Source organism: Winogradskyella sp. (assembly GCF_003712105.1).
Taxonomy (GTDB): domain Bacteria; phylum Bacteroidota; class Bacteroidia; order Flavobacteriales; family Flavobacteriaceae; genus Winogradskyella.
Map to the genome: position 1 here is coordinate 57,672 of NZ_RHLG01000007.1, position 44,795 is coordinate 102,466.

The following is a 44,795-nucleotide window of genomic DNA, read 5'->3' on the forward strand; positions in this document are numbered from 1 at the left end:
TAATACTCAAGTAGATTTTAGAATAGGTAGAAGTGATTACATTGGTTTGCAAAATACATCACGTCATAATGCCAATTTAAAACTCTTTTATACGGCTCCAGAGATTGACTTAGACGCTAATATAAGAGCAACTTACAGAAGTCAATTTGGTTTAGGTGATACAAATGGCAATGGACTTATAGATCGTTTTGATTTAGTCCTAATTGACCCTCAAACAATTGTTGACTTAGCTATAAATAAAGCTTTTTTCAAAAATTACAGATTAGGAATTGGTGTGGATAACATATTTGATTTAACAGATAATCAGACACCTAATATTCCTGGTCGAATATTATATGGAACACTAAATATCAATTTTTAAATAAATAACAAATGAAGAAGTTTAAATTTTTTTCAATTATAGCTCTAGTGCTATTTTCCTTCTTGTCATGTAGTGATGACGATGATGGGCCAAATTTAGTACCAATTGAAGCTGATCAAGTTACCAACCTTTTTGCTCCAATTACAAATCCTCCAGGACCTCCAGGTCCACCTGCTCCAGATGAAGGTGATTTTACAAAGTTTGATTTCGCAACTGGTGCTGTAACTACAAGTGATACTGAATGGGATATTGCTTTTAGAAGTACAGCTATTATTGTAAATGGCGGTGTTTCTTCTGGTGCTAATGACGAGCCAGACCGTAATGGAAATGCTGCAGCATACTTCATTGATGAGCCTTTCCAAGATGTAAATGAAGTAAACACATCAAGCTTTGTACAAGATTCTCAAGCTAGCTATGCTATTATTCGTCAAAGTGATATGGGATGGTATAATTATAGTGGGTTTAATAATAATCCACCAATACCAACTGTAGATAATATTATTAGACCTCTTGCAGGTCGCACGCTAGTGTTTAGAACTCGCGATGGGAAATTTGCAAAAGTTCAGATTTTAAGCTATTACCAAAACAACCCAAATCCAATTAACAGCTTTACTGACGTACCTAGATATTACACATTTAACTATGTATATCAACCAAATGATGGTGTAACTACATTCGAATAAGTTAATTGGAGTTTAATAAAAAAGGGCTTTAGAGAGAGTTTATTTTTTCTAAAGCCTTAATATTTTTCATATGCTAAAACTAAAATTAATAGCAAAGCGTATTTTAATACTTTTCGTTAGCTTAATTATTGCCTCAATACTAGTAACATTATTGTATTTAAGTATTTGAGTTTTGCACTAGAATACTAGTGATAAAAATTGAAGATTTTACTGGCTTCGTTATAAGCACTTTCAAAAGCTATGGCATTTAAGTCGTGTGCTTTGTGCTGAGTAAGGTAAGATAACACACGTTCTGTAGGCATATTTCCAGTGAGTTCGTCTTTAGCCATTGGGCAACCACCAAATCCCTGAATTGCACCATCAAAACGACGGCATCCTGCTTTGTAAGCTGCATCAACTTTTTCGTGCCATGTGGTTGGTGTTGTATGTAAATGCGCACCAAATTCTATTTCAGGATATTTTGGAATAAGATTAGAGAATAGATAAGTAATATTTTCTGGGTTAGAGCTTCCTATGGTATCACTCAAAGATAGAATCTTTACTCCCATTTTTGCTAGTTTTTCAGTCCACTCGCCTACTATATCAACATTCCATGGGTCTCCATAAGGATTTCCAAAGCCCATTGAGATATACACTACAACTTCTTTGTTAGTCTTATTTGCTATCTCTAAAATTTCGTTTAATGTGATAACCGATTGTGCTATAGTCTTATGCGTATTACGCATCTGGAAATTCTCGGAAATTGAAAATGGAAACCCCAAATAATCAATTTGAGGGTGTTTTGAAGCGTCATCTGCTCCACGAGTATTCGCTATAATTGCTAGCAACTTACTTTTTGTTTCGCTCAAGTCTAATTGTGATAGAACTTGTGCTGTATCTACCATTTGAGGTATGGCTTTTGGCGACACAAAACTCCCAAAATCAATGGTATCAAAACCCACACGTAATAATGACTGAATGTACTGTACCTTTTTCTCAGTAGGAATAAAATCTTTGATACCTTGCATGGCATCTCGAGGACATTCAATAACTTTTACTGGGTTTTTCACACGTTTAAATTTTAATAATTACATGACTATTAGTTAATTATAAAATTAAGAACGTGTGTAATCACTCATTACATTCGTTCTCTTATTAAAAATTTCAAACATTCACGGTTGTGATTATATTTTTAAAATTTATTAATACTCGTTTCATTAGCGTAAAGATATAATTAATAGGACGAATTCCTAGCTCATAAATTACAGTAATATAAATACCGCTATCCCTATAAAAACTACAATCTGTAACCACTTTAAAACCAGACCAGAATTCTTATTATTAAGAATAAAAGACCTCACTATTCCTGCTAAAAGGGCAATAGAAGAAAATACAGTTGCTGATACTAAAATAAAAAGACCTCCAAGTATATAAAATTGTAAGACCTTACTCATATCATCACTGAATAAAAATGCGGGAAAAAATGCTAAAAAGAAAATCGTAACCTTCGGATTGAGGACATTCATGAAAAACCCTTGAACAAATAGTTGAAGCTTGGTTTTTTTTGGAGAGTCACTTTCGTCGATACTTATTTTTCCATCAGATTTAAATACTCTATAAGCCAAATACAACAAATATATGGCACCAAGTATTTTGATAATTAAAAATATGGTGTCGTTATCTCTAATCAATGCTGAAACACCAAATGCTAATAAAGATGTATGAATAATACATCCTGTCATTAAGCCTGCCACTGTAGAAAGCGCATGCCACTTACTATTGGTTAAACTCTGAACCAATACAAAAATATTATCCGGGCCTGGAGAAATGGCCAAAGCCGCAGTAGCAGAAGCAAATAGTAGAAGCGTTTCGTAGTTCAAAATAAAAATTTATCAAATCTATAAATTTTGTGTAAGTAATAACAAATCATTACGTCTATCAATTATAAATCAAACCTATCAGTCAATGAAAAAACTTTTACTCCTACTTTTTTTACCTAGTATTGTAATTACTCAAACCTCTGTAAATTACGAAATCACATTCCAAAGTGTATGGAATGCTGGTCACCATGGCACATTACCTGGAAGTGCACATTGGTCTGATTTTGTTGGTGCTACGCATAATGACCAAATCACATTTTGGGAAATTGGTGGTTTTGCGTCTCCTGGAATTGAAGATGTTGCTGAGTTAGGTCAAAATACAGATTTCTTTAATGAAGTCAATGAGGCTATCAATCCTTTAGTTGGAAGCCCAACAGCAGACCAGTGGTTACAACAAGGGTTTTCTCCTTTTGCCGCTATTAGTTCATCGACTTTAATGACAGTGAATGTGCATGAAGATTTTCCTTTAATAACACTTGCAACTATGGTAGCACCAAGTCCTGATTGGTTTTCGGGAGTTAGTGGATATTCTTTAAAAAATCCTGATGGCTCATGGAAAACTACTCATAGTGTACCTGTATTTGTGTACGATGCTGGTACCGAAGATGGTATGGCATATAGTTTGAGTAACGCAGCGACAAGCCCTCATGTAGCGATATCAGTAAGAAATATGTTTTTGTTTAATGGCGTGTATTCTCAAGGTGATGAAAAGGTAGGTGATATTACATTTACATTACTATCCCAACTAGATGTTGAAGATTTTGAAAATCTCAAATCGGTTACAATTAGTCCTAATCCTACTAATGGTTTAACAACAATTTCTAATTTAAATAGAATTGCAAATTCATTAGATATTTACGACATCTTAGGAAAGCGTGTACATACGCAATCCATTGAAAACTTAGATAGTGTAGACCTTGATTTACATCTAAAGTCTGGCATTTACCTTGTGAATATTAAGTCAGATTCTGGTGTAGAAAGTAGAAAGCTAATTATTAACTAGCAGTAGTATTTAAAAGCGCCTTATTAATAGATTTTACGAGTCTCGGACCTTCGTAGATAAATCCTGTATACAACTGTACTAAGTCTGCTCCTGCTTCTAGTTTTTCTATAGCATCTTTAGCCGAATGTATGCCTCCTACTCCAATTATTGGAAACGCTTTGTTACTTTTTTCTACCAAAAACCTAATAACTTCAGTAGACTTTTTAGTCAATGGTTTACCACTTAGGCCTCCTACTTCATCCCTATTTTTGCTTTGCAATCCTTCTCTTGAAATGGTTGTATTTGTAGCGATTACACCATCAATTTTAGTTTCAGAAACAATAGCAATAATATCCAGTAATTGCCCTTCGGTTAAATCGGGAGCAATTTTTAATAAGATTGGTTTTGTTTTCGGGCGTTTAAAATTAAGAGCCTGTAATTCTCTAAGTAAATGCGTTAGTGGCTCTTTGTCTTGTAACGCTCTTAAGTTTGGAGTGTTTGGAGAACTTACGTTGACCACAAAATAATCTACATAGTCATATAAAGCATCAAAACAAAGCTTATAATCTTCTACAGCAGAATCATTTGGAGTCACTTTATTTTTACCAATATTTCCACCTATTAAAACGCCTGAGTTTTGTTTTAATCGATCCACTGCCTTAAATACGCCACCATTATTAAAGCCCATTCTGTTGATTACTGCATTATCTTCTTTAAGACGAAAGAGTCGTTTTTTAGGGTTTCCGGATTGAGGCTTGGGTGTTAATGTGCCGATTTCTATAAAACCAAAACCAAAGTTTGATAGTTCATTATAAAGCTTAGCATCTTTATCAAAACCCGCTGCCAATCCTACTGGATTTTTAAAAGTTAAACCAAAAAGTTCTCTTTCTAAGGATTTATGTTCTACAACATAACGGCTTCTGAACATACCTTTGAATCCGGGAATTTTAGTAAAAAAACGAATTAATGAAAACGTAAGATGATGTACTTTTTCTGGATCTAGTAAGAATAAAAATGGTCGGATTAGTATTTTGTACATGTCTTCCTAATTGCTATGCAAAAATAAGAATCCTAATATTTATTTACCCGTATAAAATGCCTAAGATTATAGTTTTTTTTAAGAAGAATGTTTAATGTATTTTTCAACGACAACAGCCGTTATAATTACTAAATAAAATTGCCCCATAAGACCTACTAATATAGCTGCTTTTTGGGCTACTGGAATTGTAGGTACAATTTCGCCATAACCTATTGTTAGCAAAGTTATATAGGCATAATATAATATGCCATCAGATTTTAAAGTAATATCATTGGTTTCCATTAAAGCACCAACAAAAGCGCCTGGATTAGTCAATTCGATAGACATAAATAAAAAGAATGCTAAGAATCCTAATGATATATAGCCACTCATTAAACCCATAATTACATTTTTTGTAACCCGCTCTGCCTGCCATACCTGTTTAATTATATTCCAAGCTACTGTTATATAAAAGATGAAATAAATTGAAAGTCTTATAAGTATGTTCTCTGTATTCTGTCGTCTAGATATCATCTCAAAACCAAACGCAAATGCAGAGATTACAAACAATACTATAAAAAACCACGTTAATTTTTTATTCTTAGAAATCATTAATATTCCAGCCGCAATACTAACTAGATAAAAAAGCGGTAATAGAACGAATTCGTAAAATTCTATCGGAAAAAATAATGACCCAAATAGAATTGTTAATTGTGTAATTAAAAAAATCTCAAATCGTAGACTATATAATCGGTTAATCATCCAATAATTGTTCATTAAATTCATAACCTTTATAACTTACTTTATATAAAGCACTGTACAAAGATGGAATAAAAAGTAAGGTTATTATAGTACCAAACAATAATCCAATCATAATACTAACTGCCATACCTTCCCACATTTCACCACCAGAAATATATAAAGGTACTAAACCAAGTACTGTAGTAAATGTAGATAATAAAATAGGCCTAAAACGTTGCAAACAAGCAGCAATAACTGCATCTTGATCGGTTCGTCCTGCAGTGAGCTCTACTTCCATACGATCAATAAGTACAATGGCATTATTTATTACAATACCTGCTAATGAAATCACTCCCAAAAACGGCATAAATCCAAATGGCTCTTGAAATGTAAGCAACCCAATAACTACTCCAATAATTCCAAGCGGAATAGTTAATACAACCATTGTCATCTTTCGAAATGAATTAAACTGAATAATAAGTAGAAGTACAATAATAAAACCTGAAATTGGCAAATAACCAATAATTGGGCCCATGTTATCAGCAGTTTGTTGAGCATCACCTCCTAAAGAATATGTGTATTGATCTGGCCAAACATCGGCAGCTTGTTCTTCTAACCATGGCGTCATAATTGCCATTGTTGCAGCAGCATTTCCTTCTTCACGTAACTCACTACTTACATTAATTGTACGATCTAAATCTAACCGCTTAATCTTTGCATATTGCCATTGAGGTACAATATTAGCCACCTGAAGTAAGGGAACACTTTTACCGCTATTTTGAGAGTAAATATTCAAAGTTTCTAAAGAAGCCAAAGATTGTTGTTGACTTTCGCCACTTCGCATTAATATAGGAATAGACTTATCATTTTCACGATACTCACCTGTTTGAAATCCGTCTAATACCGTTTGCAATGAGGTAGCTATATCCGAACTTGTTATGCCTGCACTTTGCGATCTGTTTTGGTCAATCTCAATAATAAACTTCTTACTTTTTGGTCCCCAATCATCTTTTACATTCTTAGTAGTTGCATCTTGGGATAATTTTAATTTCACTTGTTCGGCTAGGCTAGAAAGTACATCTGGATTTGGACCTGAGACTTTAATCTCAATTGGCGTTCCGCCGCCACCAGCAGCAAGAAAACCCACTTTAATATCGGCATTTGGAAAATTTTGGAAAGTATATGCGTCTAAGCGTTCAACCATATCTGCATTTTCATTAAATGAAGATGTATTAACTAGTATATGAGCGTAATTTGAGTTGGCTTCGTCCGGCGAGTAACCTAAATCATAAGACTCAGGGCCTTCACCAATATAAGACGACCAATTAAGAATGCCTTTTTCACGTTTATCATTAACTCTTAATGAGTCTTGCATATAGCTTTCAATCTTCCTAACAACTTCAGTAGTACGTTCTATTTTATTTCCTTCAGGAAGGTTAATGTCAATAGTAATCATATTACGGTCACTATCTGGAAAAAAGATAAATGGAATTGAACCAAAGCCAAAAAGTGAAATAAAGAATGCCACAAAGATTCCAATAATTATTTTGTATTTATGGCGCAAAGCCACTAAAATTAAATCCTTGTAATACCGCTTGGCTGAAGCAATAATTCTATCAACTATCCCCGGTTTTTTCTGCCCTTTAGGTTCCACTTTTAAGAACATATAGCAAAACATGATAATTACAGTTAATGCAATTAACCAAGATGATAACAGTGCAATAGATATAACCACAAATATTGGCCCAACGATATCTCCCATTGTAGTTGGTGACAAATAGAATGCTAAGAAAGCTGCAGAAGTTGTTAGAGTTGAAATTAAAAGTGGCATCCATAGCTCGGAAAAGGCTTCGATGGCAGCCTTATACTTTTCTTCGCCTTGTTCTAATTTAACCATTATAGTTTCAGCAACCACAATAGCATTATCTACTAACATTCCCAAAGCCATTATTAATGCTGCCAATGTTACTTGGTTTAATCCAATATTTATAATACCCATGATCATAAGAGTCATAATGGTTACAATTGGTATTAAACTAGCAATAACGAATCCTGTGCGCATCCCTAAAAAGATGAGCATAACTATTAATACAATAGTAATAGATTGTATTAGGTTTACCATGAAATCGCTAACTTTAAAATCGATATAATCATCTAGAGAGGAAACCCTAGTAAGTTCTAATCCAATAGGTAATTTAGATTGCCATTGTGCCACAACCTCATCAACTGCAACACCTAGATATACAACATTTTTGTTTTCTTTTAAATTAACATGAAGGGAAATAGCTTCTTTGCCATCCACACTTACAATTTGAGATGGTGGATCTATATAACCTTGAGTTATTGTTGTAATATCTCCTAATTTTACTGATTGAGAACCATTACCAACTGCGATAAGCATATTACGAATATCTTCAACTGAATTGAAGTTTCCGGTAGGTTCTAAAATGATACGCTCATCTCCAACATTTACTTGACCTCCAGAATTTAAAATATTGGTTGAGGCAATAGTTTGTTGTAATCTTGATGCCGAAAGGCCGTATTCCTTTAATCTTGTATTATCAAATTCAACAAACACACGCTCTTCTTGCACACCTCCTAATTCTACTTTAGCGGCATCTTGTAGTTTTATTAAATCATCTTTAATGTCATCGGCATAATCTTTCATTTCAGCATAGCTATAACCATCTGACGTTAAACCTACCACTATACCATAAACATCCCCAATGCCATCATCATCTAAATTTGGTCTTACGCCGTCTGGAAGACCTTGTATAGCATTAAGTTTTCTTCTAAGCCTATCCCAAACCGATTGCATTTTTTCTGGTGCAACTTCATCTTTAAGAGTCACTTTCACTACAGACAATCCTGTTCGAGAGGTACTTGTTACTTCATCTAATTCTGGAAGCTCTTGTGCTACCTTTTCAACTTTATCTGTTACCAAGAGTTCTACACGTTCTGGGCTTGCACCAGGGAATTGAGATACCACTGTGGCAACACGAACTGTATATGGCGGCATGCTATCTTGAGACAACTTAAAATACATATTAATTCCAAGAAGAATAATAGTACCCAAAACCATAAAAGTAATCCGGTTTTTGTCGATTGAGAATTTTGCTAAATTCATAGGTTGGTTAGTATTTATTATTGAAGTTTAACCTCTTGACCATCAAGCAACGTCTGTAAGCCAGCTGTAGCTATTTTTTGGCCTGCAGATAATCCTGACTTAATCTCAAACCCTTCAGCCGTTAAATTTCCAAGCGTAATTTTATGCTTTTTCACTCTAGATTTATTCCCCTCATTTTCTATTAAAAAAACAAATCGCCCATTGCTATCTTCTCCTACAGCATTAGCTGGTATTACTAAAATGGTATTACTGTTTTTTCTGTCTCCAAAATCGAAAGTTACATTAGCAGCCATGCCACTTTTTATCTCTTCACTAGGATTGGTAACTTTTACTCTAACAGGATACGTAGCAGAGTTGGCATCAACCGCTGGTGCAACTTCTGTAACTTTAGCCTTAAATTGTTTACCTGGTAGCGATGCAAAATCTACATCTACATTCATGTTTTGTTTTACGCCATTAATAACACTCTCTGGTATACCTAAAGTTATTTCCATATCTGTACCTGCATTAAGAGTTGCTACTGATTGTCCTGGACTTACAGTCTCATCTATTTCTGCAGTTACAGAAGCAATGACACCATCTTCTGGTGCATAGATATAACCATAGTTTATTTGATCTTGCTGAATTCCCACACCTCGCTTAGCTGATTGAAAACTTTCCTGAGCAGTTTTATAGGCATTTTTTGCCGATTCAAAATCACTTAACGAAGCACTTCCTTTTTCAAATAATGATCGTGTACGATTTAAACTCAACTTCGCGGTATTCATTTGAGACTCAGCGCTGTTAAGTTGAGTAACGGCTTGCTCATAGGATAATCGTGATTGCACATTATCCAGGCGTGCCAACAATTGTCCTTTTTTAACAAGCTGACCAAGTTTTATATCAAATTGCGTTATGATACCTGTATTCCTAAAACTTAAATTGATGATTTTATCGGTTTGTGCAGTTCCGCTAAAACTTCTAATCTTTTCACCACCTAAATAACCAATCTCTTGGAATTTAACGGGTCTTATGAGTTTTTCTATGACCTTTTCCTCTTCTTTACATGCAATAAGTAATAAAGTCGTTAAAACTAAACTGAAAATTTTAAGTCCTTGTTTCATTTTGGTTGTAATTTAGTTGGGCTTTAATTACAAAAACAGTAATTAAGCTTTATTTTATGTTAATTTCTATTATTCGAAAATTCTAAAAAACGTCTTGTAAATGCATCGTTACTTTCTTTAGTATTAAGTAAAAAGTAATACCCTAAGAAGCGTTCTAATTGTAAGGCATTTATTAAATAATTATATATAGCATTTGCTCTGTCTAGTTGTGCATTTAAATAATTATTTTGAGCATCAATCAATTGAATAATGTTAACAGCTCCACTAGAATATGAGGTTTGAGTTAACTCTAAAGCTTCCCTGGCAGTTTCTTCAGAAACTTTAGATAATTCAATATTAGAAATTTCATTTATCAGGTTTAAAACAGCATTTCTGACATTGGCAGATATTGCTAATTCTGTATTCTCTTTGTTAATATTCAACTGGTCTTTTTGAATAATAGCCGTTTGGCGATTAATATTAGTAAGATTCTGATTAAGAATTGGTATAGATACATTTAAAGCCACGCTATAGTTATTGTCTACTAAACCAAAACCTTGTGGCGCAGTACTTCCTTTACCGCTTCTATCAAAGACTTGATTGTATTGACCCTGCAAGGCTACTGTAGGTAGAAAACGTCCTCCACTATTTAGTTTAATGTTACGATTTGTAGCATCTAAATTATAACCCAAAGACTTAAGTTCTGGTGCATTATTCTTTGCTTCTTGAATTAAAAAATCTATAAAAGGTTCTCTAGAAACTGGGTTATCTACCAAATCTCTAAGTTGGTTGTAATTGTACTCATTGAAAACACCTACACCTAGTTCAGCATCTTCAATATCAATTTCTGTATTTACAGGATTATTAAGTATTTGGTTTAATGAGATAAAACTTTGCTCTAATTGATTAATGGCTTGCACCATAGCCTGAGTGTTTTGTGCTAGCTGGCTTCGGAAACGCAACATATCTGACTTTCCAGATTCACCAGCTTCAAAGTTCTGTGTAGCTATCTCGAGGTTCCGTTTTGTTAGGTCTAAATTACGTAACTGAATCTGAGCATTGGTTTTTAAAACGAGTACATTAAAATAGACATTAGTTGCATCGAAAATTAGGTCTAATTGGTCTGTGTTAAAGTTTTCTTGTTGCGCTTTTTGTAAACTTTTTTGAATGGAAATATTAGCATTTGCAGCTTCAGAAAAAACGGTTTGTTCTAAAGTGATGTTTCCCGCAGTTTGAAATTCAGGGTTTTGTCCATTGCTTATTTCAGCCAAGTCTGGATCGTTATAAGTACCGTTAGCAGAAGCAGTAATACTCGGTATATAATTACTTTTTGAAGCTTTAACATCTTGAGTTGTTAAGTCAACATCCTTTTGAGAAGATTGCAATACAAGGTTTTTATCGAGAACTTGATTTATTACCTCTAAAAGATTAAACTGTTTCTCGGACAACGCATTTTTCATTTCACCAACAAAATCTGTATTGGTAATTAGGCTATACTTAATTGGTACATTGGTAGCCTCAGCAGTATTAAAATTAATGGTTAAACGAGGTGTATATTCTATATATGTCGGTAATTCTGATAAGTTTTTACCATTAACATAAGCCTCTACACAAAGTGCGATTCTGCGAAAAAATTGATCAAAATTACCATTGGATTGATTGGTAGCCATCAAACCCCTTTCTACGTCTTCAATACGTGTATTAGTAAATGAAGGAATCTTTTTTTGGATAAGTGTATTTGCGAGTGTTTTAATTTCGTCTGAGCTTAGAAAAAATCCGCCAGCTAAATAAACTGCATCTACACCTTCTATATTAGATGTTATGTCTGAAATAGTTTCATAAGGAATTAATTTATAGCTCGCCTCCAACTCTTGAAGTTCTCTATCAAAAGTTTCTTTTATAGGAAGAATGTCAATTAGTTGTGATTCTATTATAATCCCAACATTTTTAAAACCTGTAAGTTCTTTGAACTTGGTTAAATCATCTTTAAATGACTGAGAATCTATTAAATATGTAAAATTATCTATCCCAGAAGTGGTTTTAGTTAAGTCTACATTTACCATATCTTTATTAACTGCACCAAATAAAATTGTAGGTTTTTGATGAACCCTTTGCTTGCTTACAACAATATTATTTACCACTCCAAAAGCTAGAATAATATCTGTATTGCTGTTTAAAAGTGTCTGGTAGTTTTGCTCCGCTTTTTTTAGGTCGTAACCATTAACCAAAAAATTCTCTTTAGGAAAATTAATAATGGCATCTTCTCCAACTACCGCTCTAATTTGAGTTTGCAATTGTAGTACTATGGGTTGAAGCTCCTCGGTATTATTATCTGTTAATACACCAATATTATAACTATTTTTTTGTGCTAAAATGACAGTACTGCAAATAGTAAAAAGAACAGCGGTTAGTTGTTTTTTCATAATTATATTAGGGTTTTTTTAATTCTCTAAAAGAGCTTAAAAAATTTATTATGAGATCGACTTTTTAAAGTTTGTTAAAAACATGTTGCATCAAAATTACATTTATGACACAAAATTTTTCTTGAATTAATTCAAGACGCGATCTTTCTTTAAAAGTTTGCTATACCATTCTGGTGTTACACCTAAGAAATGTGCTATATGTTTAGCTGGTATTCTTGAAAATATTATGGGGTATTCTTTCTTAAGATATCTTATATAATCTTCTGAATTATAAACTAAAGAATGGCTTCTAACCTCATTAAGTTTAATAAACTTATTGAGAATATCCTTTATAAAAAAGGTATTGAATTCTTGATGCTTATCTAACAAATTTTCAAAATCAGCTTTGCCAGTTCTGGCAACAATACTCTCTTCAAGGGCAACGATTTCGTATTTTGTACGCTTATTTAAAAAGAAACTATCATGAGCGCAAGCTACATCGAACTCATCATCGAAGAAAAACCAAACGGCTTTTTTATTACCTTCTTCTGTAACTAAAGAGCACATAAAACTTCCTTTAATAATAGGATATACGTTAGGATCAAGGCTATCGTAAGGGATAAGAATTTCGTTCTTTTTAATGGTCTTAATCTCTATTATTGATTTAATGTCTGACCATAAATTATCGCTAACAGTAATTTCACTAGTAAATCTTGATTTTAATTTTGAATAAATTTCTTCTTCAGTCATTTAGTTAGTTTTAAGATTACTACTTTTTAAACCAAAAAATCAAACATTAAGAGGCAATAATGAAGAAATTATGAAGCTATTTTGCTCTTTTTTTAATTAGTTGGGTTGATAGTATGTCATTAAAAGTAAAGCTTATTTCAATACAAAGCAATAAATTGAAAAGTAATTGATTTCTTCTTAATTTTCATTTCAATAGTATTATTTTTGATGCAAAGCATTGCAAAATATGATAGATAAACAATTACTTATAGACCGTTTTATAAGCTACGTAACCATAGATACTGAATCTGACCCAAACTCTGATACTACACCAAGTACTGCTAAACAATGGGATTTAGCTAATAAATTAGTAGAAGAACTCAAAGCAATGGGGATGAGCGATGTGTCTATTGATGAGAATGCTTACGTAATGGCTGCGTTGCCAAGCAATGTAGATCACGATGTCCCAGTAATTGGTTTTATTTCGCATTTCGATACAACTCCAGATTATACAGGCGCTAATATAAAACCCCAAATTATCGAAAATTACCAAGGCCAAGATTTGGTGTTAAGCGCTGAAGAGAATATTGTTTTATCTCCTGATTATTTTGAAGATCTTCTACTATATAAAGGCCAAACCCTCATCACAACAGATGGCACAACACTATTAGGTGCTGATGATAAAGCAGGTATTACAGAGATTATGGAGGCGATGAAATACTTGATTAATAACCCTGAGATTAAACACGGCACTATAAAAGTTGGGTTTACACCTGACGAAGAAATTGGTCGTGGCGCACACAAGTTTGATGTTGAAAAATTTGATGCTGATTGGGCATACACTATGGATGGTAGCCAAATTGGAGAATTAGAATACGAGAATTTTAATGCAGCTGGCGCTGTGGTAACCGTAAAAGGTAAGATTGTACATCCTGGTTATGCTAAAGGTAAGATGGTAAATAGCATGTATTATGCTTCAGAATTTATTAATTCATTGCCAAGTAATGAAACACCTGAACAAACCGAAGGTTACGAAGGTTTCTTTCATTTATACAGCACTGAAGGTAAAGTAGAAGAAACAAAGCTGCAGTACATCATTAGAGATCACGATAAACAGAAGTTTGAAGCTCGTAAGGCATTGATGCAAAAAGTTGTAGATGATTTAAATGAAAAATATGGCAAACCTATTTTTGAAATCGAGATTAAAGATCAGTACTTCAATATGAAAGAAAAGGTTGAGCCTGTAAAACATATTGTGGATATTGCTGAAGAAGCTATGAAATCCCTTGGTATTACCCCATTAATAAAGCCTATACGCGGTGGCACAGATGGTTCACAGTTGAGTTATATGGGATTACCTTGCCCTAATATTTTTGCTGGTGGGCATAACTTCCATGGACGTTACGAGTATGTACCTGTAGAAAGTATGATAAAAGCCACTGAAGTGATTTGCAAAATAGCAGAATTAGTTGCTAAAAAATAAAGTAACTTAGTATTAATAAATGAGTCGCATTACTAAAATATTGATATGCTTTTTAATTCTAGTGTCTTGTGAGAATGAGCAAATAAATAATGTTAGTCCTCAAACGGGAAATGGTGAATTTTTATCTGCAGTTGACCTTTCAAGGTTCCCAGAGATATCAAATACAAGTCCTACTTTTTTTGATTTAGAAGGCAACGAAAAAGAGTTTTTAACGATACTAAAAGAAAATGGTGTCAACACAGTTAGGCTAAGATTGTGGGTTAATCCAGTAGACGAACATTCAGGATTTAACGAGGTAAAAGCGTTTTCTCAAACCCTAAGAAATAGAGGATTTAAAGTATGGCTTACGTTACATTATTCTGACACTTGGGCTGATCCTGGTCAACAAGAAACTCCGCTTCAATGGCAAGGTTTGGATTTTGAATCTTTAAAAGAAACCGTTTATAATTATACAGCTCAAGTAATAAATGAAATTGAACCAGACTATATACAAATTGGTAATGAAATAAACTCAGGAATGCTTCATCCTTATGGTAACATTACCACTAATTACCAAAACTTTTTAAATCTGCTTCAAGAAGCTAGCAATGCTGTAAGAGATAATTCAGAAGATTGTAAAATCATTCTACATTTTGCGGGAATTCAAAATTCTGATTGGTTTTTTAATCAAGTGAGCACAATTGACTATGATATTATTGGCGTATCCTATTACCCAATTTGGCATGGTATGTCTTTAAATAATCTTAAAAACGCTATGCAGAGCTTAAGCGAAGCTAACGATAAGCAGATTATCATTGCTGAAACCGCCTATCCTTTTACACTCGAGTGGAATGATTGGACAAATAACATTGTAGGCTTAGAAGAACAACTCATTTTACCTGAATATCCAGCAACAGAACTAGGGCAAAGTAAATTTGTTAGGGCTATAAAAACAATTACTCAAGAATTAGAGAAAGGTATCGGCTTTTGTTATTGGGGTGCTGAGTTAATTGCCTGGAATGGAAATCAAGCAACAAATGCCTCACCATGGGAGAATCAAGCTTTATTTGACTTTAGTAATAAGGCCTTACCTGCATTGGAGGAATTTAAAATTGAATAGAAGCTACACCCTTTAAATAAGTCTTTTTTACTAATTTTAAGAACATAAGCCATTAGCTAATGTCCTATTATCAAAAAAAGATAGATGCCATAAAAGACACTCTTTTTCCTAACCAAGAGCAATTAGAGACTGTTATTGGTATAAAAAACTATATTGATAACAACTATGAGTCAGATTTAAACCTTGATTTTATATCGCAAAAACGATTTGTTTCAAAATTCCATTTACTGCGGTTATTCAAGAGATATTATGGGCAAACACCAAGACAATATCTTATCGACGTACGTCTAAAAAAATCAAAAGATTCATTGAAAAATGGAATTTCTGTAACAGAAACTTGTTTCGCAGTTGGTTTCCAAAGTTTGGGTTCATTTAGTACGTTGTTTAAATCCAGAAATGGCAAATCACCAAGTCAATTTCAAAAAGAGCAACTTTCAAGAAGTATTACAAATTCTGATTGTTGAATTTTGAAAACTAAATCAATACAATACAAAAATGAAAATTACACTTGTTAGCATTCCCGTTAGAGACCAAGAAAAAGCATTTCAATTTTACACCAAAAAGCTTGGTTTTATTAAAAAGAAAGACACGCCTTTGGGTGGCGGTAACAGATGGCTAACCTTGGTATCTAAAGATGACCAAGATGGACCAGAATTATTATTAGAACCTGGACCAAACCATTTTGAACCTTGTAAAGTATTTCAAGAAGCCTTAGTAGAGGCCGGCATGCCTTACACACAATTTGATGTGGATAGTGTGGATGCAGAATATGAACGACTAAAAAACCTAGGTGTAGAGTTCAGCATTAAACCATCAACCTTTGGGACTGTAAAATATGCTGTATTTAATGATACTTGTGGTAATTTTATACAAATCGTAGAAACGATTTAATTGAAAAATTGGATTATCTTGGCAACTAAATTTATACGAGATGAAGAAAGTTTATTCTGTTGAAGAATACATAGAAACGAATAGCCATTGGCAAAAAGAATTAGAACTATTAAGAAGCATCGTTCTTAAAACCGAACTCAATGAAGCTATTAAATGGTCTGCACCAGTATATGATTTGGCTGGTAAAAATGTTTTAGGTCTGGGTGCTTTTAAACAACACTTTTGTATTTGGTTTTTTAATGGTGTGTTCTTAAAAGACGAACATAACCTATTGGTTAATGCACAAGAAGGTAAAACTAAAGGATTACGTCAGATGCGTTTTGACAATATTAAAGATGTAAACAAAGACGTTGTTTTGGCTTATGTAAAAGAATCCATAGAAAATCAACGTGCTGGCAAGGAGATAAAGGTAGACCGCAAACCAAAAGCTGTTATTATTCCTGAATTGCTTGAATCTACATTAAAAACCAATAAAGATTTATCAGCTGCTTTTAAAGCCTTGACACCTGGAAAACAACGTGAGTATTGTGAGCATATCGAGTCTGCTAAACGGGAAGCTACAAAGCTCAGTAGGCTAGAAAAAATTACACCAATGATTCTTAGTGGTGTTGGATTAAATGATAAGTATAAAAATTGCTAATTGCGAGAGTAACACCCCTATTAATTAATTTAATAAACTGCAAAAAAAAGGTCGCCAAATGGCGACCTTTTTTTTATATTTTATATCAACTACTTTGACTTTGCAGGAGCATTGAGCTTTTTACTCATCTCCATTGAGATTGCTGAACGGTCGAACTTTATTTTTCCAGCTAGTGTTTCGATTACACAACTGTTGTCCTTATCGTTTAACTCAGCAACCTTTCCATGCATTCCACTTTTAGTAATAACACGGTCGCCACGTTTAAGTTGATTATAAAAGTTTTTTTCTTGCTTTATGCGCTTACGCTGAGGCGCTATCATAAAGAAATAGAATACGGCTAACATAGCCGCAATCATTATAAAATTAGGATTAATTCCTTCCATTAAATTCAATTAATCGTGGTTATGACCTTCGTGACCTGGTCTAGTACTTGACTTCTTTGGTTGTGCTTGTAAAATACTAGAGCTTCCTGTAGTAGAGGCATTTACCTTAGCTGGTGCATTCGGGTCTTTTTCTACAAAAGCAGTGATTTTTACTTGCTCGTTTCCTTTAGCAGTATTAGTAGTCATAGTAATAGCTTTAGTTACCTTATTACCATTGCCTTTACCATTAAACTTTACTGTAAAATTACCTGTTTCACCAGGTGCAACTTGCTTAGTATAGTTAGATGGAACTGTACAACCACATGTACTTTTTACATTACTTACTACTAACATAGAATTACCTGTATTAGTGTAGTTAAACACTGTTTCTACTGGAGTTCCGTTTTCGATAGTACCAAAATCATGAATTTCTTTATCAAACTTAATTACTGGTAAATCACCTGCATTAGCATCACGTTCTGCTGCAATTGCAACATTTTCAGAATTCACTTTGCTTGCTGCATCATCTTTACAAGATGTAAAGGCTAACATACAAACTGCCCCTAAACCTAAAATAACTTTTTTCATCGCTATATTTTTAAAATTAATTATGAATATTTTTTATTACGCTGCCAAATGTAGTAATTATTTCAACGAATTAAAATTTTTAATACCGTCTTAACAATCAAAAAACTATTGAATTTATTGAGTTTTACATTAAACCACGCCCTATTTTATTATGAATATTATTGGCGTTGTACTCCTTTACTATTTTATCTAAAATACCATTTATAAATACGCTGCTCTTAGGTGTAGAATATTGTTTGGCAATTTCTAAGTACTCATTAATGGTAACCTTTACTGGTATAGATGGGAATTTTTGAAATTCGCAAATTGCCATTTTAAGTAGTACTTTATCCAGACTTGCTAATCTATCACTATCCCAATTGGTGGTTTTTGCATCTATTTCCTTCGAAAATTTAGATGTATTAAGCAATGTTTTTAAAAGTAAATCCTTAGCAAAAATTTTATCCTCTTCGTCTTTATAAAGTGTTGGCATCAAAAAATGCTCAGTTTTAGAAGGTTTTAATTTATTCAGCTTCTTAACAATGGCTGTGTTAATCACCGGTAAGTCATCGACCCAGGTTATTTGTTTGTCTTCAAAATAATCAAACAATTTATCATTAGGTGCAATAAACGCGGTATATACATCAATTATAAAATCCTTCTCTTCCTTAAAATTAGATACACCATTCGCCATATAGTCTTTGTACAAATCGCTTTCAATTATGGTTTTGTAAATGATATCGACATACTCAAAGTCCAAATCCCAGCAATTTAGTTTTCTATCAGCTATGGTCTCTTTTAAAGTTGCATTATTGCTGATTAATTCTAAAACAGTATTATCCGCAAACTTTCGGTTTGGATTAATATCTTCCTCTGTAGCAAGAAGTTTTTTTTGAGAACGTTCTAATTTTGAATTTGCCTTCTTTTGAAGCTCAATAAATAATGCTAAAATTGTGAGGTACAAATCGGACATCTTACCGATGCTGTTGAAAAGAAATTTTTCATCTTTCTTAAAATTATCACTTTCTGAGCCAGTGAAAGCGAATAATGTTTGCATTACCTTAATACGAATGTGTCTTCGATTGAGCATAAATAAAGAACTGTTTTTTTAAATCATTAAAAAAGGTGAAACTTTAAAAATTTCACCCTGCAAAAATAGTATTTCTTACTATTCAAAAAAATTATTTTGAATTTTCTGCTTTTCGAGATTCTATTCGGCTTTTAGCAATGTTTAATGCAGCTGAATGTGCTGTGAGATTATTTAATTCTGCGTTCTCTAAAATCTCCAAAGTTGTATTGTAAATATTTTCGGTTTTACGCATTATTTCTGCTCTGTCATAATTTTCAAGCTCCGCATAAACATTAATAATACCTCCAGCATTAATTAAAAAATCTGGAGCATATACAATACCTTTTTCTCTAAGTTGTTTTCCATGCCTTAATTCACTAGCTAATTGATTATTGGCCGCACCTGCAACGATATCTGTTTTTAGCTTATTGATGGTTTCATCGTTAATAGTTGCCCCTAAAGCACAAGGCGCATATATATGCATTTGTTCAGAATAGATATCATTACCATTGTAAATAGACACACCATACTTAGAACTCACTTCTTCTAAGCGCTCTTGACTAATATCCGATATTACAACATTAGCGCCTTCATTTACTAAATGCTCCACAAGAGATTCACCAACATTACCAATACCCTGGACATACACCACTTTATCTTCAAGTATATCTGATCCATATTTATACTTTGCTGCTGCTTTCATTCCCATAAAAACACCATAAGCAGTAATTGGAGAAGGATTTCCTGCGCCACCTTTACTTTCAGAAATTCCAGTAACATAAGGTGTTACTTCTCGTACCGTATCCATGTCTTCGGTTGCCATACCAACATCCTCGGCAGTAATGTATCTCCCACCTAATGAGTGAACAAATTCACCAAATCGACGCATCAATTCTGGTGTTTTTTGAGTCTTAGAATCACCAATAATAACTGCTTTTCCACCGCCAAGATTAAGACCAGTAATTGCAGACTTAAACGTCATACCACGAGATAAACGTAATACATCATTTAGTGCATGCCATTCGCTTTTATATTGCCACATTCTGGTACCACCTAAAGCTGGGCCAAGTACTGTGTTATGAATGCCAATTATTGCTTTTAAACCAGTATCTTTGTCATTGCAAAACACGATTTGTTCGTGATTATCAAAAGATAGTTGTCCAAAAACTGGATCGGCATTTTTAAAATCTTTTACGTTAATAACGTCTGTTGTCATAAGTAGAAAAATTAAGTGCTGTGTTGAGGATTACGAAAAAACAGCGTGCAAAAATAACCCATAATTGAAGGATTAGCAAAATATTAACTGAAAAATAAGATTATAGCAATAGGTTTGTATTCCTTTAAAGTTTATGAAAGCATTAAAACATCTCAATAAATACTTCTACAAATACCGATATAGACTTATACTCGGTGTTTTTATTACAATAATATCAAAGATTTTCGCTCTATTTACACCGAGGCTTATTGGTAAATCCATTAACATTATTGAGTCTTATTTAGAAGGAAATCTTACCGCAGAAGTTGCAAAAGCAGACTTATTCACCTCAGTATTATACATATTGGGTGCAGCTTTAATTGCTGGAATTTTTACATTTTTAATGCGACAAACAATCATTAATGTGTCTCGTTATATCGAATTTGATTTAAAGAACGAAATCTATAAACAATACCAAGTTTTATCATTGAGTTTTTATAAGTCTAATCGTACAGGAGATTTGATGAACAGAATAAGTGAAGATGTTGGTAAAGTTCGTATGTATGCTGGTCCAGCCATTATGTATACGATTAATACGATAACTTTATTCATAATAGCATTAACTTATATGTTTAGTACAGCTCCTAAACTTACACTTTACACTATACTGCCATTACCTGTATTGTCTTTTGTGATTTATAAGCTTAGCCGTTTAATAAATCATAGAAGTAAAATTGTACAAGAGTCGCTATCATTATTATCATCGTTCACTCAAGAGCAATTTAGTGGAATATCAGTTATTAAGTCCTACACTATTGAGCCGGCTACAAATAAAGATTTTGAGGTGTTATCTGTAGAGAACAGAAAAAAGCAAATAGATCTCGCTAAAGTTCAAGCGTTTTTCTTTCCATTAATGATATTATTAATTGGTGTAAGCAATTTGCTAGTAATATTTATTGGTGGTAAGCAATATATAGACGGTGAGATAGAAAATATTGGTACCATAGCTGAGTTTATTATTTATGTTAATATGCTTACATGGCCAGTAGCAACTGTTGGTTGGGTAACATCGATTATTCAGCAGGCCGAAGCGTCTCAAAAACGTATTAATGAGTTTTTAAAGCAAGAACCTGAAATAAAAAATATAGTCGAAGATGTATCTGACATAAATGGCGGAATTAGTTTTAAGAATGTAACTTTTACCTATCCTGATACAAACATTACAGCTTTAAAGAATGTAAGCTTTACTATTGAACCTGGCGAAAAACTTGCCATATTAGGGATGACAGGTTCAGGAAAATCAACCATATTAGACTTAATAGGAAGATTATACGATACCCAAGAAGGTAATGTATTAATTGATGGCAAAACCATTACCGATGTAAACCTCTTTAGCTTGCGTGAAAGCATAGGATATGTACCTCAAGATGCATTTCTGTTTTCTGACACTATTAAAAACAATATAAAATTTGGTAAAGAAGATGCCAGTGATGAAGACGTTATAGAGGCTGCTAAAAATGCTAAAGTGCATAAAAACATCATTGGTTTTAAAAATGGTTATGACACAATTCTTGGTGAACGTGGTGTTACACTATCAGGAGGTCAAAAACAACGTGTATCTATTGCTAGAGCCATTATAAAGTCTCCTGAAATTCTGCTATTTGATGATTGTTTATCTGCGGTAGATACAGAGACAGAAGAAAAAATACTTAAAAACTTAAACAAAGTATCTAAAGATAAAACCACAATTATTGTAAGTCATCGTATTTCTTCCGCAAAAAATGCTGATAAAATAATTGTATTAGATGAAGGGAGAATTATCCAATCTGGCACACATAAAACCCTCAAAGAAATAGATGGATATTACAGGGATTTATACATCAAGCAACGCTCTGAAAAAGAAATTTAGTTATTTGTTGGTTACTATTTAAATTTTTTACATTTTTGGTCTGCAATTAAAACTTACATTAAATTATGGGTAATTACGATACAATGGATAAGGAGGAAATATTCTCGAAAGTTCTTAGAGCTGGACGCAGAACATATTTCTTTGATGTGCGCGCAACTAAAGCTGGTGATTATTACTTAACCATTACTGAAAGCAAAAAGTTTACAAATGATGATGGCTCTTTCCATTACAAAAAGCATAAAATTTATCTTTATAAAGAAGACTTTTCTGAGTTTAAAGAGATTTTAGCTGAAATGACAGATTACATTATCGATGAAAAAGGAGAAGAAGTTATTAGCGAACGTCATCAAAAAGATTTTAAGAGAGAAGACAATGATTTTGAAGCTCAAGAAGCAAAAACTCCAGAAGACACTAGTACAGATAGCTTTACGGACATTAATTTCGAAGATATATAATTTCAGTTGTTAAAGTATTTTAAAAGCCGTTACCTTAAGTAACGGTTTTTTTATTTTTATATCCTAGATAACCACTAACCCACCAAATAGCATGCAACGCATTTTATCTTTAGCACTCTTATTTATTACGATTTCTTTTTATGGTCAATCTAATGTTGACCTTTCGTATTACTTACCCAATGATGTTCAATACGACAATAACATACCTATGCCAAAAAGTATTATAGGTCATGAAGTTGGCGAATGGCACATAACTCATGATAAATTAGTGCAATACATGTATGCACTTGCACAAGCTTCAGATAGAATAACTATTGAAAATAGAGGTAAAACCTTCGAAGATCGACCATTGCTTCTATTAAAAATTACATCACCAGCAAATCATAGTAGGCTAAGCACTATTAAGCAAGAGCATGTTAAGGCTACACAAATAGATAATACTGATACAAATAGACCAATTGTGGTGTATCAAGGATTCTCCATTCATGGTAATGAATCCAGTGGTTCTAATGCTGCTTTAGCTGCAGCATATTATTTGGCTGCGGCACAAGGTCCGAAAATAGACGCCCTTTTAAACAATACTGTTATACTTTTTGACCCATCTTTAAATCCTGATGGTCTACAAAGGTTTGCATATTGGGCCAATACAAATCGTAGTCAAAATTTAAATCCCGACCCAAATGACAGGGAATATAGTGAGGTATGGCCAGGTGGACGTACCAATCACTATTGGTTTGATATGAATAGAGATTGGCTACCAGTACAATTACCAGAATCTAGAGTAAGAATTAAAACGTTTCATGAGTGGATGCCAAATATATTAACGGACCACCACGAAATGGGTACTAATTCTAGTTTTTTCTTCCAGCCAGGAATTCCTTCAAGAACACATCCACTAACCCCAAAATTAAATCAAGATCTTACGAAGCAGATTGCGACTTATCATGCAAAGGCACTAGATAAAATTGGCTCATTATATTATTCAGAAGAAAGTTTTGATGACTTCTACTACGGAAAAGGCTCTACATTTCCTGATATTAATGGTGGTATTGGTATTTTATTTGAACAAGCTAGTTCTCGCGGACATATTCAAGAAAGTGTTAATGGTCTATTGACGTTTCCATTTACGATAAGAAATCAATTTACGGCAGCACTATCTACATTAGAAGCAGCAAACGGAATGCGAGAAGATATTTTAAACTATCAACACAACTTCTTTAAAAATGCAAGAAATGAAGCGAAAAAGGAAGGCAAAAAAGCCATAGTTTTTGGAGATGAAAAGGACGCAGCTCGCACCTATCATATGGCTGAGATTCTTAAACGTCACAATATAAAGTTTCATGATGTTAAAGCCGATTTCTCTGTAGATGGAAAGCAATACAAAAAAGGCTATAGTTATATCGTTCCAAAAAACCAAAACAATACAAGGCTAATTAATGCCATGTTCGAAAAACGAACTCAGTTTAAGGATAGCCTATTTTATGATATATCTGCGTGGTCTTTTCCATTAGCTTTTAATTTAGATTATGCTGAAACTACAACTGCAGAAGCTGGAGCCGAAATCAATGATTTGAAATTCAAAAAAGGTGGTGTAAGAGAAAAGAGTAATTATGCCTATTTGACCGAATGGCATGAGTATTATTCACCAAAGTTTTTGTATCAAGTGCTAAAACATGGTATTCGTGTTAAAACAAGTCAAAAGCAGTTTAAGGCTAACGGAAAATCTTATGATTATGGCACGTTAATGATACCTGCTCAAAATCAAAGCTTATCTAACGAAAAGCTTTTTAAACTATTAGATAAATTGGCTCAAGAAAGTCATATTTCTATTGATGCTGTTTCTACAGGACTTAATGATGGTATCGATCTAGGAAGCAATAATTTTAGACCATTACAATTACCAAAAATAGCCTTATTAGTTGGTGATGGTATGACCTCTTATGATGCTGGCGAAATTTGGCATTTGCTTGACACACGTTATAATATTCCTGTTACAAAACTAGACACTAAAAACTTTTCGAGAGCAAATTTGAGTCGCTATAATGCCATTATTATGGTTAATGGTTCTGGCTTAAATGAAGGAAATACGAAAAAGTTACAATCTTGGATAAGAGACGGCGGAACCCTTATAGGTTACAGACGTGCTTTGAATTATCTAAACGGAAAAAAATTCATGAAAATTGAATTTAAAAAACCAAAGCTAGTTGCCAAAAATATTACAAGAGAACAACGTAGTAATTTTAGAGGTGCACAAGTTATTGGTGGTGCTATATTTGAAACTAACTTAGACCGTTCTCACCCGATAAATTTTGGTTATAAAAACAGCACTTTGCCAATGTTTAGAAATACTACATTGTTTGTAAAACCAGATAAAAACAGTTATAACAACCCAATTCAATACACAAAAGATCCGCTTCTAAGTGGTTATATCTCAAAACAAAATCTAGATAGTTTATCTGGTACTGTCCCGTTAAAAATAGGAGGCTTAGGGCGCGGTAAGGTCGTTGCTTTTACGGACAATACTAACTTTAGAGCATTTTGGTATGGCACCAATAAGTTATTGATGAATGCTATTTTTTTTAGAGAAGAACTTTAAGCATTCTAAGATACTTGTGCCCCATTTTTAACCTTAGTCTCTGGATGTAACAAATAAACATCGTTTGCTTTTACTGCACCCATTACTAAGCATTCACTCATGAAGTTGGCTATTTGTTTTTTAGGAAAGTTTACAGTTGCTACAACCTGTTTACCTAACAAATCTTCTTTAGTGTAAAGCGTAGTAATTTGAGCTGAAGATTTCTTGATACCTAAATCCCCAAAATCAATAGTAAGCTGATATGCCGGGTTTCTGGCTTTAGGAAAATCATTGACTTCGATTATAGTTCCAACGCGTAAATCTACCTTTGTAAAGTCTTCAAATGTTATTATCTTTTCCATATAATTAAATTAAAATGGCACTAACTCCATCTAATATGTTGCCGCTTGGCACAAAAGCTCCTGATTTTACATTAATTGACACTAAAGATAATATAAGCAAATCATTATCTCAACTTAAAGGTGAAAATGGCACCCTAATTATGTTTATATGCAACCACTGCCCTTTTGTTATTCATGTTAATGAGCAACTGGTTAGTTTAGCCAATGACTACAAGTCTAATGGGATAAGATGTATTGCCATTTCTAGTAATGACGTTGCAAATTATCCGCAAGATGGTCCTGAGTTAATGAAAAAGCACGCAAAAGATAACCACTATCCTTTTCCTTATCTCTATGATGAAACTCAAGACGTAGCTAAAGCTTACGATGCAGCTTGCACTCCCGACTTCTTTTTGTTTGATGGTAATGACGAATTAGTTTACGCAGGACAACTAGACGATTCTCGCCCTGGTAATGGCATCCCAGTTACAGGTAAAGACTTACGAACTACAATTGATGCCCTATTAAATGGAAATGCAATTAATCCTGATCAAAAGCCAAGTATGGGTTGTAATATTAAGTGGAAAACTACTTAATTTCTATTGAGCTTAAAAGTGATGGGAATACTATAAGGTACACTCACATTTTTGTCTCTCTGCTTTCCTGGTATCATTTTAGGTAAAATACTAATAATGCGTTCTGCTTCTGTTTCTAGTAACTTATCTGGACCTCTGCTTTTTATATTGGTAACCTTTCCTTGTTTATCAATTAAGAAAAATACATAAACTTTACCTGTAATTCCCATATTCTGAGCGACTTCTGGGTACTGAAAATTGTTTTGCAAATGTTCTGTAATTTTTCTTTGAAAACAAGACCTTAATTCATCATTACTACCTTTACATCCAGGAAATGTTGGTACGCGTTCAATAACTGCAAAAGGCACCTCTATATCTTCTTCTACCTCTTCTACATCAACTTCCTCTACCGTTATTACGTCTTCGATAACATCGTCTTGGGTAATCTCTGTACTCTCTAATATGGTTTCTTCGACTTCAGCAACATCTTCAACAACTTGAATAGTTTGGACAACCACTGTCTTTGGTGGTGGTGGAGGTTTAATTTCGATATTGGTAATAGGAATATCTTCTTCTAACTTTTCATTCAGCATTAAAATATCTGTTTCAGTTAGCATTTTATCATAGGTTTTGTATTCAAGTCCAAAATATGTAAACAGTAACATGATGTTAAGACCAACAGCAAAATACAAGCTACTGTTTCTTCCTACATCAGCTCTAGGATTCTTTTTTAATTCCATGATTTCTAAAGTTTTATACTATAAAATTAATGAGTACACCTTAGAAAAAGCATGACAAATGTCATACAAAACAAAATTCAAATCCAAGCATTATAAATTATCTAACTGATTGTCTGTTCCTTTCTCACTGATTGTCCAAAAGAAGCCAACAAAAAAGAATTGATCTGTAGCTGGTCTTAAAGCACGCCTATCGAATAAACCATTCGCATTTGGTGTATTGGCATATTGATATCCAGTAATATTATTAAATCCAAACACATTATTTACTGATAGATATAAAATCTTTTGCGGCGTTAACAAATAGGCCCAGTTAAAGCTAATGCTATTAAAGCTCTTTGCTTTAGCTCCTAAAAATTGATTAGTATTTGCATCTGTATATGGACGACCAGAAGCATGCACATAATCTAACCCAACCTGACTCTTAAGGTCATCTATCCAATACTTACCTACTATAGAAAAGTTATGCTTGCTTGCAAAATTTGGTTGAGCAGATGTTGGAAAATTGCGGTAATTACGTTGTGTGTCAAGTAAAGAGTAGCTTACCCAATAATCCAAATTCTTGATACTTGTATTATCTCTCCAAAAAACATCTAAACCTTGAGCATAGCCATCACCATCTGAAGTAAAATTACTAGTGCTGGTTTCGAAGTCCGTATCAAACTTCACTAGATTATCATAATCTTTTCTGTAGAGCTCAGCCCTGAAAATACGGCCTTTATTAACGTATTGATAGTTAAGAATATAATGTGATGTTTGCTGCGGTACTAAGTTTTGAGTAAACTTTAAAGCCGCTGAATTTGGGTTTTGATAAAAATTACCATAGGCTAAAGACACCTGACCATTTTCAGATACCTTATAAGCTAATGCTGCTCTTGGTGCTACATTAAAACTATCAAAAATAGAACTATAGTCTGCTCTTAAACCAACTTTTAATGCTAAATCTTTTGAGAACACAAAATCACCTTCGGCAAATCCAGAAGAAATATTATTATTAAATCCGTAAGTATCACTAAAAAATGGGTTTGAGAAATCTTCATTGAAATCAGTTAAAAACTGCTCTACACCAAAATTAAGTTTAAACCTGCTATTAAAACGCTTTTTGAGTTTCAGTTTAAAATGAAATGAATTTTCTGCATCATCAATAGCATTAATGTCTATACCAACCTTATTTCTAGCATGTGTATAGCTCAAGCCAGTAGTCAAACTCCAGTTATTTTCTAAGACACCTTTGTAAGATGCATTGGTATAGACGTTTTTGTTGTTAAGCTTAAAATCTAAACCATTGGGGTCATTAATATCTTCTTGCGTTAACTCAAAATCAGTGATATCAAAAGCGGCATAAAACTTTAATGTACCATTATTAAATTTTCGTCTATAAACCGCTTCACCTTGAGCAGCTTGTAATGGTCTTCGCCATTCGTTTCTATTTTCAAACACTTTAAAATATGGGTCTAGATTAATATAAGAAGTATTTACACTTAGTGAAGATTTCTCCCATTTTTGAGTATTACCTATTGCACCACCAACTGTCATTATACTTATATCTGTCTTTTCTTGATCTGGTTCGTCAATAGTATTTAAAAGCAATACACTAGATAATGCTTGTCCATATTCCGCAGAGTAACCACCTGTTGAGAATGTAATTCCGTCAAATAAAAAAGGTGAATATCGACCTCTAGCTGGTAAATTATTGGTAGTTGGCGTATAAGGTGTAAAGACTCTAATGCCATCAATAAATATTTGGGTTTCATCGGCATCACCACCACGAACAAATAATCGCCCATCTTCAACATTATTAGATGTACCAGGTAAAGTTTGCAATGCTGCGACAAAATCTCCTAATGCACTCGCAGTCGTAACCACATCCAAAGGTTTTAAAACCGATACCTTACTATTATCATTAGCTTCAAATGTACCTGCAGAAAGTACAACGGTATCTAAAGCATTTACATCTTCTCGAAGTTTTACTTCTAATTTATTTAATAATGAAACATCTAGAACTATGGTTTTTGTTTCGTACGATAGAAATGAAACAACAAGTGCTTGTGTACCTTTTTCTTCTGTTGTAAATTCAAATTTACCTTCATCATTTGATGTAGCGCCATCATAAGTGCCATCAAGATATACATTGGCTCCAATTATTGGGTTCCCTTTAACATCCATTACTTTACCAGACACTGTAGATTGAGCGTTAGATGCAACTGCACAAAGAAGAAAGATGATGAGTTTAAGCGTTTTCATATGTAATATTTAACTGTTCGTTTTGATTGATGAAGCAAACTTCCATATTATCACTTATGACAGAAATTTTAAATTACCGAACTGTAATTTTTAAATGATGAATTGCGTATAATCTCAATGCTGTGTGGCGTTATTATATTAATTGCAATATTTAATCAAAAAACATGTAACATAACACTATATTTGACTACTAACTGATAAACTATTCCAATCAAAATAACCTATTGAGTAAAGAACTTGAACATAGCTTTGTAGAGCGGCTTCAAAAACATCAAAATATTGTGCATAAAGTTTGTAGACTTTACACCAATAATCAAGATGCACATAACGATTTGTTTCAAGAAATAACAATTCAGTTATGGCGAGCATATCCAAAGTTTAGGGGTGATAGCAAGTTTAGTACATGGATGTATCGTGTTGGGTTAAATACTGCCATTACTTTATACAGAAAATCTAAACGTAGAATTCAAACAGATGATTTTGACGCGTATCAGTTTAAGATTAAAGCTGATGAATACGATAGCACTGAAGAAGAGCAACTCAAATTAATGTACAAAGCTGTACACCAACTCAATGATATAGAAAAGGCACTTGTGTTCTTATATCTTGAAGATAAAGACTATAGAGAAATAAGTGAAACGCTTGGTATATCTGAAGTAAATGCACGTGTAAAAATGAATCGTGTTAAAAAGAAATTAAAGGCAATACTAAATCCGTAATGATATGGATGAATTAGAATTATTAAAAAAAGATTGGCAACGTAATACTGTGGAATACCCAGAGTTGTCGTACAACGAGATTTATAAAATGTCTCATGCGAAATCTTCGAGCATTGTAAAATGGATATTTTACATAAGTTTAATAGAGTTTGGAATAGGCTTACTTTTACTGCTTATAAATCCAAAAATTGAAGGTCAAATTCAGTTTCCTCAATGGATAGAAATCTTATCTATTTTAACCTTTCCTGTTATTGGATACTTTATTTATCTATTCTACAAAAATTATATAAACATCACAGCCACTGATAATGTAAAAACGCTGATTAAAACCATATTAAAAACAAGACGTACGGTAAAGTATTATGTATTGTTTAATTTAGTTATGGCTGGTATATTTTCTTGCGTTGGCCTTTATATAGGTTTCGTTAATTCTGCTGGAGGTGCCGAACAGTTTAACGCTACAGCTCATTTTGCTGAGTACGCCAAACTAGGACTTGTTATTGCACTAGTAACAGGCGTTATCATTTCCTTTATATACGGTATATATTATTTACTATACGGAATTTTATTAAAACGCTTAAATAGAAACTATAAAGAACTGAAAAAGTTAGAAGTGTAATTCTTATAAAATTACCAATCGCGAAGTTTATTAAGTCTTTCACGTTCTTCTAACACTTCTTGAGGTATTACTTTTAAGAATGAAGGATGTTGCTCAATAGCATACTCAATCTTTTCAACAATTTCTGCAATAGATTCATTCTCGTAATCTATTTCTAGCGGTTTTTTAACTTCGAAAGATTGATAAATATTTTTCTTTTTTACACGCAGCCCTTTCTTATCAAAAGAACGTCTAAAACCATCAATTACTATAGGTACAACTAACGGTTTGTATTGTTTAATGATATGCGCTGTTCCTTTACGAATAGGCTTAAAAGGCGTTGTTGTACCTTGAGGAAACGTCACAACCCAACCGTCATCAAGGGCTTTTTTTATAGCACTAATATCACTCATCTTAACCTGACGATTAACATCTTGACCCTTTGAGCGCCATGTACGCTCTATACTAATTGAACCAGTGTAAGCAAAAATCTTAGGAATTATACCCGATTTCATGGTTTCTTTGGCGGCAACGTAATACATATTAAGCTTAGGATTCCATAAATAGCCCACATTTTTAATGTTATCTAATCGACCGCTTAGGCTAGCATTAAATACATGAAACATGGCTATAACATCAGCAAAATAAGTTTGGTGATTAGATATAAACAATACGTTGGTATCTGGTAAGTTTTTAATGATTTCAGAACCTTCGATTTGTAATTCGTTAAAACCTCTAAACCGTCTGTGTGTTAACAATCCTAAGATTCTAATCAACCATTTTTTTACAAAAAGAATGTGCCCAAAAGGATTGGTTTTAAATAAACCCATAGTAAATTATCACATTGTAAGACAGCAAATGTAATAAAATCTAGTGCTTAGAGAACATCTTTTAATAATACTTTAATTTCGCTAAGCATCATAGCAGTTGCTCCCCAAACCACATGACCATTTAATTTAAATGCAGGTACCTCAACCTTAACATTATAGCTCGTGCTAACTTTTTTGGTGATGATATTTATATCGTTTAGTAAATCGTTTAAGCTTACCTCAATAATCGATTCTACTTCTTCTTCTTGCTTTACAAAATTCAATTCTGTTTTTGAAACGCCAAAAAAAGGGTACACCATAAAATTGCTTGGTGGAATATAAAGTGGTGATAATTCTTTTAAAACTTCTACTTGAGTAATTGGTATACCAATTTCTTCCTCAGTTTCACGGAGTGCCGTTTCTTTAAAATCAGCATCGCTTTCCTCAACCTTACCACCAGGGAATCCCACTTGAGCAGAGTGGACACCTTTATATGATTTTCTTAAAATAAGCACTAACATAGTTTCGTTTTTAGTACTTGGGTAAAACAAAGCCATAACGCCAGCCTTTGATGCTGTTTTTCGTTTTTCTTTATACTTTTCTGCAAGTTGTAATCTAAATGGTGGCGATAGTTTTGCGTGCGCTTCTTCACCAAGTAATGGAAGATGTTTTATATTTACAACTGAATCTAAAAATGTACTAAAGTTCATATATGAGATTTATAATTCTCCTTTGCGTCCTTATTTTATTTAATTGTGAAGATAAACAAACTTCGAAACAAAATACCAAGGTCGTTACTAATACTACTCCTGAAAAAAAAGCTCCTGAAAAAAAGAAAAAACCAGAGCGCGAGTATCCAAGATTAACTGATGATAATGCGATGCAATTCTTTTTGGAATACGATAAAAAACATAAGGAAAACAAAGTACGCATTGTTACCGATTTTGGAGATATAGATATTCTACTTTACGATAAAACAAAGTTTCATCGTGCCAATTTCATTTTCTTAGCAAAACAAGAGTATTTTAATTACACTCAGTTTTACCGTGTAGTACCAAACTTTGTAATACAAGGTGGAAGTAGCGATGGGATGAACATTGCAAAACGACGACGAAAGATTGGTCGCTATTTATTACCGCCAGATACCAAAAAAGGATATACACACAAACGTGGTGCGATATCTATGCCAAGCAGCGAGATTGAAAATCCCTATAAGTTGGCTTCTCCATATCAGTTTTTTATTGTTAATCGTAAAGGCGGTGCTCCATTCTTAGATGGTGATTATACGGTATTTGGAGAGGTCATTAGAGGTATGGATGTGGTCGATAAGATTAATGCTGTTGAAACTGATGACGGCGAATGGCCTATTGAAAGTGTTTATATCAAAACTGTTGAGATATTAGAATAAATTTAATAGTCTTCAAATTCTATTTTCATAATTTGCACTTGCAAACTAATAAATTCTCCTATATTATGATTTCTAAATCAATAAGAGCTATAACAATCTGTAGCTTAATATTAGTAACTAGTTGTAAAGAAGACACTAAAACTAATGACGAACTAATGACAGACAATCTATTACTTAAAGAATGGACTGGTCCATATGAAGGTGTTCCAGCTTTTGATAAAATGAAAGTTGAAGACGTAAAAGATGCTGTTGAAAAAGGCATGGAATTAAACTTGACAGAAATCGATGCCATCGCAAATAGTACAGATGCACCAACATTTGACAATACTATTAAGGCAATGGAAAGTGCTGGTAAAACCTTAAATCGTGTATTTACGTATTACGGAATTATGTCTAGTAATGTGTCTAGTCCTGAGTTTAGAGCAGTACAAGCAGAGCTAGCGCCTAAGCTTTCAGAGTTCAATTCTAAAATTACCCAGAACGAAAAGTTGTTTCAACGTATAAAGGCTGTTTATGAAGCATCTCAACAAACACCTTTAGAGGCAGAAGCACAACGTGTCGTTGAACTTACATATAAGAGCTTTGAAATGAATGGTGCTAATCTTGATGCTGAGAAGAAAAAGCGCTATGCCGACATAAATAAAGAACTCTCAACACTCTACACTAAATTTAGTAATAACGTTTTACACGATGAAGAAAATTATGTAACCTACTTAACCAAAGACCAGCTAGGTGGTTTGTCTGATGCATTTATAAATTCTGCTGCAAAAATTGCTACTGATAAAGGTGAAGACGGAAAGTATGCCATTGTGAATACGAGATCATCAATGGATCCATTCTTAACCTACTCAACAGAACGTGGGTTAAGAAAAACAGTTTGGGAAAATTATTATTCTCGAGGTGACAATGGCGATGACTATGACAATAACCAAATCATCGCAGATATTTTAAAGCTACGTAAAGAACGTGTGGGTTTACTCGGTTATGATAATTATGCTCAGTGGCGTTTACAAGATCGTATGGCAAAAACTCCTGAAAATGCAATGGATTTAATGACTAAAGTATGGCCAGCAGCTACAGCAAGAGTGAAAGAAGAAGTTGCAGATATGCAAGCTGTTGCTGACGAACTTGGAGATGACATAACGATTGAACCATGGGATTATAGATACTATGCAGAAAAAGTTCGCAAAAAGAAATACGACCTTGATAGTGATGAAGTAAAACAATACCTTCAGTTAGATAAATTACGTGAAGCTATGTTTTTTACTGCTAATGAGTTATTCAATTTTAAATTCACTCCTGTAGTTGAAGGTACAGTACCAGTATTTAACGAAGACGTAAAAGTTTGGGAAGTAACAGATAATGATTCTGGTAAACATGTTGGTTTATGGTATTTAGACACCTATGCAAGAGAAGGAAAGCGATCTGGTGCTTGGGCTACAACTTATAGAAGCTATACAAGTTTTGAAGGTGAGACAAATGTGCTTGCATCTAACAACAACAACTTTGTAAAACCTGCGCCTGGAGAAACCACATTAATCTCATGGGATGATGCTACTACACTATTCCATGAATTTGGACATGCATTGCACTTTTTCTCTGCCAATGTTAAGTATCCTACACTAAATGGTGGTGTAAGAGATTATACAGAATTTCAATCGCAATTACTTGAACGTTGGTTATCGACTGATAAGGTTATTAATCAGTTTTTAGTTCATCATGAAACAGGAGAACCTATACCAGCTGCTTTGGTAGACAAAATAAAAAAGGCATCGACCTTTAACCAAGGATTTGGTACCACAGAATATTTAGCATCAGCTCTAATGGACATGAAACTGCATTTAGCAGACCCAACAGATATAGACATTGATACCTTTGAGCGTGAAACTCTAACAGAACTAGGTATGCCTAAAGAATTACCTATGAGACATAGAACACCACACTTTGGTCATGTATTCTCTGGTGAAGGTTATGCAACTGCGTATTATGGTTACATGTGGGCAGATGTATTAACAAGTGATGCTTCTGAGGCGTTTAAAGAAGCACCTGATGGCTTTTATGATAAAGAATTAGCTGATAAGCTAGTTAAATATTTATTTGCTCCTCGAAATGCTATGGATCCAGCTGATGCATACCGATTGTTTAGAGGTAGAGATGCTAAAATTGAAGCTTTGATGAGAGATCGTGGCTTTCCTGTTGTAACAGAATAATATTCACTGATTTATTCAGTATTCTTATTTGCATAAAGACTTGGCAGTGTTACTTTAAATATCACTGCTAATAGTCTTGCTGCAATCACAACTATTCCTGAAACAAGGAATATAATATTTGAGTCTTCTATTATTGGCAATAACAAAAAGTAAACACAGCCACCTAATATACAGGCTGTAGCATAGACTTCTTTACGGAAAATCACAGGTATTTCATTACACAAAATATCTCTGATAACACCCCCAAAACAAGCAGACATAGTACCTAAAGTCACACATATTATTGGGTGTAAATCTACGGCAAGTCCTTTTTCTATACCTATTACAGTATACAATCCAATTCCTATTGTATCAAATAAGAATAATGAGCGTCGGAGATGTTTAATATAATTTCTAAATAAAACTGCAAAAACTGTAGCCAAAGAAATTACCAAGATAAAGGTCATATCGGTCATCCAAAATACAGGTGTAGCTCCGATTAAAATATCACGTAATGTTCCGCCGCCAACTGCAGTAACAAAAGCAATTATAAACACTCCAAAAGGATCCATTTTTTTGTTCATTGCCACTAATACACCAGATATAGCAAAAGCAATGGTTCCTAAAATATCTAAAACTTGAATGAACATGATTAATTAATTAAAAAGACACTTCGACAAGCTCAGTGTAAGCGATTCACACATATTTTTTTCAAAAATCTGGTTCACTGAAAGACACTTCGACAAGCTCAGTGTAAGCGATTCACACATATTTTTTTCAAAAATCTGGTTCACTGCTTACATGTTTTGAGTGTAATAGTTATAGTCTTTAATAACTTTCGCAACAAAATCTACAGGATTTTCTTTAGGCTCAACTTGCATTACTTTTTGTAGACGTGTACTAATATTCAAAATGATATTGTGGTTGCCCTTAAAAATAGCTTCATCGTAAAGATTTTTTACTGTTTGAATATCCGAATCGCTTAGTACGGTTACTTGACTATATGTAGGCACATAATCTAATGGAACTTCTTGAAGAATGGTATCATGAATCGTAATTTCTTCTTTTTCACTTATAACTGTAGTACCAGCAGCGATATCTCCAATACGTTGACCATTACCTCGAATTAAAATAGTCAATGTAGCTAAACCTCCAAACGTTAATACTACATCTACTATACGTAATATCCATCGCACAAAATAATTAGCGAAGCTTGGTTTAGAGCCATCGACTTTTACAACACGAGTTCGCATAGCTAATTTGCCTACAGTTTTTCCATTCCAAAACGTTTCAAGCAAAACATAATACAAAAAAGCTGGTAACGATATCAATAAATATACTGCCCACATATCGCCAAAATCCAAATCTAATGCACCAAGCAACAAAAATGTAGCTATCGTATAAATTAAGATTATTACACTATCTATAAGATAAGCCAACATACGATCACCAATGTGAGCGGCGTTTTGATTAATGCCTACATTTTGGGCCGTTTCTATTTGAAATTCATTCATATTTTCTTTTCTTTGGTAGTCTAAAGATTGACTACATGCGCGAGGCTGCTTTCGTGAAGCAAAATAAAGATAAATGGTTAGAATTTGAAACCATTCTTTCAAATAAAACTAATCTAGATCCAGATTTACTTTCGGATATATATATTGAGATTACTGACCACCTCAGCTACGCCAAAACATTTTACAAAAACAGTAATACAGAGCGCTATCTTAATCAGTTAGCTTCAAAAGCGCATCAGTTTATTTACAAAACCAAAAAAGAACCTAAGAATAGACTAATTTCTTTTTTTAAAACTGAATTTCCATTGATGTTTAGACAACATCACAGAGAATTACTAATCGCATTCTTAACCTTTTCGTTTTTTGTTTTTGTAGGTGCATATTCCACGGCCAATGATGATGACTTTGTAAGGACATTTGGTTTGAGTGACGGTTATGTAAACATGACTTTAGAGAACATTGAAAATGGTGACCCAATGGCCGTCTATAAAGAACAAGGCGAGTTCAATATGTTTTTAGGTATTACGATTAACAATATAAAAGTTGCGCTGTTTGCTTTTGGTTATGGTATACTATTTGGGGTTGGTAGCCTCTATATAATGATGCGCAACGGTATTATGCTTGGAAGCTTTCAGTATTTCTTTTTTCAACAAGGCTTACTTTGGGAATCTGCCAGAACGATATGGATTCATGGTACTATTGAAATCTCCGTTATTATAATTGCTGGCTGTGCTGGTTTAGTATTGGGCAACGGATTATTATTTACTGGCACTTATACACGTCTTGAGGCTTTTAAGCGTGGTGTAAAAAATGGATTAAAGATCTTAATAAGCACAATTCCTTTTTTTATAATAGCTGGTTTTCTTGAAGGCTTTGTAACAAGACATACCGAAATGCCTGATTGGCTAGCCATATTAATTATAGGTGGTTCGCTTGCATCGATACTATTCTACTATATAATTTACCCTATACGACTACATAAAAAATTAGCAGAACAAGACGCTAATAGAAACGAAATTTTATTACAACTTATAGATTAACACTGATGACCAGACCTTATATCGAATTTAGAAAACAACGTGACTTTGGGTTATTACTTTCTGATACGTTTGCATTTTTAAGAACAGAATTTAAGCCTTTTTTAAAAACCATTTTTACAATTTCTGCGCCTGCATTGATTCTCTTTGTCATATCCATGGCTTTCTATACGTATGTGGTTGGAGACGTTTTTAATATTGACACTTATGGCGGTACTGAGCTAGACTCTTCCAACCCAATTATAATTATACTTACGGCATTGATTTATATTCTGAGTATGGTTTTTGCGTTGATATTTGTTAGTTCATCGTCGCTCCATTATATAAAATCGTATATAGAAAATAAAGGTATTGTTGAAGTTCAGGATGTAAGAAGAAATGTGTCAAAAACATTTTGGGGCTACTTAGGACTTGGATTTTTAAAATACTTATCACTCTTTTTTGCCGCTGTACTATGCATACTTCCTGTGTTTTATGTTATGGTCCCGATGTTTATAGTGTACTGTATTTATGTTTTTGAAAGTAGACGCGGGGCAACCGATTCTTTTAGTTATAGCTTTTATCTTATTAATGAAGACTTTTGGTTAGCTCTAGGAAGCATGATTGTGCTCTTTATTATAATGTATGTACTTAGTCTTGTTTTTTCTATACCAACAGCAATATATACCTATGCAAAAATGGGTATATTTTCTGGAGAGATTGACCCAGCTGGGATGGATATATTTACGGACCCTATTTATATTTTAATGAATGTAATATCTACGCTTTTTTCAATATTACTTAATCTCATAACCATTGTAGCAAGCGCATTTGTCTATTTTCACCTCAACGAAAAACGAAACTTCACTGGGACTTACGAACGCATTAGTAACATTGGAAAAATAGAAGAGTAAATGCGTAACGTAATACTAGTCTGCTTATTTCTAGGATTTGGCTTTTTTGCTTTTGCGCAAGAAGAAAAGCGACCAGACTATTATGACGATTCTGTTATCGAAAAACAAACGATCTCTGAAGAGGACATAGAAACTTATAAGTCTGACGAAGATTTTGATTATACCGAAGCAAAAAAAGAAGAGAACTTCTTAGACCGGTTTGTACGCTGGTTAAGAAATATTTTGACGCAATTTTGGGAAGCAATTTTTGGCGTAGGCACAGCCTCAGGATTTATATATTTTGTATTTAGAATACTACCTTATATACTATTAGCAGTGTTAATATATCTACTAGTTAGGTTCTTCCTTAAGGTTAATTCTAATGCCATTATGGGCAATACTCAAGGTAAAGGTGAAGTTATTTACTCCGAAGAAGAACAGATTATAAAAAATGAAGATGTCAATGCTTTAATAAAAGAAGCTGTTAGGCAAAAGAACTTTAGACTGGCTATTAGATACTACTATCTATTGTCGCTCAAGTACTTAACCGAAGCTAAAAGCATTGAGTGGCAACCGCAAAAAACAAATGAAGATTATATAAAAGAACTTAAATCTACAGACTTAAGGTTTGATTTCGAAAATATTACCAAAATCTACGATTACGTTTGGTATGGCGAATTTGCTGTTAATGAAGTGAGATTTGAAAGCCTTAAACTTCCGTTTGAATCATTACATAAATCGATTAAAAATTGAGTAAAAAAGGCAAAATATATATCGGACTATTGGTAATGACTATTCTCGCTCTAGTAGTTATAGAGATGAATAAGCCTAAAGAGATTAATTGGTTTCCATCGTATGCAACCCATCACAAGATTCCTTTTGGTAGTTACGTTTTTGATCAGCAATTAAAACGTATTTCAGACTCTGTTATGCCTATCGAAAGACCTCCATACGAGTATCTGAAAAAGAACACTATAAACGGAACTTATATGTTTTACAATGGTGGTATAACCTTTGGCGAAGCAGAGCTAGAAAGTCTTTTGGATTGGGCTTATGCAGGAAATACGCTTGTTGTATCTGCAATAGACTTTGAACAGCGTCTACTCGACACCTTAAACCTAGAAACCGAGTCTGTAAATATTTTTAATAATTTCGAGAATAGATTCCAGCTAAAATTAGTTAATAGCAGACTAGAAAAAACCTTATATAAATTTGATAAAGCGTCTACCCTATTTCATTTCTCAGCAATAGATACACTCCAAACAAAAGTTATTGGATTAATTGATAAGCTCGAAGCTGAGCAAGACTCATCTAACACGTCATTAATAAACGTTATTAAACAACCTTTTGGTAATGGAGAAATCATTCTGAGTACTTTTCCACAAGCATTTACAAACTATTTTATTCTACAATCACCAAATCAAGATTATACGGCGGGCTTATTATCGTACCTAGATACATCCCAACCAATTTATATCGATAAGCATTATAAATCAGGTAAAAAGTTTTATACATCACCAATGTATTTGTTTTTAAACACTAAAGAATTAAAATGGGCATATTACCTGATTCTAATTGGTGTTGTATTCTACATCATTTTTGAAGGAAAACGCAAACAACGTGCTATTCCAATTGTAAAACCATTAAAAAATCAAACTGTAGATTTTACAAGGACAATTGCTAACATGTATTACGAAAGCAGTAAACATAAAGAGATTGCACAACATAAAATTCAGCATTTCCTGGATTTTATAAGGCGCCAATTGTATCTGAGTACATCTGAAATAAATTCAGACTTTTTGAAAAACCTTGCTGCAAGAAGCAATAATACATTAGAAGATACAACGAGTCTTTTCAATTATATTGGGCAGATTAATAAGCTCAACGCAATAAATAATATTCAATTAGAACGATTAAATACTTTAATAGAAACATTTAAATCCAATAATCAATGGAACACCAAGACATAAATGAAGAACAAGAAAATAGCAATCTAGATTTTAACAACAGGATACCACTTGAGGATTTAAAAAATGCTGTAGATGCTATAAAACAAGAGTTAAGAAAAGTAATTGTTGGGCAAGATAATTTTGTTGAGTTGCTTATTGTTGCACTTTTAGCCGATGGGCACGTATTAATAGAAGGCGTTCCGGGTATTGCCAAAACAGTCACTGCCAAACTCTTTGCAAAAGCCTTGAAAACCGATTTTAGTCGTATTCAGTTTACCCCAGATTTAATGCCAAGTGATGTTTTAGGAACATCGGTTTTAAACATGAAATCTTCAGAATTCGAATTCAAAAAAGGACCTATTTTTTCGAATGTTGTTCTTATTGATGAAATTAATCGTGCTCCAGCAAAAACACAGGCTGCGCTTTTTGAAACAATGGAGGAACGTCAAGCTACAATAGACGGAACTACTTATAAATTTGATCCGCCTTTTATGGTATTGGCAACACAGAACCCAATTGAGCAAGAAGGAACTTATGCGCTACCCGAAGCTCAATTAGATCGTTTCATTTTTAAGATAAAGGTAGATTATCCGTCATTAGAAGATGAAGTAAAAATTATAGCATCTCATCACGAACGCAAAGGCGAAGCACCTCAAGCATCGATTGAATCTGTATTAGATATGACATCACTCGCAGATTATAAATCCAAAACTCAAGAGGTAATAGTTGAGCCTAAGATTATACAATACATAGCGGAAATTGTGACTAAAACTCGTAATCATCCTCATCTGTATTTAGGTGGTTCTCCAAGAGCATCTATTGCCATATTAAATACCGCAAAGGCATTTGCAGCAATTAATGGCCGTGATTTTGTAATTCCAGAAGACATTAAAAAGTCACTTAATCCGGTATTAAATCATAGAATAATACTTACGCCAGAGCGTGAAATGGAAGGCATGACTACCGAGAATGTTATTGAGATGATTGTACAATCTGTAGAAGTACCGAGATAATAAGATTTAGTTTTGAAATTCTTTAGGTCGTTATACATACACGGACAATTCTACACTTATATTGCTATAGGTGCACTTTGCTTTGTGCTTAGCTTTTGGTTTCAAGTATTTTATAGTATAGCATGGATTTTTACTACTGCTCTAGCAGTTTTATTATTTATAGATATTCTTACACTTTATCAACCTAAACATGGCATTAGTGCAAGAAGAATACTTCCTGATAAGTTTTCTAATAGTGATAACAATCCGGTTTCAATAACCCTCATTAACAACTATAAAATAAAATCAATTATTGATGTTATTGATGAATTGCCTGTACAGTTTCAGAAAAGAGATTTTTCGTATAAAATAGATTTACAACCAAAACAAATCCATGATTTTGAATATTATGTCAGACCCATTGAACGTGGCGAATATTATTTTGGGCATTTAAATATCTACGTATCTTCAATATTAAAGATTGTAAAACGTAAATATCAATTTCAGAATGAGCAAATGGTAATGGTATATCCATCTATCATTCAGATGCAGAAGTACGACTTTTTAGCAATTAGTAACAGACTTACAGAAATTGGTTTAAAGAAAATTAGACGTATTGGTCATACATCAGAATTTGAGCAAATAAAAGAATACGTTAGAGGTGATGATTTTAGAACTGTTAATTGGAAAGCCACAGCAAAGCATGCTCACTTAATGGTAAATCAGTATCAAGATGAAAAGTCGCAACCCATTTATTCTGTTGTCGACACAGGACGTGTAATGAAAATGCCATTTAATGGTTTAAAATTACTGGACTATGCTATAAATTCTACATTAGCTTTTAGCAATGTTGCGCTAAAAAAGCAGGATAAAGTAGGTATGCTTTCGTTCTCAAAACAGATTGAATCATTTTTGCCTGCCGTGAATAAACTCACGTATCTCAACCGGATATTAGAATCACTTTACAATATAGACACGCAGTTTACAGATAGTGATTATGGCTTGTTGTATGCGCAACTAAAACGAAAAGTGACCCATAGAAGTCTTATACTACTTTACACAAACTTTGAACATTTAAGTGCACTAAAACGACAAATGGCTTATCTGCAGGCAATCTCTAAAAAGCACATGCTTGTAGTAATTCTTTTTGAAAATACGGAGCTGGAAGAAATCATACGAGAAAATGCTGAAGACTTACAATCTATTTATCACAAAACTATTGCAGATAAATTTGCTTTTGAAAAGCGTCTAATGGTTAAAGAACTTCAAAAACATGGTATACAGAGCATTTTAACACCTCCAGAAAAATTGACAATAAACACTATTAATAAATATCTAGAGATTAAAGCTCGTGGATTATTATAAAAAAATTCCTGGAGGGTTCGTTATTTAAATACATCTCTAAACCAAAAGATTACATTTCAACTCGTTTTATCTACAATTCAGTAAGTCTTATTAGAATTAATAATGATAGGATTGGATATTTGTACCATCAATAACAAAATACAATCATCATGAAAAATTTAATCGTATCAGTTTGCTTAGTAATCGTATCCTTTATGTCTTTTGCACAAGAAGGAGTGACCATAACAGTAACCATTGACAATGTACCAAACAACGAAGGTGTAGTTGCCTTAGCATTACATAAAGAAAGTACATTTATGAAAGCAGCACCTATTATGGCAAAGACGTCAAAAATTGAAGGTAATAAAGTTGTAATTACCTTTGAAGATGTTACTGCTGGAGAATATGCTATTCTTGGAAACCATGATGCTAATGAAAATGGAAGAATGGATTTCAGAGAAAATGGGATGCCTATCGAAGCCTATGGTGCATCTAATAATGTCATGAACTTTGGACCACCACAGTTCTCAGATGCCAAGTTTATAGTTAAAGATTCAAATATTAGCTTAAACATTAGATTCTAAAAAAACTTTATTCATCAATCAATCAATTAAAGACTTCAATAATTTTGAGGTCTTTTTTTCTGTCGTATAGTATAGATAAAACATATAGTTTTATTAATTTTGATAGACTAAATAAATACTTATGACTATCACTCAGCTTAAATATGTTTTAGCAATTGCAGAACATAAGAACTTTACTAAAGCCGCAGAGAAATGTTTTGTAACACAGCCAACATTAAGTACACAGATTCAAAAGTTGGAGGATGATCTTGATGTCATCATTTTTGATAGAGCTAAAAAGCCCATTGAGTTAACTGAAGTTGGGCGCAAAATTGTGTATCAAGCTCGCAATATAGTCGATGAAGCCGATCGTATTCAAGATATTGTAGACCAACAAAAAGGGTTTATTGGTGGTGAATTTAGGTTAGGAATTATACCAACCGTAATGCCAACATTACTTCCAATGTTTCTTAAAAACTTTATAAAGAAATACCCAAAAGTGAAACTCAAAATTGAAGAATTGACCACTGAAGAAGTTTTATCTCGAATAAGTGATGGACACCTAGATGCGGCGATTGCAGCTACACCATTAGAAAATGATAATATAAAAGAACGTGTACTTTATTACGAGCCTTTTATGGCTTATGTTCCAGAAAACCATAGACTAAAAGACAAAAAAACAATTGAGGTAAATGATCTAGATATTGAAGATATGTTATTATTAGAAGATGGTCATTGCTTCAGAGATGGTGTTATTAATTTGTGTAAAAGTTTAAAACAAGCTGAAGATGATCATTTTCAATTAGAAAGTGGAAGTATAGAAACCTTGATTAAATTATCTAATGAAGGTTTAGGAATGACTCTATTGCCATATCTCCATACACTAGACTTTAGAGAAAAGCTAAGCCATAATCTTAGACATTTTAAAGAACCATCGCCTGCTCGCGAGGTAAGTATTATTTATCATAAAAGTGAATTGAAAATGCAAATCATTAATGCAATGTATAATGAAATATCTGGAATTATACGAGGTGCTATTGCATTTCAGAATGTCGAAATTATTAGCCCTTTACCAAAATAAAAAAAGCGACTATTAAGTCGCTTTTTTTATGCTTTTAAATACACCAAACATTGATTTAATTCTGGATTTTGATGTATCAATCTTTTAATAAATATTTTTAATTCTTCTAATTCATGAGGTAGTAAACGTTTAACAGCTTTTTGAACTTCTTTACAAAAAAGTGTCGCGTCGAAACTTACCTTACTGAGTATGGTCTTAGTATACTCAAACATTGCTCTCGCCATCTTTAATACAGGGGTTTTTTTAGTTAAACGAAAGGTAGTTTTTAATCTATAGGCAATTAATTAGTTGACCCTAAGTTACCAAAAAAATATTTAGTAGATTTTTATAGCCTAAAAAATTAACAGGCTATTATGTTAAAAATTCACGACAAACGGTAATAAACCTAGACCATATAACGATAAAAGCGGAAAACCTTATTTCAGAAATTCCGCTTTACTTTATTAATTGAAAACTAAGTATCCTTTTTAATAACCTGGATTTTGTTGCTCTCCAATACCAGGATTAGCATTAATCTCTACAATAGGAATTGGTAATGTAAACCTAAAATCACTAGCAGCTAATGTACATGCTCCACTTTGGATATTACAAGCT

At 33.3% G+C, this 44,795-nt stretch carries 44 protein-coding genes (1 of these 44 only partly in view); 24 read left to right on the forward strand and 20 right to left on the reverse strand.

The window, feature by feature from the left end; genetic code table 11:
- Both ED556_RS13920 and ED556_RS13925 read left to right on the forward strand, forming a co-directional pair.
- Window positions 1–361: the final stretch of a TonB-dependent receptor gene (locus tag ED556_RS13920; protein ID WP_296325182.1), read on the forward strand. 1,817 nt of this gene lie to the left of the window's left edge; 361 of the gene's 2,178 nt are visible here — the last part of the coding sequence; its start codon lies beyond the left edge, outside the window; the stop codon is at window positions 359–361.
- An 11-nt stretch (window positions 362–372) separates the two neighbouring features.
- Window positions 373–1,044 (forward strand): HmuY family protein, encoded by a 672-nt coding sequence (locus ED556_RS13925; RefSeq protein WP_296325183.1) that lies wholly within the window; start codon window positions 373–375, stop codon window positions 1,042–1,044.
- Between the two features lie 185 nt (window positions 1,045–1,229).
- Here ED556_RS13925 and ED556_RS13930 read toward each other — a convergent pair whose 3' ends face one another.
- Together ED556_RS13930 and ED556_RS13935 are read right to left on the reverse strand one after the other, a co-directional pair.
- Complete coding sequence (locus ED556_RS13930) at window positions 1,230–2,093, reverse strand: hydroxymethylglutaryl-CoA lyase (protein ID WP_296325185.1); 864 nt, start codon at window positions 2,091–2,093, stop codon at window positions 1,230–1,232.
- 192 nt (window positions 2,094–2,285) lie between these two features.
- Entirely contained in the window at window positions 2,286–2,903 is a 618-nt protein-coding gene (locus ED556_RS13935) for a LysE family translocator (RefSeq protein WP_296325188.1), read from the reverse strand.
- A gap of 85 nt (window positions 2,904–2,988) precedes the next feature.
- Here ED556_RS13935 and ED556_RS13940 point away from each other — a divergent pair, with 85 nt between their 5' ends.
- Window positions 2,989–3,906, forward strand: a complete 918-nt coding sequence (locus ED556_RS13940; RefSeq protein ID WP_296325191.1) for a spondin domain-containing protein — start codon at window positions 2,989–2,991, stop codon at window positions 3,904–3,906.
- Here ED556_RS13940 and ED556_RS13945 read toward each other — a convergent pair.
- The 6 genes from ED556_RS13945 to ED556_RS13970 form a co-directional block, all read right to left on the reverse strand.
- Entirely contained in the window at window positions 3,899–4,924 is a 1,026-nt protein-coding gene (locus ED556_RS13945) for a quinone-dependent dihydroorotate dehydrogenase (RefSeq protein ID WP_296325194.1), read from the reverse strand. The two genes, ED556_RS13940 and ED556_RS13945, sit on opposite strands and share 8 nt — an antisense overlap.
- A gap of 78 nt (window positions 4,925–5,002) precedes the next feature.
- Window positions 5,003–5,515, reverse strand: coding sequence for an ion channel (locus ED556_RS13950; protein ID WP_296325197.1), 513 nt, complete (start codon window positions 5,513–5,515; stop codon window positions 5,003–5,005).
- Between the two features lie 142 nt (window positions 5,516–5,657).
- Window positions 5,658–8,771 (reverse strand): efflux RND transporter permease subunit, encoded by a 3,114-nt coding sequence (locus tag ED556_RS13955; RefSeq protein ID WP_296325200.1) that lies wholly within the window; start codon window positions 8,769–8,771, stop codon window positions 5,658–5,660.
- 17 nt (window positions 8,772–8,788) lie between these two features.
- Window positions 8,789–9,874 (reverse strand): efflux RND transporter periplasmic adaptor subunit, encoded by a 1,086-nt coding sequence (locus ED556_RS13960; RefSeq protein ID WP_296325203.1) that lies wholly within the window; start codon window positions 9,872–9,874, stop codon window positions 8,789–8,791.
- Between the two features lie 59 nt (window positions 9,875–9,933).
- Complete coding sequence (locus tag ED556_RS13965; RefSeq protein ID WP_296325205.1) at window positions 9,934–12,276, reverse strand: TolC family protein; 2,343 nt, start codon at window positions 12,274–12,276, stop codon at window positions 9,934–9,936.
- Between the two features lie 126 nt (window positions 12,277–12,402).
- On the reverse strand, window positions 12,403–13,005 hold the full coding sequence (locus ED556_RS13970) for a Crp/Fnr family transcriptional regulator (RefSeq protein WP_296325208.1): 603 nt from the start codon (window positions 13,003–13,005) through the stop codon (window positions 12,403–12,405).
- Between the two features lie 226 nt (window positions 13,006–13,231).
- On the opposite strand from ED556_RS13970, the gene pepT reads away from it, so the two are divergent.
- From pepT to ED556_RS13995, 5 genes are read left to right on the forward strand one after another with little or no spacing between them, the layout of a single operon-like run.
- Entirely contained in the window at window positions 13,232–14,467 is a 1,236-nt protein-coding gene (gene pepT / locus ED556_RS13975; protein WP_296325212.1) for a peptidase T, read from the forward strand.
- 19 nt (window positions 14,468–14,486) lie between these two features.
- Window positions 14,487–15,566: a glycosyl hydrolase 53 family protein gene (locus ED556_RS13980; protein WP_296325216.1), complete on the forward strand. Its 1,080-nt coding sequence runs from the start codon at window positions 14,487–14,489 to the stop codon at window positions 15,564–15,566.
- A gap of 59 nt (window positions 15,567–15,625) precedes the next feature.
- Complete coding sequence (locus tag ED556_RS13985; protein WP_296325218.1) at window positions 15,626–16,030, forward strand: AraC family transcriptional regulator; 405 nt, start codon at window positions 15,626–15,628, stop codon at window positions 16,028–16,030.
- A gap of 31 nt (window positions 16,031–16,061) precedes the next feature.
- Complete coding sequence (locus ED556_RS13990) at window positions 16,062–16,457, forward strand: VOC family protein (protein ID WP_296325220.1); 396 nt, start codon at window positions 16,062–16,064, stop codon at window positions 16,455–16,457.
- Window positions 16,458–16,497: 40 nt separating this feature from the next.
- Window positions 16,498–17,097, forward strand: coding sequence for a YdeI/OmpD-associated family protein (locus tag ED556_RS13995; RefSeq protein ID WP_296325222.1), 600 nt, complete (start codon window positions 16,498–16,500; stop codon window positions 17,095–17,097).
- An 89-nt stretch (window positions 17,098–17,186) separates the two neighbouring features.
- Here ED556_RS13995 and yajC read toward each other — a convergent pair whose 3' ends face one another.
- From yajC to ED556_RS14015, 4 genes are all read right to left on the reverse strand, one after another.
- Entirely contained in the window at window positions 17,187–17,480 is a 294-nt protein-coding gene (gene yajC, locus ED556_RS14000) for a preprotein translocase subunit YajC (protein ID WP_296325225.1), read from the reverse strand.
- A 9-nt stretch (window positions 17,481–17,489) separates the two neighbouring features.
- On the reverse strand, window positions 17,490–18,047 hold the full coding sequence (locus ED556_RS14005) for a DUF1573 domain-containing protein (RefSeq protein ID WP_296325229.1): 558 nt from the start codon (window positions 18,045–18,047) through the stop codon (window positions 17,490–17,492).
- A 124-nt stretch (window positions 18,048–18,171) separates the two neighbouring features.
- Window positions 18,172–19,083: a transcription antitermination factor NusB gene (gene nusB / locus ED556_RS14010; RefSeq protein WP_296325233.1), complete on the reverse strand. Its 912-nt coding sequence runs from the start codon at window positions 19,081–19,083 to the stop codon at window positions 18,172–18,174.
- Between the two features lie 124 nt (window positions 19,084–19,207).
- Window positions 19,208–20,311, reverse strand: coding sequence for a Glu/Leu/Phe/Val dehydrogenase dimerization domain-containing protein (locus ED556_RS14015; protein WP_296325236.1), 1,104 nt, complete (start codon window positions 20,309–20,311; stop codon window positions 19,208–19,210).
- 133 nt (window positions 20,312–20,444) lie between these two features.
- Here ED556_RS14015 and ED556_RS14020 point away from each other — a divergent pair, with 133 nt between their 5' ends.
- The 3 genes from ED556_RS14020 to ED556_RS14030 all read left to right on the forward strand — a co-directional run bounded on the left by ED556_RS14020 (window position 20,445) and on the right by ED556_RS14030 (window position 25,250).
- Window positions 20,445–22,199, forward strand: coding sequence for an ABC transporter ATP-binding protein (locus ED556_RS14020; protein ID WP_296325239.1), 1,755 nt, complete (start codon window positions 20,445–20,447; stop codon window positions 22,197–22,199).
- Between the two features lie 65 nt (window positions 22,200–22,264).
- Window positions 22,265–22,654: a PUR family DNA/RNA-binding protein gene (locus tag ED556_RS14025; RefSeq protein ID WP_296325242.1), complete on the forward strand. Its 390-nt coding sequence runs from the start codon at window positions 22,265–22,267 to the stop codon at window positions 22,652–22,654.
- Window positions 22,655–22,745: 91 nt separating this feature from the next.
- The gene (locus tag ED556_RS14030; protein ID WP_296325245.1) at window positions 22,746–25,250 is read left to right on the forward strand and encodes a M14 family zinc carboxypeptidase; all 2,505 of its coding nucleotides are present in this window, start codon (window positions 22,746–22,748) and stop codon (window positions 25,248–25,250) included.
- A gap of 5 nt (window positions 25,251–25,255) precedes the next feature.
- On the opposite strand, the gene ED556_RS14035 is transcribed toward ED556_RS14030, so the two are convergent.
- Window positions 25,256–25,591, reverse strand: a complete 336-nt coding sequence (locus ED556_RS14035; protein WP_296325248.1) for a tRNA-binding protein — start codon at window positions 25,589–25,591, stop codon at window positions 25,256–25,258.
- Between the two features lie 14 nt (window positions 25,592–25,605).
- On the opposite strand from ED556_RS14035, the gene ED556_RS14040 reads away from it, so the two are divergent.
- Window positions 25,606–26,166, forward strand: coding sequence for a thioredoxin family protein (locus ED556_RS14040; RefSeq protein WP_296325250.1), 561 nt, complete (start codon window positions 25,606–25,608; stop codon window positions 26,164–26,166).
- Here the strand turns inward: ED556_RS14040 and ED556_RS14045 are convergent.
- The gene (locus ED556_RS14045; RefSeq protein ID WP_296325254.1) at window positions 26,163–26,885 is read right to left on the reverse strand and encodes an energy transducer TonB; all 723 of its coding nucleotides are present in this window, start codon (window positions 26,883–26,885) and stop codon (window positions 26,163–26,165) included. The two genes, ED556_RS14040 and ED556_RS14045, sit on opposite strands and share 4 nt — an antisense overlap.
- A gap of 90 nt (window positions 26,886–26,975) precedes the next feature.
- Window positions 26,976–29,126 carry a TonB-dependent receptor gene (locus ED556_RS14050; protein ID WP_296325257.1) on the reverse strand — a complete coding sequence of 717 codons (2,151 nt, stop codon included), beginning with the start codon at window positions 29,124–29,126 and terminating at the stop codon, window positions 26,976–26,978.
- A gap of 224 nt (window positions 29,127–29,350) precedes the next feature.
- Here ED556_RS14050 and ED556_RS14055 point away from each other — a divergent pair, with 224 nt between their 5' ends.
- Window positions 29,351–29,845, forward strand: coding sequence for an RNA polymerase sigma factor (locus ED556_RS14055; RefSeq protein WP_296325259.1), 495 nt, complete (start codon window positions 29,351–29,353; stop codon window positions 29,843–29,845).
- A 4-nt stretch (window positions 29,846–29,849) separates the two neighbouring features.
- Entirely contained in the window at window positions 29,850–30,464 is a 615-nt protein-coding gene (locus tag ED556_RS14060; protein WP_296325261.1) for a hypothetical protein, read from the forward strand.
- Window positions 30,465–30,475: 11 nt separating this feature from the next.
- Here the strand turns inward: ED556_RS14060 and ED556_RS14065 are convergent, their stop codons facing one another.
- Entirely contained in the window at window positions 30,476–31,273 is a 798-nt protein-coding gene (locus ED556_RS14065; RefSeq protein WP_296325263.1) for a lysophospholipid acyltransferase family protein, read from the reverse strand.
- 47 nt (window positions 31,274–31,320) lie between these two features.
- Entirely contained in the window at window positions 31,321–31,962 is a 642-nt protein-coding gene (locus tag ED556_RS14070) for a CoA pyrophosphatase (protein WP_296325265.1), read from the reverse strand.
- A gap of 2 nt (window positions 31,963–31,964) precedes the next feature.
- On the opposite strand from ED556_RS14070, the gene ED556_RS14075 reads away from it, so the two are divergent.
- Together ED556_RS14075 and ED556_RS14080 are read left to right on the forward strand one after the other, a co-directional pair.
- Complete coding sequence (locus ED556_RS14075; protein WP_296325267.1) at window positions 31,965–32,660, forward strand: peptidylprolyl isomerase; 696 nt, start codon at window positions 31,965–31,967, stop codon at window positions 32,658–32,660.
- A gap of 65 nt (window positions 32,661–32,725) precedes the next feature.
- Complete coding sequence (locus ED556_RS14080; RefSeq protein WP_296325268.1) at window positions 32,726–34,870, forward strand: M3 family metallopeptidase; 2,145 nt, start codon at window positions 32,726–32,728, stop codon at window positions 34,868–34,870.
- Window positions 34,871–34,881: 11 nt separating this feature from the next.
- Here the strand turns inward: ED556_RS14080 and ED556_RS14085 are convergent, their stop codons facing one another.
- Together ED556_RS14085 and ED556_RS14090 are read right to left on the reverse strand one after the other, a co-directional pair.
- Window positions 34,882–35,499 carry a trimeric intracellular cation channel family protein gene (locus tag ED556_RS14085; RefSeq protein ID WP_296325270.1) on the reverse strand — a complete coding sequence of 206 codons (618 nt, stop codon included), beginning with the start codon at window positions 35,497–35,499 and terminating at the stop codon, window positions 34,882–34,884.
- Window positions 35,500–35,646: 147 nt separating this feature from the next.
- Complete coding sequence (locus tag ED556_RS14090; protein WP_296325272.1) at window positions 35,647–36,363, reverse strand: RDD family protein; 717 nt, start codon at window positions 36,361–36,363, stop codon at window positions 35,647–35,649.
- 35 nt (window positions 36,364–36,398) lie between these two features.
- On the opposite strand from ED556_RS14090, the gene ED556_RS14095 reads away from it, so the two are divergent.
- The 8 genes from ED556_RS14095 (at window position 36,399) to ED556_RS14130 (ending at window position 44,201) form a co-directional block, all read left to right on the forward strand.
- Window positions 36,399–37,403, forward strand: coding sequence for a stage II sporulation protein M (locus tag ED556_RS14095; RefSeq protein WP_296325275.1), 1,005 nt, complete (start codon window positions 36,399–36,401; stop codon window positions 37,401–37,403).
- Between the two features lie 5 nt (window positions 37,404–37,408).
- Window positions 37,409–38,293: a hypothetical protein gene (locus ED556_RS14100; protein ID WP_296325278.1), complete on the forward strand. Its 885-nt coding sequence runs from the start codon at window positions 37,409–37,411 to the stop codon at window positions 38,291–38,293.
- Window positions 38,294–39,025, forward strand: a complete 732-nt coding sequence (locus tag ED556_RS14105) for a DUF4129 domain-containing protein (protein ID WP_296325280.1) — start codon at window positions 38,294–38,296, stop codon at window positions 39,023–39,025.
- Window positions 39,022–40,242: a DUF4350 domain-containing protein gene (locus tag ED556_RS14110; protein WP_296325283.1), complete on the forward strand. Its 1,221-nt coding sequence runs from the start codon at window positions 39,022–39,024 to the stop codon at window positions 40,240–40,242. The genes ED556_RS14105 and ED556_RS14110 overlap by 4 nt, the downstream gene beginning before the upstream one ends.
- Complete coding sequence (locus ED556_RS14115) at window positions 40,224–41,234, forward strand: MoxR family ATPase (protein ID WP_296325285.1); 1,011 nt, start codon at window positions 40,224–40,226, stop codon at window positions 41,232–41,234. Before ED556_RS14110 ends, ED556_RS14115 begins: the two co-directional genes overlap by 19 nt.
- Before the next feature lie 12 nt (window positions 41,235–41,246).
- Window positions 41,247–42,578, forward strand: coding sequence for a DUF58 domain-containing protein (locus tag ED556_RS14120; RefSeq protein ID WP_296325286.1), 1,332 nt, complete (start codon window positions 41,247–41,249; stop codon window positions 42,576–42,578).
- A gap of 149 nt (window positions 42,579–42,727) precedes the next feature.
- Window positions 42,728–43,141, forward strand: a complete 414-nt coding sequence (locus ED556_RS14125; RefSeq protein ID WP_296325288.1) for a DUF2141 domain-containing protein — start codon at window positions 42,728–42,730, stop codon at window positions 43,139–43,141.
- A 121-nt stretch (window positions 43,142–43,262) separates the two neighbouring features.
- Window positions 43,263–44,201 carry a LysR substrate-binding domain-containing protein gene (locus tag ED556_RS14130; protein WP_296325291.1) on the forward strand — a complete coding sequence of 313 codons (939 nt, stop codon included), beginning with the start codon at window positions 43,263–43,265 and terminating at the stop codon, window positions 44,199–44,201.
- Window positions 44,202–44,227: 26 nt separating this feature from the next.
- Here the strand turns inward: ED556_RS14130 and ED556_RS14135 are convergent, their stop codons facing one another.
- A complete protein-coding gene (locus tag ED556_RS14135) occupies window positions 44,228–44,425 on the reverse strand; it encodes a hypothetical protein (RefSeq protein WP_296325295.1) in 198 nt (65 codons plus the stop codon).
- Between the last annotated feature and the right edge of the window lie 370 nt (window positions 44,426–44,795).

Excerpts from the sequence above, each read along its gene's own strand:
- ED556_RS14065 (WP_296325263.1), bottom strand. The coding sequence starts at position 31,273 with ATGGGTTTATTTAAAACCAATCCTTTTGGGCACATTCTTTTTGTAAAA.
- ED556_RS14115 (WP_296325285.1), top strand. The coding sequence starts at position 40,224 with ATGGAACACCAAGACATAAATGAAGAACAAGAAAATAGCAATCTAGAT.
- ED556_RS13960 (WP_296325203.1), bottom strand. The coding sequence starts at position 9,874 with ATGAAACAAGGACTTAAAATTTTCAGTTTAGTTTTAACGACTTTATTA.
- ED556_RS14125 (WP_296325288.1), top strand. The coding sequence starts at position 42,728 with ATGAAAAATTTAATCGTATCAGTTTGCTTAGTAATCGTATCCTTTATG.
- ED556_RS13955 (WP_296325200.1), bottom strand. The coding sequence starts at position 8,771 with ATGAATTTAGCAAAATTCTCAATCGACAAAAACCGGATTACTTTTATG.
- ED556_RS14095 (WP_296325275.1), top strand. The coding sequence starts at position 36,399 with ATGCGCGAGGCTGCTTTCGTGAAGCAAAATAAAGATAAATGGTTAGAA.
- ED556_RS14005 (WP_296325229.1), bottom strand. The coding sequence starts at position 18,047 with ATGAAAAAAGTTATTTTAGGTTTAGGGGCAGTTTGTATGTTAGCCTTT.
- ED556_RS14070 (WP_296325265.1), bottom strand. The coding sequence starts at position 31,962 with ATGAACTTTAGTACATTTTTAGATTCAGTTGTAAATATAAAACATCTT.
- ED556_RS14080 (WP_296325268.1), top strand. The coding sequence starts at position 32,726 with ATGATTTCTAAATCAATAAGAGCTATAACAATCTGTAGCTTAATATTA.
- ED556_RS14075 (WP_296325267.1), top strand. The coding sequence starts at position 31,965 with ATGAGATTTATAATTCTCCTTTGCGTCCTTATTTTATTTAATTGTGAA.
- ED556_RS14050 (WP_296325257.1), bottom strand. The coding sequence starts at position 29,126 with ATGAAAACGCTTAAACTCATCATCTTTCTTCTTTGTGCAGTTGCATCT.
- ED556_RS13980 (WP_296325216.1), top strand. The coding sequence starts at position 14,487 with ATGAGTCGCATTACTAAAATATTGATATGCTTTTTAATTCTAGTGTCT.
- ED556_RS14040 (WP_296325250.1), top strand. The coding sequence starts at position 25,606 with ATGGCACTAACTCCATCTAATATGTTGCCGCTTGGCACAAAAGCTCCT.
- ED556_RS13985 (WP_296325218.1), top strand. The coding sequence starts at position 15,626 with ATGTCCTATTATCAAAAAAAGATAGATGCCATAAAAGACACTCTTTTT.
- ED556_RS13925 (WP_296325183.1), top strand. The coding sequence starts at position 373 with ATGAAGAAGTTTAAATTTTTTTCAATTATAGCTCTAGTGCTATTTTCC.
- nusB (WP_296325233.1), bottom strand. The coding sequence starts at position 19,083 with ATGCAAACATTATTCGCTTTCACTGGCTCAGAAAGTGATAATTTTAAG.
- ED556_RS14025 (WP_296325242.1), top strand. The coding sequence starts at position 22,265 with ATGGGTAATTACGATACAATGGATAAGGAGGAAATATTCTCGAAAGTT.
- ED556_RS14030 (WP_296325245.1), top strand. The coding sequence starts at position 22,746 with ATGCAACGCATTTTATCTTTAGCACTCTTATTTATTACGATTTCTTTT.
- ED556_RS13965 (WP_296325205.1), bottom strand. The coding sequence starts at position 12,276 with ATGAAAAAACAACTAACCGCTGTTCTTTTTACTATTTGCAGTACTGTC.
- ED556_RS14045 (WP_296325254.1), bottom strand. The coding sequence starts at position 26,885 with ATGGAATTAAAAAAGAATCCTAGAGCTGATGTAGGAAGAAACAGTAGC.
- ED556_RS13990 (WP_296325220.1), top strand. The coding sequence starts at position 16,062 with ATGAAAATTACACTTGTTAGCATTCCCGTTAGAGACCAAGAAAAAGCA.
- ED556_RS14105 (WP_296325280.1), top strand. The coding sequence starts at position 38,294 with ATGCGTAACGTAATACTAGTCTGCTTATTTCTAGGATTTGGCTTTTTT.
- ED556_RS13995 (WP_296325222.1), top strand. The coding sequence starts at position 16,498 with ATGAAGAAAGTTTATTCTGTTGAAGAATACATAGAAACGAATAGCCAT.
- ED556_RS14015 (WP_296325236.1), bottom strand. The coding sequence starts at position 20,311 with ATGACAACAGACGTTATTAACGTAAAAGATTTTAAAAATGCCGATCCA.
- ED556_RS14060 (WP_296325261.1), top strand. The coding sequence starts at position 29,850 with ATGGATGAATTAGAATTATTAAAAAAAGATTGGCAACGTAATACTGTG.
- ED556_RS14130 (WP_296325291.1), top strand. The coding sequence starts at position 43,263 with ATGACTATCACTCAGCTTAAATATGTTTTAGCAATTGCAGAACATAAG.
- ED556_RS14035 (WP_296325248.1), bottom strand. The coding sequence starts at position 25,591 with ATGGAAAAGATAATAACATTTGAAGACTTTACAAAGGTAGATTTACGC.
- yajC (WP_296325225.1), bottom strand. The coding sequence starts at position 17,480 with ATGGAAGGAATTAATCCTAATTTTATAATGATTGCGGCTATGTTAGCC.
- ED556_RS13970 (WP_296325208.1), bottom strand. The coding sequence starts at position 13,005 with ATGACTGAAGAAGAAATTTATTCAAAATTAAAATCAAGATTTACTAGT.
- pepT (WP_296325212.1), top strand. The coding sequence starts at position 13,232 with ATGATAGATAAACAATTACTTATAGACCGTTTTATAAGCTACGTAACC.
- ED556_RS14020 (WP_296325239.1), top strand. The coding sequence starts at position 20,445 with ATGAAAGCATTAAAACATCTCAATAAATACTTCTACAAATACCGATAT.
- ED556_RS14135 (WP_296325295.1), bottom strand. The coding sequence starts at position 44,425 with ATGGCGAGAGCAATGTTTGAGTATACTAAGACCATACTCAGTAAGGTA.
- ED556_RS14085 (WP_296325270.1), bottom strand. The coding sequence starts at position 35,499 with ATGTTCATTCAAGTTTTAGATATTTTAGGAACCATTGCTTTTGCTATA.
- ED556_RS14100 (WP_296325278.1), top strand. The coding sequence starts at position 37,409 with ATGACCAGACCTTATATCGAATTTAGAAAACAACGTGACTTTGGGTTA.
- ED556_RS13950 (WP_296325197.1), bottom strand. The coding sequence starts at position 5,515 with ATGATTTCTAAGAATAAAAAATTAACGTGGTTTTTTATAGTATTGTTT.
- ED556_RS14090 (WP_296325272.1), bottom strand. The coding sequence starts at position 36,363 with ATGAATGAATTTCAAATAGAAACGGCCCAAAATGTAGGCATTAATCAA.
- ED556_RS13945 (WP_296325194.1), bottom strand. The coding sequence starts at position 4,924 with ATGTACAAAATACTAATCCGACCATTTTTATTCTTACTAGATCCAGAA.
- ED556_RS13940 (WP_296325191.1), top strand. The coding sequence starts at position 2,989 with ATGAAAAAACTTTTACTCCTACTTTTTTTACCTAGTATTGTAATTACT.